Here is a 56115-nt window from a genome sequence, read left to right on the forward strand (position 1 = left end):
TGCCCGCCGTTGCCGCAGCGGCCCTGGCCTGCTTGCGCAGCTCGGCCAGCGACGGCGACTTGGCAACGCTGACCGCGGCGGGCTTGAGCAGCGTGCGCTGGCAGGATTTGCAGGACACTTCCTCGCTGACGCCGCTGCTGACCAGTGTTTGCGCGGTGCGCCCGCAGGCGGCCTCGAGGCCGTTGGTGGAATAGTGGGTAACCAAACCGGGTTTCTCCGAAAAGCACGTGCATTGGAACGGCCGGCATTCTCGCACACCCAGCTCCACATGCCGAACCGACAGGACGGCAGGACAGATCAGTAGCACTTTGCCATAATGGCGCCCACCTCCGGGTTTTGCACCCATGCCGCTGGGCGGTTTTCGACCTGGCATGACAAGTATCAAGGCTTTTCATTCAGAGCCTAGGCGCCACCTCCGGCGCGGACTATAGTGCGGCGGCCCCACGAGTACCCCGGCAGCCCGTCCAACGGCTTTGCTTCCCCTGCCATTGCCAGCCCTTTCGCAGGATGAACGCTTGACTAGTCATCTCCCACCTACAGCACCGAGCGTTTCTGTACCTGCCAAGGCTATTGGCGGCTCGCTCAAAGGTGCCCTGGCGCTGATCGTACTGCTGCTGCTGGGCCTGCTCATCTGGCAATTGCTGGCGCAGTTTCGCACCACCCTGGTCGAGCAGCGCGAGCAAAGCCTGAGCGCCACCGCCGTGCTGGCCGAGCAGCTCGAGCTGAACATGGCGCTCAAGGCCCAACAGGCCATCACGCTGCTGCAACCCCATGCCGAGCCTCCCACTGCCAGCGAGCTTCCCGTGCTGCTGGAGCGCTGGCGCCGGCAGTTGCCGGCCTTGCAGGACGTGACGTGGCTGGACACCGCCGGCCAGCTACAACTCGACAGCGTACCCGCCGCAGGCACCACCGATGCCTTGCCCGCTGCCGTCAGGCTCGGCCTGGGCCAGGCATTTTTCTGGAGCGACAGCGCCGATGGCCAGACCCTCTATCTGACACTCCAGCAACCCGACGGCGCGTCCGAGAAAGCCCGTGGCTACTGGCTTGTGCGCCTCTCGGCGGACTACATTCAGACCCTCAGCCAGCGCCTGCAAAGCGCTGATCATCCCCTGTGGCTACTGCAGAACAGCCGCACAGCGCATGTCCTGGCACGCCATACCGGGCTGCCCGCCAACAGCGCACTGGACAGTGTGATGCTCAGCTTTCTCGACCACAGTACCTGGCAGTTGCAGGGGTTTTTCGATGCCCGACAAGCGCGTAACCACTTGCTTCCGGCACTGATTGGCAAGTGCCTGCTGATACTGCTCTGCGCGTGCCTGCCAGCCCTGGCCCTGCTCAACCTGCGCCGCCGCCAGCGCGCGCTGCAGGAGGACCGTCGCCGCTACCACGACATCTTCGAAGGCACCGGCGTGGCGCTGTGTGTGCTCGACCTCTCCAGCCTGCCCGGCCAGCTTCAGCGCCATCACGTGGGCAACCGCGCCGCGCTCAAGCACAGCCTGGCACTGGACCCGAACCTGCGCCGGTCGCTGTTGCAGGAGCTGAAGATCACCGAAACCAATCAGGTGGCCCGGCAACTGCTCGGCGTCGACTGCAACGCGCGCGCCTGGCAGCGCCTGATCGAAAGCACCGGCGATGGCCGCGACAGCGTTGGCATGCAGCTGATCGATGCGGTCCTCGAGCAACGCTCGCAGCTTGAACTGGAAGTGCGCCTGCCCACCCCATCGGCCACCGACCTGCACCTGTGGCTGATGGTCCGGCTGCCCGAGCCGCGCGATTACCAGGCGGTGATCCTCAGCATCAGCGACATCACCAGCCGCAAGCAGGTCGAGCTGTCGGTGCTCGAGCGCGAAAGCTTCTGGTCGGATGTGGTGCGTACCGTGCCTGACCAGCTGTACGTGCAGGACGTGCAGAGCCAGCAGATGATCTTCAGCAACCGCCACCTTGGCCAGACCCTGGGCTACTCCCGCGCGGAACTGACGCAACTGGGCGACCGTTTCTGGGAGCTGCTGATGCACCCGAGCGATGCCGAGCAGTACCGTGCGCAGCGCTGGCACCGCCGTGAGGCGGGCAAGGATCAACCGCTGCATTACCAGACCCGCTTCCGCCACAAGGACGGCTCGTGGCGCTGCTACGACATCCGCGAGCAGGTGCTGAGCCACGACAGCGACGGGCAGGCGACACGCATCATCGGCGTGGGCAAGGATGTGACGGTGCAGATCGAGGCCAGCGAGTCGCTGCGCGACAGCGAACAGCGCTACCGCATGCTCGCCGAAAGCATCAGCGACGTGATCTTTTCCACCGACAGCCAACTGCAGCTCAATTACCTCAGCCCGTCGGTGAAAGTGGTGCTGGGGTATGAAGTGGAGTGGGTCTTCGCCAACGGCTGGCAGTCGACCATTGCCAACCCCGCGCAACTCAGCGGCGTGCTGCGCCTGCTCGAGCAGGTCACCCATGCCTTGGGCGACCCCGCGCAGCTGGATCGGCTGCGTAACGAGCTGCCGACCCAGCTGTTTCTGTTCGACTGCCTGCGCGCCGACGGCCGCAAGATCCCCATCGAGCTGCGTGTGGTGCTGGTCTGGGATGAGCATGACGGCTTCGAAGGCATTCTTGGTGTAGGCCGTGACATCAGCCAGCAGCGCCGCGCCGAGAAAGACCTGCGCATGGCCGCCACGGTGTTCGAGCATTCCACCTCGGCCATTCTGATCACCGACCCGGCCGGCTATATCGTACAGGCCAACGAGGCCTTCAGCCGGGTCAGTGGCTACGCGGTGAGCGATGTGCTGGACCAGTTGCCGAGCCTGCTGGTGGTCGACAATCAGCAGGACGCCCACCTGCGCTACGTGCTCAAGCAACTGCACCAGCGCGGCAGCTGGGAAGGCGAGGTGTGGCTCAAGCGCCGCAGCGGCGAGCACTACCCGGCCTGGGTCGGCATCACCGCGGTGTTCGACGATGAAGGCGACCTGGCCAGCTATGTGTGCTTCTTCACCGACATCAGCGAGCGCAAGGCCAGCGAACAGCGCATTCATCGGCTGGCCTACTACGACGCCCTGACCCACCTGCCCAACCGCACCTTGTTCCAGGACCGGCTCTACACCGCGTTGCAGCAAGCGCAGCGCAACACCTCCTGGGTGGTGCTGATGTTCCTCGACCTCGATCGCTTCAAGCCCATCAACGATTCGCTCGGCCACGCCGCCGGCGATCGCATGCTCAAGGACATGGCCGAACGCCTGCTGGCCTGTGTGCACGATGACGACACCGTGGCGCGCATGGGCGGTGACGAATTCACCTTGCTGCTGCAACCCAGACCCAGCCGCGAAGCTTCGCTGAACCGCGCCATCCATGTGGCCGAGAACATTCTCGCCAGCCTGGTGCGGCCGTTCGTGCTGGAGAACCGCGAGTTCTTCGTGACCGCGAGCATCGGCATTGCCCTGAGCCCGCAGGATGGCAGCGAGCTCAGCCAGTTGATGAAAAACGCCGACACGGCCATGTACCACGCCAAGGAACGCGGCAAGAACAACTTCCAGTTCTACCAGGCCGACATGAACGCCAGCGCGCTCGAGCGCCTGGAGCTGGAAAGCGACCTGCGCCATGCGTTGGAGCAGAACGAGTTCATCCTCTATTACCAGCCGCAGTTCAGCGGTGACGGCAAGCGCCTGACGGGCGCCGAAGCGCTGCTGCGCTGGCGCCACCCGCGGCGTGGGCTGATCCCGCCGGGCGAGTTCATTCCGGTGCTCGAAGAGCTGGGCTTGGTGGTGGACGTTGGCGACTGGGTGCTGCGTGAAGCCAGCCGGCAGCTGGTCGCGTGGCGCAAGGCGCGTGTGCGGGTGCCGAAGGTGTCGGTGAACCTGTCGGCGCGGCAGTTCTCGGACGGCCAACTGGGCACCCGCATCGCGACCATCCTCAACGAAAGCGGGCTGCCGCCGGCCTGTCTGGAACTGGAGCTGACCGAAAGCATCCTGATGCGCGAGGTCAACGAGGCCTTGCAGATTCTCGACAGCCTCAAGCAGCTGGGCTTGAGCATTGCCGTCGATGACTTCGGCACGGGTTATTCCTCGCTCAACTACCTCAAGCAGTTCCCCATCGATGTGCTGAAGATCGACCGCACCTTCGTCGATGGCCTGCCGGCCGGTGAGCAGGACGCGCAGATCGCCCGCGCCATAATCGCCATGGCCCACAGCCTGAACCTGGCGGTGATCGCCGAAGGCGTCGAGACCCACGAGCAGCTGGAATTCCTCCGCGAGCATGATTGCGACGAGGTGCAAGGCTATCTGTTCGGTCGGCCCATGCCGGCAAATCAGTTCGAAGCGCAGTTCAGCAACGAAGCGCTGTTCATGCTGGGGTGAATGCGCTGCAGGCGGCCAATCGATACAACAGCGCTCACGGCTGCGCATTCACTTTGCCGCTCGCCATGTGCAGCTTCTCTCCCCCCCATGAGGTAGAATGCTGGCCCCTTTAAGCCCGATCCTTGAGGACCGCCATGTTCAGCCGTGATTTGACCATTGCCAAGTACGACGCCGAGCTCTTCGAAGCCATGCAGCAAGAAGCTCTGCGCCAGGAAGAGCACATCGAGCTGATCGCCTCGGAAAACTACACCAGCCCAGCGGTGATGGAAGCCCAGGGTAGCGTGCTGACCAACAAGTACGCCGAAGGCTACCCGGGCAAGCGTTACTACGGTGGTTGCGAGCACGTCGACGTGGTCGAGCAGTTGGCCATTGACCGAGCCAAGGAGCTGTTCGGCGCCGATTATGCCAACGTCCAGCCGCACGCCGGTTCGCAAGCCAACGCAGCCGTTTACCTGGCCCTGCTGAGCGCCGGTGACACCATCCTGGGCATGAGCCTGGCCCACGGCGGCCACCTGACCCACGGTGCCAGCGTTTCCTCCTCCGGCAAGCTGTACAACGCCATCCAGTACGGCATCGACGCCAACGGCCTGATCGACTACGACGAAGTCGAGCGCCTGGCTGTCGAGCACAAGCCGAAGATGATCGTGGCAGGTTTCTCGGCCTACTCGCAGATCCTCGACTTCCCGCGCTTCCGCGCCATCGCTGACAAGGTCGGTGCCTACCTGTTCGTCGACATGGCGCACGTGGCGGGTCTGGTTGCCGCCGGCGTGTACCCGAACCCGGTGCCGTTTGCCGACGTGGTCACCACCACCACCCACAAGACCCTGCGCGGTCCACGTGGCGGCCTGATCCTGGCCCGTGCCAACGCCGACATCGAGAAAAAGCTCAACTCGGCCGTGTTCCCTGGTGCCCAGGGCGGCCCGCTGGAGCACGTCATTGCCGCCAAGGCGATCTGCTTCAAGGAAGCGCTGCAGCCTGAGTTCAAGGCGTACCAGCAGCAAGTGGTGAAGAACGCCCAGGCCATGGCCGGCGTGTTCATCGAGCGCGGCTTCGACGTGGTGTCCGGCGGCACCGAGAACCACCTGTTCCTGCTCTCGCTGATCAAGCAGGACATTTCCGGCAAAGACGCCGACGCGGCGCTGGGCAAGGCGTTCATCACCGTGAACAAGAACTCGGTACCGAACGATCCACGCTCCCCGTTCGTCACCTCGGGCCTGCGTTTCGGCACCCCGGCCGTGACCACCCGTGGCTTCAAGGAAACCGAGTGCCGCGAGCTGGCCGGCTGGATCTGCGACATCCTGGCCGACCTGAACAACGATGCGGTGATCGACGCCGTGCGTGAGAAGGTCAAGGCCATCTGCAAGAAGCTGCCGGTTTACGGCAACTGAGCAAGGCACTGCTGACGGCCTGACCGTCAGTCCATGAAAAAACCGATGTCGGGCGACCGGCATCGGTTTTTTCATGCCTGTGGTTTCACGGGGTTGCGGTTTGGCCAAGCGCCGCGAAGCCTGCCTTGATCCGGTCTTCCGGCAACTCATCACCGATGAAGACCATCACGCTTTCCCGCGCCTCGCCCTCACACCATTCGGCATCCCAATCGAAGCCATACAGCTTGAGCACGCCCTGGAACACCAGGCGGCGGTCGTCGCCGGCGATGTTCAGCACGCCCTTGTAGCGCAGCAGCTGCTTGCCATGGGTTTCCAACAGCTCGTTCATGAAGTCGCTGAGGCGGTCGATGTCCAGCGCCACCTCGCTGCGCAGCACCAGTGTGGAGATGCGGTCGGGCATCGCTGGCTTGCGCACCGGGCGCAGCGTGGGGCGCAGGTTCTCGCCCAGGTCCGGGTTGAGGTTGAAGCCGCGCACATCGAGCAGCTCGGCCAGGTCGATGCGCCCTTGTTCGACCACACGAACGGCCGCGCGGCCATTGATCCGCGCCAGGCGTTCGCGCAGTGCGTCGACCGCGGCAGGGTCGGCCAGGTCGGTCTTGCTCAGCAACAGGCGGTCGGCAAAGCCCACCTGGGCCTGGGCAATGCTCTGGGTCAGGTGCACGTCGGCATGCACAGCGTCGACCAGAGTGATGATGCCGTCGAGAATGTAGCGCTCGCGCAGCTCCTCATCGATGAAGAAGGTCTGCGCCACGGGCGCCGGGTCCGCCAGGCCGGTGCACTCGATCACCAGGCGGTCGAAGGCGATCTCACCGGCGTCCAGGCGTTCGAGCAGCAGGTAGAGGGCTTTGGTCAGGTCGGTGTGGATGGTGCAGCACACGCAGCCATTGGCCAGGGTCATGACCTGAACCGGCTCCTCGCCCAGCAGCTGGCTGTCGATGCCGGCGTCGCTGAACTCGTTCTCGATCACGGCGATCTTCAGGCCGTGCTCGGCCTTGAGCATGTGCTTGAGCAAGGTCGTTTTGCCAGCACCGAGAAAGCCGGTGAGCACGGTAACGGGAATGGGCGGTTGCACGCAGAATGTCTCCTTGAAGCAGAAATGAAAATGGGAGCGCGGTTGTCCGGGCTCCCACAGGTTCATGCGTTAACGCTTTCAACGACGCCGTTCAGCTTGCCAACGTCCGGTGGTTAACCGCACGCCGGGGTCAACAGCATTTGGGCCCAGCCTTGCCACCATAACGAGCCTCCTGGCGTTCGCGAAAGAACGCCTCGTAGCTCATCACCGGCTGGTCCGGGTGGGTGCGCTGCATGTGCTCGACGTAGTTGTCGTAGTCCGGCATGCCTACCATCAGGCGGGCAGCCTGACCCAGGTACTTACCCAGGCGTCCCAGGTCGTTGAACATGGCCGCAGCCCTCTCTGGTTACGCTTCAGGCAAAGCCTGGAACGGGGTTTCCTTGTCGGTCCGCTCTTTGCGATTCCAGGCGCGATAACCGACCTTGAGGGCAAAGAACAGGATGCTGAACACCACGACCAGGAACAGCACGGTCAGCCCGGCGTTGGTGTAGGCGTTGTAGATCACGTGCTGCATCTGGCCGATGTCCTTGGCCGGCGCCAGTACCTGACCGGCTTCGAGCGCGGTGCTGTACTTGTTCGCCAGGGCCAGGAAGCCCACTGCGGGGTTGCTGTCGAACAGCTTGATGAAGCTCGCGGTGGTGGTGCAGATCAGCAGCCAGATGGCCGGCAGCAGGGTGACCCACACGTACTGCTGACGCTTCATCTTCACCAGCACGACGGTGCCGAGCATCAGCGCGATACCGGCGAGCATCTGGTTGGAGATGCCGAACAGCGGCCACAGGGTGTTGATGCCGCCCAGTGGATCGACCACGCCCTGGTACAGCAGCCAGCCCCACATGGCCACGCAGCCGGCGGTGGCGATCACGTTGGCGGTCCACGACTCGGTTTTCTTCAGAGCCGGCACGAAGTTGCCGAGTAGGTCCTGCAGCATGAAGCGACCGGCACGGGTGCCCGCGTCCACCGCGGTGAGGATGAACAGCGCCTCGAAGAGGATCGCGAAGTGGTACCAGAACGCCATGGTGTTCTCGCCCGGCAGCACGCTGTGCAGGATCTGCGCGATACCTACGGCGAGGGTCGGTGCACCACCGGCACGGGCCAGGATGGTGTTCTCGCCGATATCCCGGGCGACCGCCTCGAGCTGCTCGGGGGTGATCATGAAGCCCCAGCTGCTGACCGTGGCGGCTACCGACTGAACATCCGAGCCGACCAGCGCCGCCGGGCTGTTCATGGCGAAGTAGATCCCCGGCTCGATCACCGAGGCAGCGACCATGGCCATGATGGCCACGAAGGATTCCATCAGCATGCCGCCATAACCGATGTAACGGGCATGGGTCTCGTTGGCCATGAGCTTGGGCGTGGTGCCCGAGCTGATCAGCGCGTGGAAGCCGGACACCGCGCCGCAGGCGATGGTGATGAACAGGAACGGGAACAGGGTGCCCTTCCACACCGGGCCGGTACCGTCGGTGAACTGGGTCAGCGCCGGCATCTTCAGCTCGGGCATCACTACCAGGATGCCGATGGCCAGGGCGATGATGGTGCCGATCTTCAGGAAGGTCGACAGGTAGTCACGCGGCGCCAGGATCAGCCACACCGGTAAAACCGCGGCGACGAAGCCATAGCCGATCAGCATCCAGGTGATCTGCACACCGGTGAAGGTGAAGGCCGGGCCCCACACCGGGTCAGCGGCGATCACACCACCGAGCCAGATCGAGCCGAGCAGCAGGACCACCCCGATCAGGGAAATCTCGCCGATGCGACCGGGCCGGATGTAGCGCATGTAGATGCCCATGAACATCGCGATGGGAATCGTCGCCATCACCGTGAACATGCCCCACGGGCTTTCCGCCAGCGCCTTGACGACGATCAGCGAGAGCACCGCGAGGATGATGATCATGATCAGAAAGGCGCCGAACAGCGCGATGGTGCCGGGGATCTGGCCCATTTCCTCGCGCACCAGCTCGCCCAGGGAGCGGCCGTTACGGCGGGTGGAAATGAACAGCACCATGAAGTCCTGCACCGCACCGGCCAGCACCACGCCGGCGATCAGCCAGAGCGTGCCGGGCAGATACCCCATCTGCGCGGCCAGTACCGGACCGACCAGGGGCCCTGCCCCGGCAATGGCGGCAAAGTGGTGGCCGAAGAGGATGTGCTTGTTGGTCGGCACGTAGTCCAGACCATCGTTGTTGAGCACCGCGGGGGTGGCCCGACGCGGGTCGAGCTGCATCACCTTGGTGGCGATGAACAGGCTGTAGTAACGGTAGGCAACCAGGTACAAGGCCACCGCAGCGACCACGATCCACAAGGCATTGACTGCTTCGCCCCGACGCAAGGCAACCACGCCCAGCGCACAGGCTCCTAACACTGCCAGTGCCAGCCACGGGACGTGGCGGAGCAGGCTATTATTGTTGTTCATGGTTTTACTTCCAGCTGGATTATTGGAATAACGCCGCTCACCGAGTCTAGGGCGAGTGCTTGCGCATTGCCACATCTGCTTTGGTCTAGAGCCTCTGCAGCCTCATCAGCCAGTGTCTGATCTGTCACCCTGTGCCTCTTCCATCCGATGTCTCACCGAGGATTTCATCATGAGCGGTTCACCCACGCGCCGACGCTTTCAACGCATTCCGTTCGATGCCAGGACCGAACTGCATCGAGGACACCAGTCCTGGCCAGTCAGGTTGCTGGATGTGTCGCTCAAGGGGTTGTTGGTAGAACGGCCAGCCTCTTGGCAGGCCGACCTTGCGCAACCCTTGGCAGCGACCGTGCACCTGGATCCGAACACCCACGTGCGCCTGCAAGTCGAACTGCGCCATGAAGAGGCCAATCGCCTGGGTTTCAGCTGGATCACCACCGACCTGGAGTCGCTGACCCACCTGCACCGCCTGATGCAATTGAATCTGGCAGACGAGGCGGAAATGCAGCGCGAGCTGCGGGAATTGATCGATATTTAAGATCTATTTGCGCGCTAACGAATAATTCAAAGGGCGTTTTCTGTCTGGTTAGACAGGTTTATTGTGTTTTTCTTATTTTCTGTATACACCGCTCTAGCACCCACCATACAGGCGTTTTACAGGGTGCAGATCCAGGCTGAAACGGGGCTGTAAAGCGGGCTGAACGGCTCACATCAAAATTATTGTATACAATCGATATGACTCCTTAGGTACGATTCATACCGGTAGTGCCACACAACAATAATTCGAGAGAGCCTGCTCCATGACCACGTCCCCTAGCGCCTCCTCACCCGCCCGGCCCGAGGATGAAAACCTCGGCCTGGGCGCCAACCTGGCCTACGGCCTGCAGCACGTGCTGACCATGTACGGCGGTATCGTCGCGGTGCCGTTGATCCTTGGCCAGGCCGCCGGCATGACGCCAGCAGACATCGGCCTGCTGATCGCCGCTTCATTGTTTGCGGGCGGCCTGGCGACCTTGCTGCAGACCCTCGGCCTGCCGTTCTTCGGCTGTCAGTTGCCGCTGGTGCAAGGCGTGTCGTTCGCCGGCGTGGCGACCATGGGTGCGATTCTCGGCACGCAGGGCGGCGGCGGCATGCCGGCCGTGCTGGGTGCGGTGATGGCCGCCGCGCTGATCGGCTTGCTGATCACCCCGGTGTTTTCGCGCATCACCCAGTTCTTCCCGCCGCTGGTGACCGGCATCGTCATCACCACCATCGGCCTGACCCTGATGCCGGTCGCTGCGCGCTGGGTGATGGGCGGCAACAGCGCCGCCGAAGACTTCGGCAGCGTGGCCAACATCGGCCTGGCCGCACTCACCTTCGCCATTGTGCTGCTGCTGAGCAAGATCGGCAGCGGCACGCTTTCAAGGCTGTCGATTCTTCTGGCCATGGTGATCGGTACGCTGATCGCCTGGGCACTGGGCATGGCCGATTTCAGCCAGGTCAGCCAAGGCCCGCTGCTGGCCCTGCCGGCACCCTTTCACTTCGGCATGCCGACCTTCCACGTCGCGGCCATCCTGTCGATGTGCATCGTGATCATGGTCACCCTGGTGGAAACGTCGGCCGACATCCTTGCCGTAGGCGACATCATCGGCACCAAGGTCGACTCCAAACGCCTGGGCAACGGCCTGCGGGCAGACATGGTGTCGAGCATCCTGGCGCCGATCTTCGGCTCGTTCACGCAGAGCGCATTCGCCCAGAACGTCGGGCTGGTGGCCGTGACGGGGGTGAAAAGTCGCTTTGTGGTGGCCACCGGCGGCGTCATCCTGGTGGTACTCGGCCTGTTGCCGGTCATGGGCCGCGTGATCGCCGCCGTACCGACCCCGGTACTGGGCGGCGCCGGCATCGTCCTGTTCGGCACGGTGGCGGCCAGCGGCATCCGCACCCTGTCGAAGGTCAGCTACCAGAACAACGTCAACCTGATCATCGTCGCCGCCTCGCTGGGCTTCGGCATGATCCCCATCGCCGCGCCGACCTTCTATCACCACTTTCCCAGCTGGTTCGAAACCATCTTCCACTCCGGGATCAGCTCGGCGGCGATCATGGCGATCGTGCTGAACCTGCTGTTCAACCACCTCAAGGCCGGCAACCCGCAGCAACCCTCGGTGTTCGCGGCGGGCTACGAGCGCACCATTCACTACGCCGATATTTCGGCGCTGCGCGATGGCGACTATTTCAAGGATGGCCACCTGTACGATGCCGAAGGGCATGAGGTGCCGATGCAGGAAGATGACCACGAGCCGCCCAAGCCGCGGCGCCGGGCCATGGCCGAGCACTGATTGACCGTGAAGGTCGAGGGGCACCGACGCGCATCGCCGGTGCCCTTTTTTTCACACCCGCGTTCACTCCTCGAACAAGGCATCCAACGCCTGTTCCAGGCGCGTCACTGCAATCACCTGCAACCCTGGCGGGGGATCTTTCGGCGCGTTGGCCTGGGGCACGATGGCGCGCTTGAAACCATGCTTGGCCGCTTCCTTGAGGCGCTCCTGGCCACTGGGCACCGGGCGCACCTCGCCCGACAACCCCACCTCGCCAAACACCAGCAGCCCATGGGCCAACGGGCGGTTGCGCAGGCTCGACATCACGGCAGCGAGCAAGGCCAGGTCAGAGGCGGTTTCCAGCACCTTGACCCCGCCCACCACGTTGAGGAACACGTCCTGATCATGGGTCGGAATGCCACCGTGCCGGTGCAGCACCGCCAGCAACATGGCCAGGCGGTTCTGGTCCAGGCCCAGGGTGACGCGGCGGGGGTTGGACAGGTGGCTGTCGTCCACCAGGGCCTGCACCTCCACCAGCATCGGCCGCGTGCCCTCCCAGGTGGCCATGACCACACTGCCGGGTACCGCTTCCTGGGCGCGGTTGAGGAAGATCGCCGAGGGGTTGGACACCTCTTTCAAACCCCGGTCGGTCATGCCGAACACACCCAGCTCGTTGATCGCGCCAAAGCGGTTCTTCACCGCCCGCAGCAGGCGCAGGCGGCCATCGGACTCGCCTTCGAAATACAGCACGGTGTCGACCATGTGCTCCAGCACCCGCGGCCCGGCCAGCGAGCCTTCCTTGGTGACGTGGCCCACCAGAAAGATCGCCGTGCCGCTCTGCTTGGCGTAGCGCACCAGCAACGCCGTGCTCTCACGCACCTGGGACACGCCGCCGGGTGCCGATTGCAGCTGCTCGGTGAAGATGGTCTGGATCGAGTCGATGACCATCACCCGCGGCTTTTCCGAACGGGCAGTGGCGATGATGGTTTCGATGCAGGTCTCGGTCATGATCTTGAGCTTGTCCTGCGGCAAGCCCAGCCGCCGTGAGCGCATGGCCACCTGCTGCTGGGATTCCTCGCCGGTGACATAAAGCGCAGGCAGGTTGGCGGCCATGTGGCACAGGGTCTGCAACAGGATGGTCGACTTGCCGATACCCGGGTCACCGCCGATCAGCACCACAGAGCCATCGACCAGGCCGCCGCCAAGCACGCGGTCCAGCTCGCTGCTGCTGGTGGTAAAGCGGGGGATTTCCTCGATGCTGACTTCAGCCAGGGTCTTGAGCTGCGCCTGCTGTCCAGTCCAGCCGGCACGCCCGCTGGGCGCTGCAGCGCCACCGCTCTCGATCTGGGTTTCCACCAGAGTGTTCCAGGCGCCGCACTCGCCGCACTGGCCCGCCCACTTGGGGAAGGTCGCGCCGCACTCGGTGCAGCCATACAAGCGCTTGGCCTTGGCCATGGGGTCGGTCTCCTGGAAAAAGCCACCATGATAACCGAGGCCGCACCTCTGCCACGGGCCCACATCGACTAAAACTATTGGTGGCCATGACAGTCACTTGCAGCATGCGCAACGCATGAAAACCGACGCTGGCTTACACTGCGAGCACATTCTCAATTTGTTACAAGGAAACACACCATGAGCGTGATCAAGGAATTCAAGGCCTTTGCGGTCAAGGGCAACGTCGTCGACATGGCGGTCGGGATCATCATTGGTGCGGCGTTCGGCAAGATCGTCTCGTCCTTCGTGGGCGATGTGATCATGCCGCCACTGGGTCTGCTGATCGGCGGGGTCGATTTCAGTGATCTGGCCATCACCCTCAAGGCGGCTCAAGGCGATGTGCCTGCGGTGGTCCTGGCTTACGGCAAGTTCATTCAGACGGTGATCGACTTCATCATCGTGGCCTTCGCCATCTTCATGGGCGTGAAGGCGATCAACCGCCTCAAGCGCGAAGAGGCCGTGGCCCCCAGCGTGCCACCAGCGCCAACGCCCCAGGAAACCCTGCTGACCGAAATCCGTGACCTGCTGAAAACCCAGAATCAGAACAGACTGCCCTGATTCACTGCAGTGGGGCCGCGCAAGGCGGCCCCACTTCGCTACGATTGCAACCTGCCCTGCTACCGTCCTTTACCAGTAGTTCTCTACCGCCACCTGGCCAGGTCGGCGGCTCAGGCTCAATTGCAGATCGCGTGCCTTCAGGGCCTGGCGGGTGTCATCGATCATCTGCGGATTGCCGCACAGCATGACCCGCGAATGCTCCGGGGAAAACGCCAGCCCCGCGGCACGTTCCAGCTCCCCGGTCTCGATCAGTGTGGTGATGCGCGCACTCAATGCCCCGGGGTGCGCCTCACGCGTGACCACCGGAATGAACTGCAACTTGCCAGCGAACGCCTGCAGGTAATCGCGCTGCTCCAGCCCGGCAATCTCATCGACATAGGCCAGCTCGCGGGCCTCGCGCACCGAATACACCAGCTTGATCGAGTCGAAGCGCTCCCAGGCCTCGAAATCCTGCAGGATCGACATGAACGGGGCGATCCCGGTGCCGGTTGCCAGCAGCCACAGGTCGCGGCCGCCGACGAAACGGTCGAGGGTCAGGAAGCCGAAAGCCTGGCGATCGATGAGCAGCTCATCGCCCTGGCCCAGGCGGCTGAGCTCGCTGGTGAACTCGCCACCCGGCACCACGATTGAAAAGAAATCCAGGTATTCATCGTGGGGCGCACTGACCATGGAGTAAGCACGCCAGGCCACACTGCCGTCGGGCTTGGCCACGCCCAGACGCGCGAACTGACCGGAGCGAAAGCGAAACCCCGGGTCGCGGCTTACCCGCAAGCTGAACAGGTTCGGGGTCAGCGGCTGGACGTCCAGGAGGGTCTGGCAGGTGAACTTGTCGGTGCTGGCGGTCATGAGGGGCTCCATGAAACAGGTGCGCCAGTTTGGCGCAAAGCACGCGGGATAAAAACCACGCGATTGCAAGGCGTACTGCCGGTTCAGCCGTAAGAATTAAACCGAAAGACAGTTATAGCGAAAAGAACCGACCTTGGAACTTTTTGTTTCCTACACTGCGCATTGTGCAGTCATCTTGCGACCGTAGCGTTCTGGAGAAGCACCATGCCACATTGGACGTCTGAACAACTTCATGATCTGCTGGAAACGCGAGAGCCCACTGCACTGTTCGATCGCTCGATCGAGCTGGCGCAAGCACTGGGAATGGTCCATCTGGGCTTGCGCTTGCACGTGCACAGCACGACCCGAAGCTCGGACCTTCTGTTCTACAACAATTATCCGCGTGAGTGGAACGAGCGTTATTCAGGCGACCAACTGCACCGCGTCGACCCGATCCGGAGCCTGTGCGATCGCACCACGCTCCCGGTCCTCTGGGACGAGCACCTGTTCGCAGCGGACCGGGAGTACCGCAATGAAGCCTGCCGGTATGGACTGCGTCATGGCTGGACCCAGGCCGTGCATGGCCTGCACGGTTATCGGAGCCATCTGAGCGTCTCCCGGCCTTCGGGCAAGATCGGCCTGAGGGAATTCTACGAGAAGGCCGCTGAGGTGCTGTGGCTGTGCAATACCTTGCACGCGATACTGGGCGAGCATCACAAGGCGCTGCTGGACGCCGAATCGCCCAGACCCAAGTTGAGCGAGCGTGAACTGGAGGTGCTGCGTTGGTCGGCAGCGGGCAAGACCGCCGCCGACATCGCCTGTATCTTGTCGCTGTCGCAAAGCACGGTGAATTTTCATATCCGCAGCGTGATCGTCAAGACCAACGCGTCGAACAAGCCAGGGGCCATCGCCATCGCAGCGATGCAAGGCATGATCTGAACCCGGCCACGCCCCTGTCCGTCAAAGCCCTGTAGAATTCGCCGCATTCCACAGGCCGCGCCAGCGGCCCGACGATTTGCCTCAGAGCCCGACCGATGCCCTTGCTGACCACGCCCTATGCCCGCCTCGACCTGATTCGCCAACCGGACCAGCCCAATGACCCATTACAGGCGTTCGACGCGGCCGACGAATACCTGCTGCAGCACTGCGCGGAGCAGTCGCCAGGCCAGAACGCCCGGGTACTGGTGCTCAATGACAGCTTCGGTGCCCTCGCCGTGAGCCTTGCCGGGCATGGCGAAATCGTCAGCAGCGGGGATTCGTACCTGGCGCACCTGGCGTTGACCAAGAACCTGGCGCGCAATGGCCAGCCTGCCGACAGCGTCGACTTCGTTGCGGCCAGCCAGCCGTGGCAAGGGCCATTCGACCGCGTGTTGCTACGCGTACCCAAGACGCTGGCACTGCTCGAAGAGCAGTTGATTCGCCTGCAGGGCCACCTTGCGCCAGGCGCGCAGGTGACCGCCGGTGCCATGATCAAGCACCTGCCGCGCGCGGCGGGCGATCTGCTGGAGAAATACATCGGTCCTGTGCAAGCCTCGCTGGCCCAGAAGAAAGCCCGCCTGCTGACCGCTACCGTGGCCGAGCGCCCGGCCTTCACCTCGCCCTACCCAACCCGCTACACACTGGACAAGCCTGCCCTGAGCCTGATCAATCACGCCAATGTGTTCTGCCGTGAAGACCTGGACATCGGCACCCGCGCCTTCCTCCCGCACCTGCCTGGCAACCTGGGCAGCGCGCGGGTGGCAGACCTGGGCTGTGGCAATGGCGTACTGGCCATCGCCAGTGCGCTGGACAACCCCGATGCGCACTACACCCTGGTCGATGAGTCCTACATGGCCGTGCAGTCGGCGCAGGAAAACTGGCAGGCCGCCCTGGGCGACCGGGCGGCAGAATTTCAGGCTGCAGACGGCCTGGCCCTGCTGCCCAAGCAGTCGCTGGACGTGGTGCTGTGCAACCCCCCGTTCCATCAGCAACAGGTGGTCGGCGACTTCCTCGCCTGGCGCATGTTCCAGCAAGCCCGTGAGGCCTTGGTGGTCGGAGGCGCGCTGTACATCGTCGGCAACCGCCACCTGGGCTACCACAGCAAGCTGGCGCGCTTGTTCCGAGGCGTGGAGCAGGTCGCGGCAACGCCCAAGTTCGTGATTCTCAAGGCCCGCAAATAGGCGGGGCCGCAGGCGCTGCGGCAACGCTCTCGAGGTGAAGGCCAGCGGCCGAGACACGCGACTGCCGGCAACTGCTGAAACGCCTAGTGCGTGGTCAGCCCGGCAGCGCTCATGAACAGCCGCATCAACCAGGCAAACACCCCCAGGGTGGCCACGCTGGCCACCCAGATCAGCACCAGCCAGCCTACACGCCGCCACAGCGGCCCAGCGGCTGGCGTCTCTTGCGGTTCACGGCGCATGTGCATCGCTCCTTAGTGATAACCGTCGTCATGGCCGACCTTGCCGCGGAACACGTAATAGCTCCAGAACGTGTAGCCGAGGATGAACGGCAGGATGAACAGCGTGCCGACCAGCATGAAGCCCTGGCTCTGCGGCGGCGCGGCAGCGTCCCAGATCGAAACGGACGGCGGAATGATGTTCGGCCACAGGCTGATGCCCAATCCGCTGTAGCCCAGGAAGATCAGTACCAGGGTCAGCAGGAACGGCGTGTAGTGGCTGTCGCGCCCCACGGCCTTGAGCAAGGCATAGAAGGTCACCAGCACCAGGATCGGCACCGGCATGAACCAGAGCAGGTTGGGCATGCTGAACCAGCGCTCGGCGATCTGCCCGTAGGCCAGCGGTGTCCACAGGCTGACCACCCCGATCACTGCCAGCAACACCAACGCCAGGGGGCGCGCCAGGTCATGCATGCGCCGGTGCAGCGCCCCGTCGGTCTTCATGATCAGCCAGGTACAGCCCAGCAGCGTGTACGCCACGATCAGGCCCAACCCGCAGAACAGGCTGAACGGCGTCAGCCAGTCCAGGGTGCCACCGGCAAAGTGCCGGTCGACGACCTTGAAGCCTTCGATGAAGGCGCCCAGCGCTACACCCTGGAAGAAGGTGGCTACCAGTGAGCCCCAGATGAACGCCTTGTCCCACAGATGGCGCTTGGCGTCGCGGGCCTTGAAACGGAACTCGAAGGCCACGCCGCGGAAGATCAAACCGACCAGCATCAGCATCAGCGGCAGGTACAGCGCTTCGAGCACCACCGCATACGCCATCGGAAAGGCGCCGAACAACGCCGCCCCACCGAGCACCAGCCAGGTCTCGTTGCCGTCCCAGACGGGCGCCACGGTGTTCATCATCACGTCGCGGTCGGCCTTGCCCTTGACGAAGGGGAAGAGCATGCCGATCCCCAGGTCGAAGCCATCCATCACCACGTACATCATCACCCCGAAGATGATGATCACGGCCCAGATCAGCGGAAGATCGATACCCATGGTTCAGTTCCCCTCGTTCAGGCGGGCGGCATCGGTGTCGCTGCCCTCATCGGCAGCCGACAGAGGTCGTGCTGGCGTGCGTGGCTGCCCAGGCCCGCCCGGGCGTGGCTGGTTGCCTTCGCCGGTGTGCGGCCCCTTGCGCACCAGGCGCATCATGTAGCCAAGCCCGGTGCCGAACAGCGCGAAATACACCACCACGAACATCACCAGGGTGAAGCCCAACTGGGTCTCGCTGTGATTCGACACCCCCTCGGCCGTGCGCAGCAGGCCATACACCACCCACGGCTGACGGCCGATCTCGGTGGTGAACCAGCCGGCCAGAATGGCAATCAACCCCGACGGCCCCATCCACAGGGCCAGGTAGAGGAAGGGCCGCGAGGTGTACAGGCCACCGCTGCAGCGCAGCCACAGGCTCCACAGGCCCACCAGGATCATCAGCATGCCCAGGCCGACCATGACCCGGAACGACCAGAACACCACGGTCGAGTTGGGCCGGTCTTCAGGTGCGAACTCTTTGAGCGCTGGCACCTGCTGATCCAGGCTGTGGGTCAGGATCAGGCTGCCCAGCGCCGGGATTTCCAGCTTGAAGCGCGTGGTTTCAGCCTGCATGTCGGGCAGCCCGAAGAGAATCAGCGGAGTCGCTTCGCCCGGCAGGTTTTCCCAGTGGCCCTCGATGGCGGCGATTTTCGCCGGCTGGTGCTTGAGGGTGTTGAGGCCATGGAAGTCGCCGATCACGGCCTGCACCGGCGCCACGATCAGTGCCATCCACATGGCCATCGAGAGCATCTTGCGGATTGCCGGGTTGTCGCGTCCGCGCAGCAGGTGCCAGGCCGCCGAGGCGCCGACGAAGAACGCCGTGGCGACGAACGCTGCAGTCGACATGTGCAGCAGGCGGTAGGGAAAGGACGGGTTGAAGATGATTGCCACCCAGTCCACGGGAATCACTCGCCCATCGATGATCTCGTGGCCTTTGGGGGTCTGCATCCAGCTGTTGGAGGCCAGGATCCAGAAGGTCGAAATCAGCGTGCCGATGGCCACCATCACCGTGGCGAAAAAGTGCAGGCCACGGCCCACGCGGTTCCAACCGAACAGCATGACGCCGAGGAAACCTGCCTCGAGGAAGAACGCGGTGAGCACTTCATAGGTCAGCAAGGGCCCGGTGACCGAGCCTGCGAACTCGGAGAAGCGGCTCCAGTTGGTGCCGAACTGATAGGCCATGACCAGGCCCGAGACCACGCCCATGCCGAAGTTGACGGCGAAGATCTTCGACCAGAAATGGTAGAGGTCGCGGTACACCTGCTCGTTGGTTTTCAGCCACATGCCCTCGAGCACGGCCAGGTAACTGGCCAGGCCGATGGTGATGGCAGGGAACAGGATGTGGAACGACACGGTGAAGGCGAACTGGATTCGGGCGAGCTCTAGGGCTTCAAGGCCGAACATGGAGGTGTCCTCGTCAGGTGGTCCGGCGTCAGGGCGTACGGCCCGTCCGCCTGCTGCCCCCTCGTCTATCGAGCGTTGTGCGTTGGAATTGTTCTATCGGATCGCGTGGGGGTACGGCTGTTTGTTGCCCTGGGTCGTTTGATCCAGATCAACGAACAGCGCAAGGATAGCCCCGCAGGCGCGGGCCAGAGGTGTGGTTGAATGCCGCGCGACAGGAGGTCTCACCGGGTTACCGAGGCCAGCGAAATGTGCTCGGGCGAGCAAGCAGCAACTCTTTGTTACAAACAGGTGATAGGCTGGGCGTTCACTGGATGGGTCGCTTTTCTACTTGCCCTGCGGAGTTCCATACCTCGATGCCTGAACCCACCCTGCTCCGCCACCACCGCCCCTTCGTTGCCTTCTGGTTCGCCCGCGTGTTTACCGCCAGTGGCTTCCAGATGCTCACCGTGGCCATCGGCTGGCACCTCTATCAGCTTACGGGCAACGTGCTGGACCTCGGTCTGGTCGGGTTGGTGGAGTTCGCCCCGCGAGTGCTGTTCATGCTGCACACCGGGCATGTGGCCGACCGCTACGACCGACGCCGGGTGGCCGCGCTGTGTCAGTCACTGCAGGGGCTGATCGCCCTGGGCCTGGTCTTGGGCAGCGCGACCGACAACGTCAGTCGCGAGCTGATCTTCGCCCTGGCCTTCCTGCTGGGCACTACCCGTTCGTTCGAGATGCCCGCGACCCAGGCGCTGCTGCCCAACGTGGTGCCGGCAGGCCTGTTTCCTCGCGCGGTGGCCGCATCGGCGTCTGCCACCCAATCGGCAACCATCGTCGCTCCAGCCATTGGCGGTTTTCTTTACGCCTTCGGCAGCACGTGGGTCTACGGCCCGACCGTGGCCTTGTACGCCATCGCCTGCCTGCTGACCCTGAGCCTCAGGGTACGCCCGCAAATCGCCCAACGCGGGCGGGCCAGCCTGGAGTCGCTGCTGGCGGGTATCCGCTTCATCCGCAGCCGCCCGGATATCCTTGGCGCCATCTCTCTGGACCTGTTCGCCGTGCTGCTGGGCGGCGCTACGGCGCTGCTGCCGGTGTTCGCCAAGGACATTCTGCTTACCGGCCCCATGGGCCTGGGGCTGCTGCGTTCGGCGCCAGCGGTCGGTGCGTTACTGATGTCGCTGTGGCTCGCGCGCTTCCCGTTCGAGCGCAGGGTCGGGCGCACCATGTTCACGGCGGTCGGCGTGTTCGGGGTAGCGACCATTGCCTTTGGCCTGTCGACCTCGTTCTGGTTCTCGCTGGCGGTGCTGGTGGTGCTGGGCGCGGCAGACATGATCAGCATGGTGATCCGCAGCGCCTTCGTGCAGCTGGAGACACCCGACGACATGCGCGGCCGCGTCAGCGCGGTGAATGGCTTGTTCATTGGCGCCTCGAACCAGCTGGGCGAGTTCGAGTCCGGGGTCACCGCGCACTGGCTGGGCACGGTGCCAGCGGTGGTGCTGGGCGGGATTGGTACGCTGGTGGTCACGGGTGTGTGGATCAAGCTGTTCCCAACGCTGGCGGGACGCGATCGGTTGCACAGCGAGGGCAAGGACGCCTGATCCGTGGTCCCGCGGCGGGTGGGTCGCCAGCACTGTGCAGCTCAAACCTGGCAGACCCACCGCCCCCTGGAGCGCCCGTCCCGGCGCTCCGGTCAGCCGCGATGGCCGCCACAGCCGGCCCTGTAGGAGCGGCCGGTCCGGCGCTCCGGTTAGCCGCGATAGCCGCCACAGCCACCCTGTAGGAGCGGCTTCAGCCGCGATGGCCGGCACAGCCGGCCCAATTCAGCCGCCGCGCAATGACAGGCAAGCGGTGATCGCAGCGTTGGCCCGGCTTCACCCCCCTGGCCCAAGCCACACAAGACCCGCCTCGACATACAAACCTGGAGCCTCATCACACACTACAGCAGCAGGGTCATGCTCAATTCCTCGCCCTGCGGCGTCCGATAACCCGGCCCGCCGTGCACCCAGCCGGTGGCCCGATACAGCGCCAACGCAGCTACATTCTCGGGCGCAACCGACAATTGCAGGCAATGAATATCCGGCCACAACGCCCGCACCACTCCCGGCAGTGCCTGCATGCAGGCACGCCCCAGGCCTTGCCCTTGAACCTCCTGATCGACCTGCAAGGCAATCAGCATGGCGGCGTGCGGTTCGGCCCAGTTGGGCAGGAATGCCCCGCGCTGGAGCAACAAGAGACCGCGCGGCCGCTGCTCGACCAGCATCACCAGACAACACTGGCGCTCGCTGCACGCCTGCAACAGGTACAGCGCGCTCTCCACATCGCCGGCATGGCGCTGCTGCTCGGGCGACAGCCGAATGTCGAGCAGTTGCGCTCGCTGCGCTGCGGTGAGGTCGCGGTAGTCGGTGAGGTGCACGGCGGCTGGCTCTTTAACGGGGCAGCAGTGTAGCGCGTACGTAGCACGGTTCGCCCTGCTCGGCTCAGGAAGCGCTGCTCGATGCCTCGCTCGGCTGCCGCGTGTGCGGTCGGGCGTTGCCTGGCTGATCCGTTGTCATCCCGGGCGACGTACCGCTCGCCATTGCCTGCCGCACCTGAGCCCCCGGCATAGCGCCCTGCCCTCACCGCAGGTCGCCTTGGCGCTCAGACATTTCAGACAGCAGCTACCGCTCGCCAGGCATGCTGGTATGATGCGCGGCTTTTTTCCACCCCGGATAAAACACGGCGCCACTCGCGGCCTGTGCTTTGCTGATGGGGTCGATACATTCACGGCGCCGACGGCGACTTGGGAGCGGGCATGCTGGAAAGGCTGTTTCAACTAAGAGCACACAACACCAACGTGCGTACCGAGATACTGGCGGGCGTCACCACCTTCCTGGCCATGGCCTACATCCTCTTCGTCAACCCGAGCATTCTCGGCGAGACCGGCATGGACAAAGGCGCGCTGTTCGTCGCCACATGCCTGGCCGCTGCGATCGGCTCGGTGACCATGGGCCTGATCGCCAACTACCCGATCGCGCTGGCGCCGGGCATGGGCCTGAACGCCTTCTTCACCTACACCGTGGTGCTGCATCAGGGGCATACCTGGCAGGTGGCGCTGGGCGCGGTGTTCATCTCGGCGGTGCTGTTCTTCGTCCTGTCGATCCTGCGTGTGCGCGAGTGGATCGTGAACAGCATCCCGCTGCCGTTGCGCTCGGCCATCGCTGCAGGCATCGGCCTGTTCCTGGCGCTGATCGCGCTGCATAACGCAGGCATCGTCGTCGATAACCCGGCTACCCTGGTGGGCCTTGGCGACCTCAGCCAGCCGGCGCCGATCCTGGCCACGCTGGGCTTCTTCCTGATCGTCGGGCTGGAATCGCTGAAGGTCCGCGGCGCGGTGCTGATCGGCATTCTGGTGGTGACCGTGGCGGCGATCGTGCTGGGTGTGACGCCGTTCGCCGGCGTGGTGTCGATGCCGCCGTCGCTGGCACCGACCTTCCTGCAGCTGGATATTGCCGGCGCGCTGGACGTGGCGCTGATCAGCGTGATCTTCGCCTTCCTCTTCGTTGACCTGTTCGACAACTCCGGCACCCTCATCGGCGTCGCCAAGCGCGCGGGGTTGATGGGCAAGGACGGCCACATGCCGAAGATGGGCCGCGCCCTGATCGCCGACAGCACCGCCGCCATGGCCGGCTCGCTGCTGGGCACCTCGACCACCACCAGCTACATCGAATCGGCGGCAGGTGTGAGCGCCGGTGGCCGCACCGGCCTGACCGCCATCGTGGTCGCTGTATTGTTCCTTCTGGCGCTGTTCTTCGCCCCGCTGGCCGGCAGCGTACCGGCCTTCGCCACCGCGCCGGCGCTGCTCTTCGTTGCGGTGCTGATGGCGTCTGGCCTGGCCGAAATCAACTGGGACGACATCACCGAAGCCGCACCGGTGATGGTGACTGCCCTGGCCATGCCGCTGACCTATTCGATCGCCAACGGCATTGCCTTCGGCTTCATCGCCTGGACCGCCATCAAGCTGATTTCCGGCCGCCACCGCGACCTCAACCCGGCCTTGGTGATCCTTTCCGTCCTGTTCGTCATCAAATTGGGATGGTTCCCCGCATGAGTGCTGCCTTCGACCCCGCTTCCTACACCGCCCAGCTCGACGCCAAGGCAGAGCGCCTGCGCGAGCTGCTGGCGCCGTTCGCTGCACCGGAACCTGCGGTGTTCGATTCGCCCCTGGACCACTACCGCCTGCGCGCCGAGTTCCGCCTGTGGCGCGAAGACGGCGAGCGGCACTACGCGATGTTCGCCCCCGGTGAGAAGCACAAGGCGATCCTGATCGACGACTTCCCCATCGCCAGCCAGCGCATCAATGTGCTGATGCCGCGTCTGAAAGCCGCCTGGCAGGCCAGCGAGGCGCTGAGCAATCGCCTGTTCCAGGTGGAGTTCCTCACCACCCTGGCCGGGGACGCGATGGTTACCCTGTGCTACCACCGCCCGCTCGATGAAGCGTGGGAAGCCGCGGCGCAGGCGCTGGCCACCGAGCTGGAGATGAGCGTGATCGGTCGCTCGAAAGGCAAGCGCCTGGTGGTTGGCCGCGATTACGCCGTCGAGAAGCTGGAGGTGGCCGGACGGGTGTTCAGCTACCGCCAGCCAGAAGGCGCATTCACCCAGCCCAACGGCACGGTGAACCAGAAGATGCTCAACTGGGCCTTCGAGGCCATGGGCGAGCGCGACGACGACCTGCTCGAACTCTACTGCGGCAACGGCAACTTCACCCTGCCGCTGGCCACCCGGGCGCGCAAGGTGCTGGCGACCGAGATCAGCAAGACCTCGGTCAATGCCGCGTTGAGCAACCTGGACGAGAACGGTGTGGATAACGTCTGCCTGGTGCGCCTGTCGGCCGAGGAACTGACCCAGGCCCTGAATGAGGTGCGGCCGTTCCGCCGCTTGCAGGGGATCGACCTGAAGCAGTACGCCTTCGGCACCGTGTTCGTCGATCCACCGCGCGCCGGCATGGACCCGGACACCTGCGAGCTGACCCGGCGGTTCGAACGCATCCTGTACATCTCGTGCAACCCGGAAACCCTCGCCGCCAACATCGCACAACTGCACGACACCCACCGCATCGAGCGCTGCGCGGTGTTCGATCAGTTTCCGTATACGCACCATATGGAAAGCGGTGTGTTGCTGGTGCGTCGGTGAGGTCAGCAGTCTTGTGGAAGCCCCGCCGCAAGGCCCCGAGCTCTCACGTAGAGAACTGGACCCCTGTGGGAGCCAACTGTCTTTCACGAGCGACTAACAAACGGTCGGATCAGGCCTTTGTCGACAGCAACGCGGTCCGGGTGGGAGCGGCTTCAGCCGCGATGGGCGGCGCAGCCGCCCTGACTCAGGCGACACGTGCTGCCAGACACTATGCCATGGCAGCCATTGAGCCGGCTGCACCACCTATCGCGGCTAACCGGAGCGCCGGACCGGCGACTCCCACGGTTTGCGGCTGAATCAGCAAGTGACGTGTATGTCCATGAAAGGCGATCACAACTGGCTAGCTGGACTACGTATAGGGATAGACCCTGTATCGCCGGTACAGTGACATGGCCGACATGAAGTCCATTCGATCGGATTGACAAATACCGTGCGCAACTAGCCAGTGACAGCCCCATTCGGCCCACTGGCAATCAGCGCAGCACCACAGGCGGTTTTCATGCCGTCCAGCGCGACTGGCGTGCCCTCGATTTCATAGGTGCTGCTGCCCTCGGCAATCGGGAAAATGCCTTTGCATAACGGGCAACTGACCTTGTGACCGACTCCGGCGATGGGTTTGCCATTAAGGTCGGTCTGGGAGAAGGCTTCAAGTACCTTGCCGCCGTGTGTGGTGGTGTCGCCCAGGCGGATGATGTCTTTCATGTTGATACTCCGTTGGCGAATTTACTAGTCTCTTAGTGCTGATGCATTTGCGCATCAACTGCGGCAGTTGAGTACCTGACTCTGACGCAGCGTAAGACGGCACTTTTGATGCGATAAGACTGCAGTCTAATCATGCATTAAAATCCCTCATAGCATAACATCCTCAAAAATACTTCCCTCTTGGCGAGCATCTAGATTGCATGTTATTAGAATACCCATTTAAAATTTTCTTCAAGCCGCCAAATGCGAGGCAATCTCTGCTTTTTTAGCACTCCTGAGCGCTGACCCAAGCAGAAATTTTTTCTTTAATGTCGTCCAGAAGCGCCAATCCTCCCACAACAACTAACTCACACCCACCCTCTTTATCGCGATACGAACAAAGATTATGAATATCTTCATCCAACACAACCCTGAGAATTTGACCAGTGATCTCATTCCTTGCAGAGAAAATTGGATTGCCATCCAAGAAGGGCGTACCATTCACGTAGTAAGTATTGTAGTACGGAAAATTAAATACATCAGACCCAACTGCGCAAGCCCGAAGACTTAATATAAAATAATCATACAAATACTGTTCCAGTAATTCATAGCAACCTCTGTCAGTCAAGTAATTTTCGAACATACTCCTACTCCACAAACGCCCTTCCGGTTATCACTTCGATGTCAACACGTTCACTTTTGGTATCTCTTACCATAAAAGTCCGGCTAACACTGGCATTCGCCCCGCCGCATCTAGCACAATTATCAATATACTTGTCTGCCTTCATAAATGCATCCTGCCGGGCCGCGAGCTCTTTTTTATTCAATTTTCCTTTCAATTCCTCAAGTTTCTTCTTGGCATCTTTAACGGTCAGAGGATCATCTTGGTTCCATGCCACCGATTCCTCAAGCTTGGTTCCTTGAGCTTGAATGCGTCCTCGATGCGCTGCTAATCCCAGTGGATCGATCCAACCCACAGGATTTGATGCATATTGATAGAGATTTATTCCACCTTCATAACTGATAGGATCTTTATTAACAAATCGACCGACGTAATAATCATAATACCGATATCGGTTGTAATGCAGCCCCGTCTCATGATCGTGGTACTGCCCTTGGAACCGAATCGGATTAGTCACTTCCGCGTGAGCAACCAGCACCCCACCCCATGCCTTGTACTGCGCACTCCAAACCACATCCCCCTGCAAGTCCGTCAGTTCCTGCGGAGTCCCCAAATGGTCACACTGGTACCACACCAACGCATCAAATGCTGAAGGCGTTACCTTATGGTTCCACAGCGGATCTTCATCAAGGCTGTAATCGCCGCGGTAATTCGGTTGGGCTAGCAAACGGATGGGTGCGTTACGCAGCGCTTGGGCCACCGGAACGAACGTGCCCGGCTCATATATGTAATGCACCGTACGCCCCGTTTCACCATCACTTCGCGCCGGGCTGCTCTCCCAGGCGAGGTTGTCTCCATCCCATCCGTACAGCGTAAATCCGCAGCCTAGTTCGCGCTGCTTTCGCAAGTGCTCGTTCTTGTTCCAGAGTGATCCTGCTTCAGGGCGCGGTCGATAGTGTACGTTCGAGTGCTTGAACAGGCGGCGCCCCAAGGCGTCGTAGGCATAGTCCACCGACAGCCTGGCATCTTTGAAATGAATCAGGCGGTCAAACAGATCCCAGCGCAGTTCGCTGCAGGTGCCGTTATGCCAGCGTTTGACCTGATTGCCTCGATCATCGTATTGGTAATGGGTGCCGGCATAGTCGCGTAACAGGTTGTCGAGCAGTTTACTGGGGCGTGGTGTTGATTCCAGCGGGCGGCGAGCCTCGGCGTTTGGCTGATCCAGCAAGTTGCCGGCCGGGTCGAACTCGAAAGTCTCGACACCCAGACGGCTTGCAGCGCCGAGCAGCCGGCCCACCGGATCGTAGCGGTAAGACAGGGCGCCGCGACGGCTGTCCTGGATGCCTGTGAGTTGGCTTGCGGCATCGTAGGTGTACTCACGTTTGATCAGTACCGACCGGTCATCGGGTCTGCCGAGCAGTTGTTCCCGCAGTCGCCCAAGGGCATCCCATGATTGCGTCTGTGTAAGTCGGTTGCCTTGATGCCGCCCTACCTCGCGGTGCAGATCATCGCGCTCGTAGCCCAGCAGCTCGTGCTCGTTGAGGCGCAGTGCCAGGAGATGGCCGCTGCCATAGGTCAACCAACTGACTCGATGACCGTCTGGACGGGTGGTTGCGATGCGCTGGTTCAACACGTCGTACTCGTGCTTCCAGACTGCGACCATGGGCGTTTTCAGCCGCACATAATGCTGATGCTCGCGTACCAGGTTGCCCGCCCGGTCGTGGAACCACTGCACGCGGCTGTCTGCGTTGTGGGCAAGGACCAGATGACCGTTGCCGTCATAGGCGAATGTCTCGGTCTGTGACACTTCTCCCTTACTGGCACGCCGCTCGGTGACGCGACCCAGTTCGTCGAGGCTGAGGTGGATGACGCGTTCACCGTTGATGATTGCAGCCAGTCGCCCGGTTTCGGGGGCGTACTGATAGCGGGTGACCTGAGCGTCGAAGCCGGTTTCGGCCAACAGGCGCCCCATCGGGTCATAGTGGAACCGTGCCGAGCGCTTGTTTTCGTTCTCGAGCGCTTGCAATCGTCCGAGTCGATCCCAGTGATAACGCAGCGTGTGTTCGGCGGCGTCCACGCGTTCGGCGATGAAGCCGGCCGCGTTATAGCGCCAGGTGGTGCAACGATCGAGCGCGTCGACATGCACCAATAACCGGCCTTCGGCATCGCGCCTCATGCGCTCTTCGGTCTTGTCCGGGTGTCTGATCAACACCGGCTGTCCGGCGTTGCATTCGTATTCGGTGGTGCTCCCCGCTGCATCGGTGAAGCAGATCATTTGCCCGCGTTCGTCGTACCGCCAACTGCTGGCCTTGCCCGAGCAGTCGACGTACTTCACCAACTGGCCGGCGGCGTTGTAGGCCAGCGTTTTCTCGTTGCCGTTGGCATCCTTGATAACGGTGGGTTGACCGGCCTTGTCGTAGGTGTATTCAGTCTTGTTCCCGAGCGGATCGATGACCTCGATCAGATTGCCGACATCGTCATACGTGCTCAGCCAGAGACCGCCTTCCGCGTCCATGACTCTGATGAGCTGGTCTTGATCGTCATAGGCAAAATGCACAATGGAGTGGTCCGCCCGGATGTGCTCCAACTGATTGCCACGCGCGTCGTAGCAGTATCGATCTGTCGTGCCATCAGGGTGGATATGTCGCACCACATTCTTGGCGTCATCACGGAACAGCCATTCCGATAGTCCATCGGCGTAGCCAATCCGGTAGGTGTAGCCAAGGATGTCGTAGTAATGCCAGGTCTCGTGGCCGTGCGCATCTGTCACATAGGTCAGGCGAATATTTTCATCCCACTCCAGATGCGTGTCGAAGCTGCCGTCGTCCGCCCACTCGCGTACCGCTTTGGCGTGAGCGCCAGTCCCTTGCCACTGCAGATTCATGCCACGCCCGGTACGGTCGGTGTAACGCGTGATCAGATGATGCTGATAGTGGTAGGCCCATGCCGAGGCGTGCTCGTCCTGCGCCTGAATCAGATCGCCGTTCGTGTCGTATTGATAGGCACACAGTTGGCGTTGCGGCGCACCCTCGCGGAGTTCCCAGACACCGGTAAGACGGCCTTGATCGTCGATCAGCGTGCCAAGGTGCAGGTGCGTCTTGGCGACATCGTTTTCCTGATAGGTGATCAGGTCGGACAGGACGGACCGTTCGCCGTGACGATGCTCGTAGTGCAGCATCATCCCGGCGCCATTGCGCAGCGAGATCTGGGTCAGTACATAACGCTGGCCCTGGCGGACATAGGTGTCGTGACGTTCAAACCCGTGGCAGAGCAGCAACTGATCGTCGACTGCGCGGACCAGTGTGGTGTTTTCAATGGCGTCGTAGTGGAACGAACCCACGGTGAGCAATGGATAGCGGTGGTTGCGACCGTCGGCGCCGTGGAATGTCAGCCCATCGTCGGCGCAGTCAAACCGTGTGGTGAATTCGCTGATCCAGCGTGCGCCGAGCTCGCTCTGGTCATAGGCATCCAGGCGCGAGTTGTAGGTTCGTGTCCACTTGACCGGAAATGGCCCTGGCAGGCTGAAATCGGTATGGCGAATGCTTTCTGAACCCAGTGCGAAATCGATGCTGTGGCACGTGGCGGTGCAGGCGCCGTTTTTCCTCGCAGACGCCGCCTGTGTGGCCGGTGCCTGCTTGCTCGTGGCGCCCAACCCACCTTCAGCGGCAGTGCGCTTTGCCTGGCTGGTCTGATCGGGCTTGACCCCGGCGCTCTGTCCGCGGGCATTGCGTTTACGCCATAGCGTGACCGCGCTGGACAAAATCAGCAGCAACCAGCCAATCGAGTTCTGAACCGATTCATCGTCCAGCTTGCTCAACTGAGTACGCACTTGCGTGCCCATGGCCCGCAGCTTTGCGGTCTCGGTCGCGACCTTTTTCTTCACTTCATCGTGCAAGAGATGCTGGGCCGCACTGTTGGCCAAGCCTTTACCGGCGGCTCTATAGGCGCTGGAGGCTGCCCCGAAGATGTTGCTGATCGCGGCAAGCGGGTCGTTGAGTAGCTGATCGCCGGCGGCGCTGATCTGTTGACCCGCAGCACGGGCATCGCCTGTGGCGTCAAGCGTGCCATTGGCCACCGTGTCGAGGGCTTTGGCGATCTCGTTGATGACGTCTTCACCGAGTTTTCCGGCGTCCGCCAGAATGCCTGGCAATTTGCCTTTGGCCTGTTCAACGAAGTCGTCGAGCGTGCCGATGATGGATGCATTCAAGTGCCCGATCAGCACTTCGATCACGGAGGCGCTGAGCAACACCTTGCTGGTGGCTTTCATCTCCTGGCGGACCAGAAACAGCGTCGGGCGCAGGGTCATGCGCGCTGCGGCCATCGCCGGTGGCAACGGCAGCACTCCGATCAGGTTGATGCCCAGGCTGGCCCACGCCAACAGGTCGCGTTTCTGGACGGTGGACAAGGTGACGATGTCACCCAATGCATCGACCAATGCCATGATGTTGCCGACCACCGGCAAGGCGCCGGCAACGTTCTTGATCCGGTCGAGGGTGACCACGCCATCGGTGGCCGATTGCAGCCAGGCATCGAACGATGCTGCACCGCTGGCAACGTCTTTGATGTCGATGGCATTGAGGGGAACGATGGCAACCTGAGGTTCACGTTTCACGATTTCAGCACTCATGACAGCAGCCCACCCCATGTCTTGGCAGGGGTCGTTGAAGGCACGACGGGTGGAAGACCTGGCAATCGCCCGTTCTTGCTGGCGGCTCCCAGAACGCTCGACGCGTTCGGTATGGCTGCACTGGCCAATGTCGGCAGGCCAGCCGCCCCGCTTGATGCCAGGTGATTCATCGACTGTTCTTTTTGCATCAGCCGTTGCGTGCTCTGCATCGAACGCTTCACGGTCTGCGCCAAGCCATTGCCTTTCTCCACCACCTCCCGGCGCTTGCCTTGCAACACGTGTGCGACCATCGCCTGCACCTGGCCAGGTGCCTCTTCGCTGCTCGTTGGACTCAACGGCCATCGCGACCTGCCGATGTAGCTGCCTTCGCTCCAGGTATCCGCCGGGTCCTTGCCGAACAGCACGCGCGCCGGGCCGGGTGACGCGCCCGCAACGCTGGCGAAGCCCTTCGCATCGAGAATGCCCTTGAGGCTGTTGCCCAGTGCATCGATCACTTCGTAATCGCCGGCCTTGATGCCCTGACGGCCGGCGTACCGGTTGAACAGTTCAAGATTGCCCTTGCCGGGTTTCGGCGCTTCAGGGAATACACCGGCCTGGCTCTTGGCGCCGGTGTAGGCGAAGTTCGCCGCCTGCGCGGTGTACGGCCCGCGGGTGGTGTGGGTGATGCCCCCGGCGTTGTAAGTGGTCGCGCTGCCACCGCCCTGGATCACCAGTTCGGTCTTGGCGGTAAGGGTGATGCGGTCGGCGTTGGCGGTGATGTTGAGTTTGGCCAGCAGATTGATGCTGTCTTTCAGCGCGCGTACATCGATGTCGCCGGAGGCGGCGACCAAGCGCCAGCCCATGCTTTGCACGAACAGGCGCATGCCGCGACTGGCACTGGCCAAGAGGCGTTTGCCGATGGAGAAACTGGTGTGGCCCGTGCTGCTCAGCGCCAGGTGTTCACCGGTTGCGATGTGGCTGGAGCCCGGCGTGGTCAGGGCGATGCCGGCCGGGCTGGCGAGCACCAGATGGGGCTCGCTGAATTCAGGGAATTCGTTGGCCGTGAGGTTCGCCGGGCTCGTGCCGAGCACGCCATGATGCTGGGCGTGCAGGGCCTCTGCCACCTCGTCCTGATCACCCGGTTCCTGAGCCTGCAGTTCCTTGGCCTGCAGCGCAAATCCGTCTTGCTGGTCACTCGCCGTCGCGAGGCGCTCAGCCGTTTCCGGCAGGTCCTTGTGGTGCTTGGATTCGTTCGGACGCGGCTCGGTGGTGATCAGCAGGCCTGCGGCCGCGCGCACGGCACCGTGCCGGTCGGTTCTCAACTCGAAACCCTCGCCACGCGGCTGCCCCCCGCTCGGACGGGGATGGGTCAGATAACCGAGGTTGATCGCACTGGCGCCATGGTCACTGCGCAGTGCAATGCTGATCTCGCTGGTGGTGTCGTCGATACGCAGTTCGTTGGCGCGGCTGCCCTTGTACTCCTTGCTCCTGACGGTTGCCAAGGTCTTGAAATCCGGCAACCGATACAGCGGCAGATGAGCGCCGTGGTAGAGGCAGCCGGTGATCAACGGCTGATCGGGATCGCCCTCCAGGAAGGTGACCAGCACTTCCATACCGACCCGAGGAATATTGATAGCGCCCAAGGATTCAGCGGCCCAGTTCGACGCAACCCGTATCCAGCAACTGGTCATGGCATCGTGCTGGCCTTCGCGATCCCAGAAGAACTGCACCTTCACCCGGCCATACGCATCGCAGTAGATCTCTTCGCCCGCGGGGCCTGTGACCACGGCATTTTGACTGCCAAGCACTTTCGGTTTCGGGTGATCCAGCGCAGGGCGGTACGGCGCGTTCCAGGGGATTGCAGTGAAACGGTTGCGGTAGCCCTGATGGAAATCGCTCTGCAGGTCGCTGGTGTCGCTGGTGATCGACTCTTCCAGCACCTGGGGCTGCTTGCCTTCGTGGACGATGCTCGTGAGCAGCCAGAGGTCGTTCCAAGTGGGATCGGCATGGTCTGTCAGGGGCAGAAAATGTCCGCTGACCAGCATCGGCTGGTCGCTGGTGCCTTCAGCCAGGCAATAGTCGCTGCGGTGGCGCTCGAGTGCGCGATTGGCCAGGTGCTTGCCATGGTCGCGATCGACGAATCGCCCCGGATAATCGTAGTCTTCCAAGTCCGGCTGGGCGTGGCTCTCGGCATCGCTACTCAAATCGATTTTCGGTTTGAGGAAATTGTAATCGCGTCGTGTGGTCCGGCTGGTGCGGGTGGCCAAGCGCACGCCAAAACGCTTGACCACCGGCGTATCGGCCACCAACCCGGAGTCCTGCTGATAAGCCACCGGCGCCAGCCTCGGAAACACCGTCTGGTCATCGCCGAAGATCAGCGTGTGGCCGCTGGCGGTGTGCTGAAAGTGGTAGTGGATACCCTCTTCCTCGCAAAGGCGCTGGATGAAACGCAGATCTGACTCGTCGTACTGGACGCAGTAGAGACGCTCGGGGTACAGCGCGCTGAACTGGAAGTGGTAATCGGTGGCGAGAATGCCGTGCTCTTCCAGTACCTGACTGATGATCTGCTTGACGGTCATGTGCTGAAAGATGCGCTGGTTGACCCGATGCGCGAGGTTGGACAGCTGTGGGCGCAGCGATAGCGCATAGCGGGTCAGACGTTTACCCGCATCGCCTTGGGCAATGCTGTAGACCAGCCCATGTATGCCAGTGCCAGTCGGCGACAGCTGAAGAAACGCCTTTTTATGCAGCACGCTTTCAAGGTTGATCGACGCCTGTTCGCTAACCAGCTCCACCTCGAATTCAAACGGGGTGTTGAGTGCCTCCCGGCCAGTAAACGACAACACTTGAAAATCGTTGATAACGCCGTCGAGAGTCAGATTGAAACGAGGCTGATTGGCCGGTAAGAACATCCCTTGCTCCTCGCGCAATGCGGCAACGCTCGCCAGCGCCGAACAACGCTGGCAGCGGAAGTTAAGTGGTTGAGCCATAGATGAAACTGCCTAGGGCGCAGCCATCTATAACCAAATAACATGCCAACTTTATGGGGAGCCTTATTACACGGGGCCTGGAAGGGTTTACCGCTCAAGTGGCGGGTATAAATTCCTACAAAACACGCAAAATACGCGCAAGAAGTTGCACAGTGCTGTGCAAGAAGTTGCGCACTTAGCTGGAGACCAGGTACTACCTGGGCTGCAGCGAATTAATCAGGGGAATATGCGAAATAAGTGCGCAAGAACTTGCGCACTTTGAAAAGTGCTGCGCTTATCGAAAAACTGTCCCTTCAGGGCAAGTTGATATCAGCCAAGGCTGGCTCTGAGCGTAATACGGCTGGATGCGGAATTATCCCACCCTGTGAGGTGCCGTTCGAAATGCCAAACCTTGGGCGGCTGGAACTGCGTAGGCCGACGCCTCCGACCCAGGGGCTGGGGTTGCGTAATGCCTGTGGGTCGCCGGATAAAGCCATTGGCGCGACGATGCCGCCCGTCGCGGCTGGCCGGAGCGCTGGCCCGGCCGCTCCCACAAGACCGCGTGAATCCCAACTACCACGCAAAATTGCAGCAGCGGTTATGCCGCGGTGGCCGGCAGCGCCGGCCCGCCTCAGGCCTGCACCCAGCCCTCAGAAATCGAAGAACACCGTCTCCCCTTCCCCCTGAATGCGCATGTCGAAACGGTACGCCGTTTTGCCGTCCACTTCGCAGCGCCTGGCAATCAAGGTTTCCCGGCGCTGCGGTTGCTCGATCAGGTTGAGCACCGGGCACTGGGCGTTCGCCTCGGCTTCATCGTCGAAATACAGGCGCGTGTGCAGGTGGATGTTGATGCCGCGGGCGAACAGGCTGAGGTTGATGTGCGGCGCCATTGGCACACCGGCGGCGTTGTGGACCACACCGGGCTTGACCGTGTGCAGCGTCCACTCACCGGCGTCGAAGGTGGTGGCGGTGCGGCCGAAGCTGTTGAAGGCGTTTTCCAGGTTGTAGTCATCCTGATACTCGCCGTTGGCATCGGCCTGCCACACCTCGAGAAAGGAGTCGCGCACCAGGTGGCCATTGCCGTCATAGACGTGGCCGATCAGCAGGATGTGCTCGCCGGGGGCGTCGGGCCTGGCCAGGCAATTCCAGATTTCCTGGGGCCGTGACGGGTTGCCGGCCGCCTGAAGGGCAAGGCCGATGTGCACGTAGGGGCCGGCGGTCTGCGACGGGGTTTCGGGCAGCAGTTGAACAGGCATGGCGCAGCTCCTCAGCGGTTCTCGAAGTGGGTCTGGCGCTGACCGCGCAGGACGATGTCGAAACGGTACGCCAGACAATCCATCGGGTTGGCGTTGCTCATGTCGAGCTTGGCGATCAACTGTTCGACGGCGTGGGCATTGGCGATCGACTTGACGATCGGGCACATCGGAATCAGGGGATCACCCTCGAAATACAGCTGAGTGATCAGCTTGGTCGCGATGGCCGGGCCGCTGATGGAGAAATGGATATGAGCCGGGCGCCAGTCATTCGGGCCGTTGCGCCACGGATAGGGGCCGGGCTTGATGGTGCGGAAACTGTAATAGCCGTCGCGGTTGGTCAGGCAACGCCCCACACCGCCGAAGTTCGGGTCCAGCGGTGCCAGGTAACGGTCGTTCTTGTGCCGGTAGCGGCCGCCGGCGTTGGCTTGCCACATCTCCACCAGGGTGTGCGGCACTGGCTGGCCATACTGATCGACCACGCGCCCGGCAACGATGATGCGCTCGCCGATGGGCAGGCCGCCCTGGTTGAAGTTGAGCAGCAGGTCATGGTCATGCTCACCGAAGCCCAGGTGAGAAAAGTCAGGGCCGGTGGTTTCGCTGATCGACTGCGGGATGCTCACCAGCGCCTGGCGCGGTGAGCGGGCATTGGAGGTCTTGTAGTCGGGGGTCAGGGCTTTGGGGTGCCAGTTGCGATCACGGATCACGAAGCGGCGAGTGTCCTGGGCGGGCATGCCGTTGTCCTCTCTTGAAATTATGAGCGCCTGTGCGTGGCAGGCGGACGTGCAGTTTCAGTTAAGGAGCGGCGCGCGAATATTGAAAACAGCACGCTCTTACTTACCCAAATGGTTATGGATAAATCGCCCGTTCAGTGCTGTGTCACACCCTGAACTAATCTGCCTTTGCAAAGCTCATACAGCTTATTGCAGGAGACTCTCATGGATTGGCGAAAAGGTCGGCGTAGCGACAACGTAGTGGATGCCCGCGGTTCCGGGGGCGGGGGCGGCGGTATGCGCTTTGGTGGCGGCAAGGGGCTGGGGCTTGGCGCCATCTTGTTGATCGTCGGAATTGGCTGGCTGACCGGCCAGGACCCCTTGCAGATTCTTGGCCAACTGACCGGTCAGGGCGGGCAGGTCGAACAACGCCAGGCAGCACCCGCCGGCACCGAAGGCAAGGCGCCGCCTGCCAACGACCAGCAGGCCGATTTCGTCGCGTCGATCCTGGGCGACACCGAAGACACCTGGAAAGCCTTGTTTGCGCAATCAGGCCAGCAATACCGCGATCCGAAACTGGTGCTGTTCAGTGGCCAGGTGAATTCGGCCTGCGGCTTTGCCTCGGCGGCGGTGGGGCCGTTCTACTGCCCGGCTGACCAGCGCGTGTACCTCGACATGGCATTCTTCCGCGAAATGGAAACCCGCTTCTCGGCTGCTGGCGATTTTGCCCAGGCTTATGTCATCGCTCACGAAATTGGCCACCACGTGCAGACGTTGCTTGGCGTGTCCAAGGAAGTGCAGGCAGCGCGTCAGCGTGGCGAGCGCATGGAGGGCGCCAATGGTTTGCTGGTGCGCCAGGAGCTGCAAGCCGACTGTTTTGCCGGGGTCTGGGCCTATCAGGCGCAGAAGCGTCTGAACTGGCTGGAGCCGGGGGACGTGGACGAAGCCCTGAACGCAGCCAATGCCATCGGCGACGACCGCCTTCAGCAACAGGGCCAGGGCCGGGTAGTCCCCGACTCGTTCACCCACGGCACTTCAGCCCAGCGCGTACGGTGGTTCAAGGCCGGTTTCGAGAACGGCGAAGTGACCCGCTGCGATACGTTCAACGCACGTAGCCTCTGACAGCCTGCAGTACCCTCCAGGAGCGGCGTCTGCCGCTCCTTGCACCCTCTCCTCGCCCCCACCAAGAAAGAGCTGGCACATTGCCAGATCATCGCCGGAAATTTCTGCTGAAAAAGCGTTTCAGCTCACACGATCCCAGCCGATACCCTCGGGTATCAGCGGGTTCTGAAGAATAACAACGCCCCGCGATGACGAATCAAGCGAGCGATAGATTTCTTCAGGGAGTGCGTGCATGAACAGCTGGTTTGCCAACATCAGCGTCAATATCAAACTGGGACTGGGCTTCGGCATCGTCCTGATCCTCACCAGCCTGCTGGCGCTGACCGGCTGGTTCAGCGTGGGGGGGCTGATCGACCGATCCAACTGGATGAGCGACATCGGCCAGCTCAACAAGGACCTCGCCGAGCTGCGCGTGGCGCGGCTGCAATACATGATCGCCAACGGCGACGACGCGTCGGCGGCCAACGTGCAGGCCAAGCTCGACACCTTCAGTGCCCAACAGCAACGCCTGGCCAAGACCTTCAAGAGCGAAGAGAACGTGCGCCTGCTCGGCGAGCTGGGCAAGACCATCGAGCAGTACAAGGTCTCGCTGAACCTGATGCGCAGCGGCTACAGCGCCTCGCTGACGGCCCGCGCCAGCATGCGGCAAGCGGCGGCCGATGCCGATACCGCCCTGGATAATCTTGGTCGCGACCTGCTGGCCCGGCCCGATGCCGATGCCACGCGCCTGGCCAATTACCAGGTGGTCAGCACCTCGCGTCAGCAACTGCTGCGCCTGATGGTAGAAGTGCGCGCGTACATCGCCGACACCAGCGCCGCCCAGGAACAAGCCGCCGTCGCTCAACTGGCCGCTACCCGCACCGCTGCCGACAACCTGCAACAGCAAGTGCCGGGCGAGCGCGCCGCGCAACCGTTCATCAACCAGGTGCAGGCGTACAGCCAGTCGATGCAGGCGTTCCGCGATGCGCTGGCGACCATTGCCCAGGCGCGTCAGGAAATGACCGTCGAAGGCGCCGACATCGTCAAGACCAGCGCCGCGCTGTACCAGATTCAGCTGGATCGTCGCGACAGTGAAAGCGCCCGGGCGCGCACCCTGCAGATCGCGGCAACCCTGCTGGCGCTGCTGTTCGGCATCGTGGCGGCGATCATCATCACGCGCCAGATCACCAAGCCGCTGCAAGAGACGCTGACCGTGGTCGATCGCATTGCCCACGGCGACCTCACCCATAACGTACGGGTCAGCCGCCGCGACGAACTGGGCGTGCTGCAGCAGAGCATTGGCCACATGGCCACCACGCTGCGTGAGTTGATCGCCGGGATCCGCGATAGCGTGACGCAGATCGCCAGCGCTGCTGAAGAGTTGTCGGCCGTGACCGAACAGACCAATGCCGGCGCCAACAGCCAGAAGATCGAGACTGATCAGGTGGCCACGGCCATGCATGAAATGGCCGCCACCGTCCAGGAAGTGGCGCGCAACGCCGAACAGGCGTCGCACGCTGCCACCAGCGCCGACGGCGAAGCCCGTGCCGGTGAAAAAGTGGTGGGCGAGGCGATTTCGCAGATCGAACGCCTGGCGGGTGAAGTGCATCGCTCCAGCGAGGCGATGAACACCCTGCAGCAGGAAAGCCAGAAGATCGGCAGCGTCATGGACGTGATCAAGTCGGTCGCCGAGCAGACCAACCTGCTGGCGCTCAACGCGGCCATCGAAGCGGCGCGCGCCGGTGAAGCCGGGCGTGGTTTCGCCGTGGTGGCCGACGAAGTACGGGGCCTGGCGCAGCGTACGCAGAAGTCCACCGAAGAGATCGAAGCGTTGATCGACGGCCTGCACCGGGGCACTCAGCAGGTGGCCACGATCATGCTCGGCAGCCGCGAGCTGACCGACAGCAGCGTCGAGCTGGCGCGCAAGGCCGGCTCCTCCCTGGGCAACATCACCGGCACGGTGTCGAGCATCCAGGCGATGAACCAGCAGATCGCCGCCGCCGCCGAACAGCAGAGCGCCGTGGCCGAGGAAATCAGCCGCAGCATTCTCAATGTGCGTGATGTGTCGGAACAGACCGCGTCGGCGAGTAACGAAACCGCCACTGCGAGCGTCGAGCTGGCCCGTTTGGGCGGGCAACTGCAGATGCTGGTCAGCCAATTCAAGGTCTGATCGACGTCTTAGGACGAGCGCAGCAGCCCTGTGCACCAGGGCGATGCTCCAGCCCATTGCTCCAGGGCGATGCTGTTGGTTTGCGTTGAATCCATGGCTACGGGGCTGCTCTGCCGCCCCTTGCGGCTGCGATCGCGGTTTGTCCATCAGTACGCGGTGCCTGAATCAGGCCGGCTTCGCCGGCCATCGCGGCTGAAGCCGCTCCAACAGGGACCGAGTGAATCCTCGGCAACATGCCCTGTGGGAGCGACTTTAGTCGCGATGGGCGGCAGCGCCGCCCCAAAACAGGCGGCGCGTTCCGTCTGGCAACGTTCGGTTGCAGCCATTGGCCAGCAACTGGCTCAAACCCTGCTACGACACGTGTGCCAACGCCGCCCCCACCTACGCCTACCTCACTTGACGATCACGCCCACGCCACGACCGCGCGGGTCGGAGGCTGTCTCCAGGGCCGTGCCGGTCACCCGAATCGCCTGCACATCCCCCATGTTCCAGCCCTGGTCTTCGAGGGTGTAGCCCATCTTTTTCAGCTCATCAGCCGCTGGCCCGGTGAGCGGCGCATAGCTGTCGAAGTAGATCGTGTCCTTGGGCAGCAACTGGTGATGCACGCGTTGCGCGGCCACGGCTTTGTCCAGCGGCATGCCGTAATCGTAGAGGTTGTTGATCACCTGAAAGATCGAGGTGAAGATCCGCGACCCTCCCGGTGTACCCAGTACCAGCGTGACCTGCCCGTCACGGGTCACCAGGCTCGGGCTCATGGAAGACAACATGCGCTTGCCTGGCTCGATGGCATTGGCATCGCCCCCCACCACCCCAAACGCGTTGGCCGTGCCTGGCTTGGCGCTGAAGTCATCCATTTCGTCGTTGAGCAGGAAACCTGCGCCCTTCACCACCACGCCGCTGCCATAGTCGAGGTTGAGGGTGTAGGTGTTGCTGACCGCATTGCCCTGTTGGTCGACGATGGAGAAGTGCGTGGTCTGGTGCGACTCCAGCCCCGGCTTGATCGAATCGGTTGCAGAGATGGCCGTCGGGTTGACCTGTGCGGCGCGCTTGGCCAGGTAGTCCTTGGCAATCAGCTGAGCGACCGGCACCTTGGTGAAGCCCGGGTCGCCAAGGTAGTCGGCGCGGTCGGCGAACACGCGCTTTTCGATCTCGGCCAGCAGGTGGATGTAGCGCGCCGAATTGTGCGCAACGCCTTTGAAGTCGGCAGCGCGGTCTTCCTTGATGCCCAGCAACTGGGCCAGGGCAACACCGCCAGAGCTCGGTGGCGGCGCGGTGTACACCACGTTGCCGCGCCAGTTGATGGCGATCGGATCACGCCACACGGCCTTGTAGTCATTGAGGTCTTCACGGGTGATCAGGCCCTTGTCGGCCTGCATCTGCTGGACCAGCAGTTCGGCGGTCTTGCCCTGGTAGAACTCGCTCACGCCCTTGTCGGCGATACGCTCCAGGGTCATGGCCAGTTCCGGCTGCTTGAACGGCTGGCCGACCTTCATGCTGCCGAAGTAGTCGTTGAAGTTGGTGCCGGCCTTGAACAGGCCCTGGGCATCGTCGCGGTACTGGTATTGCTTTTCGGCAATGGCAAACCCGTTCCTGGCGTAGCCGATGGCCGGGGTCAGCAATTCGCTCCATTTGAGCTTGCCGAACTTCTGGTGCGCTTCCCAGAGGCCCATCACCGTGCCCGGCACGCCGGCCGCGCGGGCGCCGACCAGGCTGAGGTTCTCGATCAGTTCGCCTTTTTCGTCCAGGTACATGTTGCGTGTCGCCGCCTTGGGCGCCACTTCGCGGTAGTCGAGGAAATACGGCTTGCCATCGACGTACAAGGTCATGAAGCCGCCACCGCCGATGTTGCCGGCTTCGGGGTAGGTCACCGCCAGGGTGAAGGCGGTGGCCACGGCGGCGTCGACAGCATTGCCGCCGCGCTTGAGGATGTCGGCAGCGACCTTGGCGGCGTATTGATCAGGCGCAGCCACCGCGCCGCCCTCGAGGGTTACCGCGTAACTGGCTGAACTGCCAAGGAGCAAGGCGGTAACGGCGAGGGATTGAAACATGACGATGCGCATGGGCACTTTCCTTGTAGGCTTTTCTTATTGACCCCTCATTAAGGCCCAAGGCAAGGCGCGGCGCAAACGCCTTCAACACGCGTACACGGCCAGCTTCTGCTGAATGAAGTCGAGAAAGCACTGGATACGCAGGGCCAACTGCGTATTGCGGTAGTACACCGCGTGGATCGGCTGGCGATGGCCGCTGTTGGCCTCGGCGAGCAGCACCTGCAAGCGGCCGTCGCGAATGTCCTGGTGGGTCATGAAGTGCGACAGGCAGACGATGCCCTCCCCGGCCAGGGCCAACTGGCGCAGGGTCTCGCCGCTGGAAGCCAGTAGCTGCGGGCGTATCGGCCAGCGGTCACCGTCGGCGTGGCGCAGGGGCCAGTGGTTGAGGCTCTCCGGTTGGCTGAAGCCGAGCAGGCAGTGATCGTTCAGCGCTTCGACCCGTTCGGGAACACCACGGCGCGCCAGGTATTGCGGGCTGGCCAGCACCAGCAGCGGGCTGCAGCCGAGCGAGCGGGCATGCAGGCTGGAATCGCTCAGTTCGCCAATGCGGATGGCGATGTCGGTGCGCTGTTCGAGCAGGTCGATGATCAGGTCATCGGTATTGAGTTCCAGCTCGATGTCAGGGTAGGCGCGGCGGAATTCGCCGATCCACGGCACGATGGCGTGGGACATGAACGGCGCGGCGGCGTTGATGCGCAAGCGCCCGGCCGGGGTTTGCCGATGCAGCTCCAGGTGTTCTTCCATCGCGGCCATCTGCGCGAGGATCGCCCGCGAGCGGTCGAGGAAGAAACGCCCCTCTTCGGTCAGGTCCATGCGCCGTGTGGTGCGGTTGAGCAAGGTGGTGCCCAACCGAGATTCGAGCCGCGACAAAGTGCGGCTGACCGCCGAGGGTGTCTGTGCCAGCTGTTCGGCAGCGGCAGAGATCGAACCGCAGTCGATCACCGTGACGAACACCTGAAGTTCTTCGGAGCGGGTTTTCACAGCGGGCCTGCCTGTTGCGGGGTGAGCCGTGATTGATAACGGCTCGCCGGCCTGACCGCAACCCTGGCGGCGCATCAGGCCTGCCCGAACACCTCGGCCAGGTGTGCTTCATAGGCCGCGACCGTGGCCGGCACGTCAGGCCGCTTCATCACGTCGACTGCGACGAACGTCGGCAGGCCGCCCATGCCAAGAAACTGGTGGGCCTTGTGGAACGGGAAGTAGACGGCGTCCACCCCTTTGCCTTCAAAGAAATCGCTGGGGTCATCGAAGGCCTGCTGCGGGGCGTTCCAGGTCGCGGAAATCATGTAGCGCTTGCCGTGAACCAGCCCGCCGCTGCCGTATTTCTGCGAAGCATCGGAACGGGTACGCCCGTCACTGGCATACAGGCTGCCATGGCCGGCGGTGAACACTTCATCGATGTACTGCTTCACCGTATAGGGCGCGCCCATCCACCAGCCGGGCATCTGGTAGATCACCACGTCGGCCCAGAGCCAGTCCTGCACCTGTTGTTCGACGTCATAGCCGCCGTCGATGAAGGTCTGGCGCACGTTGAAACCGGCGCGGTCGAAATAGGCCAGGGCGGTGTCGTGCAGGGTCTGGTTGAGGCGCCCGTCGGAGTGGGCGAACTGCTTGCCGCCGTTGAGCAGAAGGATGTTTTTCATGAAGAAGGCCTCGGAGGGTCAGGCATGACCCGCTGGATAGGAATGACGGCAGACTATCCATCGCCAGGCCCGGGAAACAGTGTGAGCGAGGCAAATCATAGTTGCGCAAGAATCACGAATCTTCCTTCGACTGTTGTCATAGACTCAGAACCCTCACCCTCAGGAGCCGACCATGGCCGACCACCACGCCTTCATTCTCAAAGCCAAGACCCACCCCGAGCGCGCCGATGCCTTCGAGCGGCTGTTCCGCGCCTATGTCGGGCCCAGCCGGCAGGAGCCTGGCTGCATCGAATACCACATGCTGCGCGACCAGCAGGACCCAAGCCTGTTCATCTTCTTCGAGGTCTGGGCCAGCGAGCACGACTTCAACACGCACATGGCGCTGCCGCACATGCGCACCTTCGTCGAGCAGCGCATGGAGTATCTGCAAGGCGATTTCGACATTCAGCGCATCGAAATGCTCAGCCCCTCCTCGGCTAGCCGTTGAGCAGCAAGTGAGCGCCGAGCACGGCCAGGCCAATGAAGAAGCAGCGCTTGAACAGCACCGGGCTGATGCGCTGGCGCAACCATTGACCGGCGATCATGCCCAGCAGCGCGGGCGCCAGCATCAGCAGTGACGCGCCCAGGGCCTGACCGCCCAGCGCATCCTGTCCCGCCAGGCCTACGGCCAGGGCCAGGGTGGAAACGGTGAAAGACAGCCCCAGCGCCTGTACCAGCTCATCGCGGCTCAAGCCCAGACTCTGCAGATAGGGCACCGCAGGCATGACGAACACGCCGGTGGCGGCCGTCACCACCCCCGTCACCAGCCCGCACAGCGGCCCCAGCCAGCGCTCGTGCCGAGGCGCTACCTGCAACTGCGGGCCGATCAGCCCATACAGCGCGTACACCAGCAGCGCCGCGCCCAGCCCATGCACCGCCCACGGCCCACTGTCGATGCCCAGCCACAGGCTGCCCAGGCAGGTGCCCACGAAGATCATCAGCAGCAGGCTGCCCAGGCGCCGCAGCAGCGCACGCAAGTGCCCGCCCGTGCTCAGTTGCCAGAGGTTGGTGACCGTAGACGGCACGATCAGCAGCGCAGCCGCCTGGGCCGGCGGCAGACCCAGGCCGAGCAGGCCCATGGCAATAGTTGGCAAGCCCAGGCCGATGACGCCCTTGACGGCCCCTGCCAACAGGAAAGTTACCAGCACCAGCAACGAAAGTGCCGGGCCGATGTCCTGATACAAACCGATGAATGTGTGCATGGCGGGCATCGTGCCGTCTCTTGCCCCGGCTGACAACTGCCTTCGCGAGCGCCGCCGCCCTGGAAAGCCTACCGCGTCAGGACCCGATCACGCTGTGGGCTGCGCGCGCTTGCGGCGCCCCTGCAGGGCACGCACAATCGGCCATCGCTGCACCATGAAAAGGACTCCAGGCATGCCGTCGATCTACCAGCTCAAACCCCGTTTCCAAGCCTTGCTGCGCCCCGGCGTGCAGCGTCTGTACGCGCGTGGCGTCACCGCCAACCAGGTCACCGTGGCCGCAGCGGCCGTGTCGGTGCTGCTCGGCCTGCTGCTGGCGTGGCGCCCGGATGCCACCGCGCTGTTCCTGCTGGTGCCGCTGTGGATGCTGCTGCGCATGGCCCTCAATGCCGTCGACGGCATGCTCGCCCGTGAATTCGGCCAGCAATCGACCCTCGGCGCCTACCTCAACGAACTGTGCGACGTGATCGCCGATGCGGCGCTGTACCTGCCCTTCGCGCTGCTTGCCGGTGTTTCACCGAGCCTGGTGATCCTGGTGGTGCTGGTCGCGGTGATCAGCGAGTACGCCGGCGTGATGGGCCCGCTGGTGGGCGCCTCGCGTCGCTATGACGGGCCAATGGGCAAGAGCGACCGCGCCTTTGCCTTCGGCGTGCTCGGGGCGGGCGTGGGCGTCGGCGTGCTCGCCGCCAGCTGGGTCAATGGTCTGCTCGTGGTGATTCTGCTGCTGTCGCTCTACACCCTCTACAACCGGGTACGTCACGGCCTCGCCGAAACCCGCTGACCCTTTCTGCCGAACAAGGACTTTCGCCATGCGCCAAGCGCAATCGCTGCATTTTTCCACTCACGATGGGGTCGAGCTGCACTACCGCCACTGGCCGGCCACGCTGAACGAGCACCAGCCGCGCCGCGCGGTGGTGATGTTCCACCGCGGCCACGAACACGGCGGGCGCATGGCTCACCTGGCCGATGAACTGGACATGGCCGGTTGTGACTTCTTTGCCTGGGACGCCCGTGGCCACGGCCTCTCGCCTGGCGCGCGCGGTGACAGTCCGAGTTTTGCCACCAGCGTGCGCGACGTGCAGACCTTCATCGAGCACTTGCAGCGGCAGCACGGTATCGAAGAACCGAACATGGTGGTGCTGGCGCAAAGCGTCGGCGCCGTGGTGGTGGCCACCTGGGCGCACGACTATAACCCCAAGGTGCGCTGCCTGGTGCTGGCCTCGCCGGCGTTCAAGGTCAAGCTCTACGTGCCCTTCGCCCGCCCGGGCCTGAAGCTGATGAAAGCCGTGCGCGGCAACTTCTTCGTCAACAGCTACGTCAAGCCGCGACTGCTCACCCATGACGCGGACCGAGTGGCTTCGTACAAGGCCGACCCGCTGATCAGCCGACCGATTTCGGTGACCATGCTGCTGGGCCTGTACGAAGCCGCCGACCGTGTGGTGGCCGATGCCCAGGCGATTCAGGTACCGACGCAACTGCTGGTTTCCGGCGCCGACCTGGTAGTGGAACGTGCCCCGCAGGAACGCTTCTTCGAGCGCCTGGGCAGCGCGCGCAAGGAAATGCATGTGCTGCCGGGGTTCTTCCACGACACCCTGGGCGAACGTGAGCGCAGCCATGCGCTGGCGCGGATCACCCGTTTCGTCAGCCATTGCTTCGAGGCACCGGCCGCGCCGGTGTCGCTGCTCGATGCCGACCGCGTCGGTCCGACCCTGGCCGAGGCCGAAAGCCTGGCTGCCCCTTTGCCGCGTTACTCGCCGCGCGCCCTTTACTGGCGTGCCACCCGCGCCGGGTTACGCCTGGGCAAGGGGCTGTCGGACGGCGTGAAGCTGGGCTTTGACACCGGCTTCGACTCCGGCAGCACGCTCGATTACGTGTACCGCAACCAGGCTACCGGCAAGGGCGCGCTGGGGCAGAAGATCGACCGCAGCTACCTCGATTCCATCGGCTGGCGCGGCATCCGCCAGCGCAAGCTGCATGCCGAGGAACTGCTACGCGAGGCCATCGCCCGCCTGCGCGACGCGCAACGCCCCGTGCACATCGTCGACATTGCCGCCGGTCACGGTCGCTACATCCTCGAAGCCTTGAACACCCTGGCGGAAAAACCCGACTCGATCCTGCTGCGCGACTACAGCGAGCTGAACGTGCAGCAGGGCAGCGCGCTGATTCAGGCAAAGGGCCTTGGCGAGATTGCCCGCTTCGTGCAAGGCGACGCCTTCGACCGTGCAAGCCTGGCCAGCCTGGATCCACGACCCACCCTGGCGGTGGTGTCCGGGCTGTATGAACTGTTCGCCAGCAACACACTGGTGAGCAACTCCCTGGCGGGCCTGGCCGATGCCGTCGAGGAAGGCGGTTACCTGGTCTATACCGGCCAGCCGTGGCACCCGCAGCTGGAGATGATCGCCCGCGCCCTGACCAGCCACCGTCAGGGCCAGGCGTGGGTGATGCGCCGGCGTAGCCAGGCGGAGATGGACCAGTTGGTCGAAGCCGCAGGTTTTCGCAAGATCAGCCAGCGCATCGATGAATGGGGCATCTTCAGTGTCAGCCTGGCGCAGCGGGTGCGCGCGTGACAGCGCGGCGTGAGCCACGGCTGATCCGCCGTGGCGTGCTGTGGTTGCTGTTGCTCGGACCGCTGTTCTTTCTCAGCTACGGGCTCAGCAACACCTATACCGCCACGCGCAGTGACGTCGGCACGCTGGTCTTCGACTGGGAAAGCCACCTGCCACTGTGGCCGTGGACGATCATCCCGTACTGGTCGATCGACCTGCTCTACGGGCTAGCCTTTCTGCTGCCGCTGACCCGCCGCGAGATGGACCGCCACGCGTTGGCACTGCTCACCGCGCAGCTGCTGTGCGTGGCGGGTTTTCTGCTTTGGCCGCTGCGTTTCACCTTTGACCGCCCAGCGCTCGAAGGCGGCTTTGGCTGGATGTTCGATGTGCTGATGGGCTTCGACAAACCGTTCAACCAGGCGCCCTCCCTGCACATTGCACTGCTGGTGATCATCTGGACGATGTTCGCCCGGCATGTGCAAGCCCAACCCTGGCGCTGGTTGGTGCATGGCTGGATGGCACTGATCGGGGTGTCGGTGCTGACCACCTGGCAGCACCATTTCATCGATGTGCCCAGCGGCGCGTTGGTCGGGCTGTTGTGCCTGTGGCTGTGGCCGGCGGAGGGTGCCTTGCCGTGGCAGCAGGCGGCCGTGGCCAGGGATCCCCGACGTTGGCAACTGGCTGCAGCGTACGGCCTGGGCGCGGTGGTGTGTACCGCACTGGCGCTGACCCTGGGCGGCCTCGCGCTGTGCCTGCTGTGGCCTGCGGTGGCGCTGCTGCTGGTGGCGCTGAATTATGCCTGGCTGGGCGCGGCCGGCTTTCAGAAAGGGGCCGACGGGCGGCTGTCGATGGCAGCGACGCTGCTGCTGGCGCCGTATCTGGCGGCAGCAGCCTTCAATGCACGGTGGTGGGCGCGCCGGCGCCCGCAGGCGGATGAAATCTGTGATGGCGTGTGCTTGGGCCGGATACCCAGCGCGCTCGAAGCCGCCTCGTACAGCGCTGTAGTGGACCTCTGTGCAGAGCGCCCGTGCTGCGTGGACACGGCCCATTACCAGAGCCTGCCGAGTCTCGATCTGGTCGCCCCGGACGGCGCAGTACTGGCCCAGGCGGCCGCAGAGATCGAAACCCTGCGTCGCCACGGCCCGCTGCTGGTGTGCTGCGCATTGGGCTATTCGCGCAGCGCCAGCGCGGTGGCGGCCTGGCTGTTGTTGACCGGGCGCAGCACGACATTGGCGCAGGCCGAAGCACTGATCCGCCAGGCGCGGCCTGGGGTGGTGTTGCACACAGGTCACCGCCAGGTGCTGGCGACGCTGGAGCCACGCGCGTGAAGTTGTTCGTCGTTGCGTCACTGCTGCGCCGCGGCGCGCAACTGGAGCGCTTGTCCGATGGCATCACGCTGGTGGCGCTGGCCTACGCGTGCACCCCCTTGCTCGGGCTGCCCCTGCCGCCACTGGCCCGAGCGGGCGCAGGGCTGCTGGTCGTGCTGGGCCTTGCTCACAAGTACTGGGCCCTGCGCGTGGCACTGGATGCCGAGCTGTTCGCGCACATGGCCCAGAGCGGCCCGACGCTCGCCGTCCAGACTCAGGCGCTGGACGCTGCCCTGCACGACCTGCACCTCAAACCCGAATCCGCCACCCCCCGCGACTGGCCGTCCCGCAGCCAGGGCGCGCTGAGCTTGCTGCGCCGCCAGGCCGTGTGTTTCGGCCTCCAGACCCTGCTGCTGCTGGCGATCCTGCTGACAGCCCTTCTCACCGGATAATCCGCCCATGCTCGCTGACCTCACCGCCTTCAGCATCACCTCTGCCGCACGCCTGATCACCGGTGCCCGCGCCCTCTGGCTCGGCTGCACGCCGCAGCCGGTACAGCGCCTGTACTTCGCCAACCACAGCAGCCATGGCGACTTCGTGCTGCTCTGGGCCTCCCTGCCCAACGCCCTGCGCAAGCGCACGCGACCGGTCGCGGGGGCGGATTACTGGTGCAAGCCGGGCATCCGGGAATTTCTCATTCGCAAGGTGTTCAACGGCGTCCTGATCGAGCGCCAGCGCAGCGACTCCGCGCAAAGCCCGCTGCAACCGGTGCTCGACGCGCTGGCGCAAGGTGATTCATTGATCTTCTTCCCCGAAGGCACGCGCAACCTCAGCGAAGAGCCGTTGTTGCCGTTCAAGAGCGGCTTGTTCCACCTCGCGGCGGCCAACCCGCAGATCGAGCTGGTGCCGGTGTGGATCGCCAACCTCAACCGCGTCATGCCCAAGGGCCGTGCCCTGCCGCTGCCGCTGCTGTGCACCCTGAGCTTCGGCGAGCCCCTCGCCCGGCTACCCGATGAAAGCAAGCCGGACTTCCTCGAACGGGCCAGCCTGGCCTTGCTCACCCTGGCCCCCAAGGACGCCTGACATGGACGACAATACCCTTTCCCTGTTCGCCGGCATCGGTGCACTGCTCCTGCTGGCCAGCCTCATCGGCCGCCTGCTCAAGTGGCGCGCCGGCCCAGGCCCGCACTCGGTCATCGACAACCTCAACGCGCGCATCAACGCCTGGTGGGTGATGGTGCTGGTGATCGGCATCGCCTTCGTGTTCGGCAAGTACGGCGTGATCGTGCTGTTCTACTGCGTGTCGTTCTACGCCCTGCGCGAATTCATGACCCTCACCCCCACCCGGCGCAGCGATTACCCCGCGTTGGCCGCCGCGTTCTACGTGGCGCTGCCGGTGCAGTACGTGCTGATCGCCAACGACTGGTACGGGCTGTTCAGCATCTTCATCCCGGTCTACGTGTTCCTGCTGCTGCCGATTCTGGCCAGTTTTGGCGGCGACACCACGCGCTTTCTGGAGCGCACCTCGAAAGTGCAGTGGGGGCTGATGATCGCGGTGTACTGCGTGTCGGCCGTGCCCGCGCTGATGACCCTCGACATCCCCGGCTTCGAGGGCCGCAACCTGCTGCTGATCGCCTGGCTGATCCTCGTGGTGCAGATAAGCGATGTGCTGCAGTACGTGTGCGGCAAGCTGTTCGGCAAGCGCAAGGTGGCGCCCAACCTGTCACCGTCGAAAACCCTCGAAGGCCTGCTCGGCGGCGTGGCGCTGGCGACCCTGGTGGGCGCGCTGCTGTGCTGGATCACCCCGTTCAGCTTCTGGCAGGCGGCGTTGATGGCGCTGGTGGTCAATGCCATGGGCTTCTTTGGCGGGCTGGTGATGTCGGCGATCAAGCGCGACCGCGGCGTGAAGGACTGGGGCCACATGATCGAAGGCCACGGCGGCATGCTCGACCGGATGGATTCGGTGTGCTTTGCGGCGCCGGTGTTCTTCCACTTCGTGCGCTATTGGTGGGCGTGAGATAGCGTCACAGGCTGACTGGCAGGCGCAGCGAGTCGATGTGCCTGATGCTGCGCGGGTTCGATCTTTCACGTGCGGCGGATGCACTGCAGCGAGCGTGAGATAGCGCGTTCAGGCACCTAGAGGGCGAGCGCAGGCAACTGACGCTCGGCCTTACAGCCTATGGTTGCCCGTCAACCCGCTACCTTTCAGGAGCCTGCACATGTCCGATTTCATTACCGTCCTGCGCGAAACCTGCCCAACGCCCGTGGTCGATGCCACCAAGTGGAAGCGCATCGGTGGTGACCCGCACACGGTCAACCTCAACGCCTACCTGTCGGCCGACGGCAGCAAGATCATGGGCACCTGGATCTGCACCCCGGGCAAGTTCGAGGTCAACTACGACAAGTGGGAGTTCTGCCACTTCCTCGAAGGCTACTGCATCATCACCCCTGAAGGCGAAGAGCCCAAACACCTCAAAGGCGGCGACGTGTTCGTGATCGAACCGGGCATGAAAGGCACCTGGGAAGTGGTCGAGACCGTGCGCAAGTATTTCGTGTTTGCCTGATTCGCGTTGATTGCATCACTGACTTCGCCCGCATGATGCGGGCGAAGTCGTTTTCAGTCCGGGTTGCTGGAATATGCGGGCGTCCGAGCGCACAGGGCGCCGCATTGGCACGCGCACAACAGGTTGAACACGCGCTGACATCGCTGCAGCAGCTGCCGGATTTATTCCCGCACGAACATGCCGTTCCCGTAGGAGCGGCTTAAGCCGCGATGGGCGGCGCAGCCGCCCCAAAGCTGCAACCTCCATTCACCTGCTGTTTCGCGACACCTGGATCGGGCCGGCTTTGCCGGCCATCGCGGCTTAAGCCGCTCCTACAGGGGTCGCGTTTTTTCGCGAGACCCGACTGAGCACTGGAGACCGAAGGAGCCTGCCACCGCGTTCCGTGTATGAGCAGCCGGTCCGGCGCTCCGGTTAGCCGCGATGGCCGGCGCGGCAGGCCTAGTCCAGGCGCCGCCGATACCCCTCTACAATCGCCGAGAAGTCCTTCCCACCCTCCCCGCGCAAACTCATCGCCTGATACAGCTGCTGCGCCACGGCCCCCATGATCACCGGCTGGTGCGCCTGCCGCGCCGCCTCTGTCGCCAGGCCCAGGTCCTTGAGCATCAACTCCGCACCAAACCCGCCGGTATACCCCCGCGCTGCAGGCGCCGTGTCGATGATCCCCGGCCAGGGGTTGTAGGTGTCCGAACTCCAGCAACGCCCGGTCGAGCTGTTGATGATGCCTGCCAGCACCTGCGTGTCGATCCCCAGCGCATCGCCCAGCGCCATCGCTTCCGACACGCCGATCATGGAAATGCCCAGCAGCAGGTTGTTGCAGATCTTGGCGATCTGCCCGGTCCCCACGCCGCCACAATGCACGATGTTCCGCCCCATGTGCTCCAGTACCGGCTTGAACGCCGTGAACAGCGCGTCACTGGCGCCGACCATGAAGGTCAAGGTGCCCGCCGCCGCACCGCCCGTCCCGCCCGACACCGGCGCATCGCCCAGGTCCACGCCTTTGCTCTTGGCCGCCTGGCTCACGTCGCGGGCGGTCTGCGGGTCGATGGTGCTGCAGTCCAGCGTCGGCGTGCCGGCGCGGATACCCGCCAGCACCCCGTCATCGCTCAGGTACACGCTGCGCACGTGTGCAGCCGCAGGCAGCATGGTGATCACCGCGTCAGCCGTGGCTGCAGCGTCTTTGGGCGAGGCACTGATCTGCCCGCCCAGGGCGTTCAGTTCAGCGAGCACGTCCTGGTTCAGGTCGAACAGGTTCAGCGAATACCCGGCCTTGAGCAGATTGCGCGCCATCGGCGCGCCCATGTTGCCCAAGCCTATGAATGCAATACGCATGGCGATCTCCTCAACGCAGGCTGATGGTCGTGTTCACACCGTCATTGACGCTGTCATCGTCGAACCAGCGCGCCGTCACGGTCTTGGTCTGGGTGTAGAACTGGATCACCTGCTTGCCGTACGGCCCCAGGTCGCCCAGCTTCGAACCGCGCGAGCCGGTGAAGCTGAACAGCGGCACCGGCACCGGAATCGGGATATTGATCCCCACCTGGCCAACATCGATCTCGCTCTGGAACTTGCGCGCTGCTGCCCCGCTCTGGGTGAACAAACCCGTGCCATTGCCGAACGGGTTGCGATTGACCAGCGCGATGGCCTCATCAAGGGTATCCACGGTCAGGGTCACCAGCACTGGCCCGAAGATTTCCTGGGTGTAGATGTCCATCTCGGTGGTTACATCCGAGAACAGCGTCGGCCCCACGAAGTTACCCTGCTCGTATCCCGGCACCTGCACGCCGCGACCATCCAGGTCCAAGGTTGCGCCCTGCTCGACGCCGCGTGCGATCAACCCCAGCACCCGCTCCCGGGCATGCTGTGAAATCAGCGGCCCGACGTCTGTGCCCGCTTCGCACCCGGCGTTGACCTTGAGCTGCCCGGCTGCGGCCTTGATGTCTGGCAACCACTCACGCGCCTTGCCCACCAGCACCGCCACCGACGTCGCCATGCAGCGCTGCCCTGCGGCCCCGAAGGCGGCGCCAACCAACGCGTTGACCGTTTGCGTGCGGTTGGCATCGGGCAGCACCACCGCATGGTTCTTCGCGCCCATCATCGCCTGCACCCGCTTGCCATGCTGGCTGGCCAAGGTGTGTACATGGGTGCCCACTGCCGTGGAGCCGACGAAGGAAATCGCCTTGATGTGCGGATGCGTGCACAGCGCATCGACCACCTGCTTGCCGCCATGCACCACGTTCAGCACCCCCGCCGGCACACCGGCTTCAAGCGCCAGCTCTACCAGCATCACGGTCGACAGCGGGTCTTGCTCTGAAGGCTTGAGCACGAAGGTGTTGCCGCAGGCAATGGCCATGGGAAACATCCACAGCGGAATCATCGCCGGGAAGTTGAACGGCGTGATACCCGCGCACACGCCGATGGGCTGGCGCAGGGTATAGGTGTCCACGCCACCGGCCACGTTTTCGGCGAACTCGCCCATCTGCAAGGTGCCGATGGCCGCCGCGTGCTCGACCACCTCAAGGCCGCGAAAGATATCGCCCTCGGCATCGGCCAGGGTCTTGCCCTGCTCGGCGCTCAACGTTTGCGCGATGCGCGGGCTGTGCTCGCGGATCAGCGCCTGCAGCTTGAGCATGATGCGCGCGCGCGCGCCGATCGATGTCTCGCGCCAACTGACGAACGCGCGCTGCGCGGCCTCGATCGCCGCCTCTACCTCCGCTTGCGTGGCGAACGGCACGCGCGCCAGCACCTGCTGGGTTGCAGGGTTCACCACATCGCGCCAGTCCTGGGTTTTCGATTCGATCCACTGACCATCGATCAGCAGCTTCACCTGCTGCACCTGGGTCTGATCGGGCTGTTGAGGGGCATTCATCGACGTTCTCCTTGGAATTGTTGTAAGGACGAGATCGCAGGCGCCAGCACAGTGGCAGCATGGCGCCATCAGGATGAATTGGAGTATAGGTGTGCAAACATCCTATAAAACCAGACAAAAAAACCGGATCGTCATGCAGAAAGACCCTACCCGTCTCAGCGCCCTGAACTGGGATGACCTGAAGTTCTTCCTGGAAGTGGCGCGTACCCGCAAGGCCAGCAGCGCCGCCAAACGCCTGGGCGTCGACTACACCACCGTGTCGCGCCGGGTCAGTGCTCTGGAGCACGCCCTCGGCACCTTGCTGTTCGAAAAATCCCGCACCAGCGGCTTCGTGCTGACCCTCGAAGGCCAGCGCCTGCTCGGCTATGCCGAGTCCATCGAAAGCACCCTGCACATGGCCTGCGAGCAGGTCTCCGGTTCCGGCATGGCGCTGTCGGGCCACGTGCGCATCGGTTGCACCGAAGGCTTCGGCACCTTTTTCATCACCCCGCAGCTGAGCCACTTCGTCGACACCTACCCGGCCATCTCCCTCGACATCCTGCCGCTGCCCCACTTCATCAGCCTGTCCAAGCGCGAAGCCGACATCGTCATCGCCCTGGAGCGCCCCGAGCACGGCGCCTACGTGTGCTGCAAACTCTGCGACTACCGCCTGCGCCTGTACGCCACCCCCGACTACCTGGCGCGGCACCCGCCCCTGCAACAGCTCGGCGACCTCGGCCAGCACCGCTTCATCAGCTACGTCGAAGACCTCGCCTTCAGCCCCGAGCTGCTCTACCTGAACAACCTGATCCCCAACGCCCACGCGCCCCTGCGCAGCACCAGCGTGATCGCGCAGTACACGGCGGCGGTGCAAGGGCATGGCCTGGCGATCCTGCCATGCTTCCTGGCGGGGCAGGATGCGCGGCTGGTGGAGGTGTTGCCGGAAGAGGTGGAGGTGACGCGGGAGTTCTGGATGTATTGCCGGGAGGATCTGCGCAAATTGCGGCGGATTGTGTTGGTGTGGGATTACATACGGGCGCAGACGGAGGCGCAGCGGGGGGTGTTGATGGGGGAACGGGGGTGAGCCCGTCGGAGAGGTTTACAAGACAGTGCTGCCACGGATTGGCTGCATGGGCACGCGGTTGAGCTCAGTAGCGGCTCGGTGCACTTACAGGATGATGGCCAACGGAAGGCCTGATGCTTGTTTACGCATCGATTACTCACAGGGCGGTCAACGACCTCGGGCTTCAAATGGTCTGCAAATTTCGAAGTGCCTCCGGATGCTGCCTGGCAACTTGCAGTAAGGTCTGCGCCGCGCCAGTAGGTGTACGTCGGCCCTGTTCCCAGTCCTGCAGCGTACGCAAACTGACACCCAGTAGTGCGGCGAATGCACGTTGAGAGACGCCTACCTTCGCCCGCGCCTCAGCCGCAGCGGAAACCACGACCTGAGTCGTACGTGCCGCTTTGCCCGCTTTCATCTGACGCACTGATGCCAACAGGTCCTGTTGAAAGCGATCCATTTCATGATCCATGAGTAATTTCCTCTTTCAATTGATTCAAGAAGGCAGCAGGGAGATTGTCGAATTTTGCCTTGATATACACGATCAGCAGCCAGATCAAGCCTTCGGAAAGCGCATTGTAGTAGATGACACGAGTGCCACCACGCTTGCCCATTCCTCCACGCGACCAACGTACTTTGCGCAGTCCTGCACAACCAGGAATCACGTCGCCTGCCATAGGATTCAAGGCCAGCCACGTAATGAACTCATGACGCTCCTCATCCCGCCAGATAGCGTCAGAGTGGCGCTTGAAAATCTCGGTTTCGATAATCGTGTACATCGGCGAAATATACGGCATTGCCGTATATCATACAAGGCATGCCGGTCTTATCGCCAAGCTTCGATTCATGACTTCATTAGACACTTGCACTCGTAGATCCCAGCCAGTAAGGTCACCCCGTCGCTGCTCATCAGCGATACAGGATTGGCGTCCTGGCTAGCTTGGAGGCACGAAAGCCGCTGTCGCGGCTTTTTTGTGCCCTGCATGTGGCTGTCCGTTATGGGCGGGCCGTATGTGGGCATCCTCGGATGCGCCGGGGTCCATCTAGCCGGTACGCCAACCCATACGGTTCCGCCCACCCTGATTGGCGTCAGTGGGCGGTAATTGGCACCTCTAGTGGACACCTCAAGATGAACGAACATTTCGAAACTACGCGATTCACGCGTAACAGTCGTTTCCTTCATGCGTTGATACTGGACGCCCAAGCCTGGTTTAGTGCAATCGATCTGGGCCGGCTGATGGGCTATTCCCTGAGTGAGCGGTCCATTCGCAAGCTCGATGCCGATCAGTACCGTGTTCTCAAGCTGAGCCACCATGGCGTTGTGCGGGACACGTTGATGGTCAGTGAGTCAGGTATGTATGCCCTGATGGTCTATCACCAGATCCCCGAGAACCGAAATCTGCGTCAATGGCTCACGCATGAGGTCATTCCCGCGCTGCGCAGCACGACGCACCCCTCGTCCGGAGATCGGCCAGCGCTCAGGACGCTTCAGTGGGCAGGGCACTCGGTCAGCCTTCTGCATTGGCAGAACAGTGCATGGGTCCAATGGCAAGACATGCCCGTGTTGATGCCTAGCGTTACGGGATTGCAGCCATGAGCGCTCTCATGGGCTGGACGTAGCTTTTTGAGTTATCAGGGATCCGTGGGAGCCAACTGCCTTTGAGGCAAATCCGATCAAAGGTGGCAGTTGGACAGGTTCTGTCAGTTGCATCAGTGTTGACGGTATCAGGCCGGCTACGCCGTCCATCGCGACTAAAGTCGCTCCTACAACACCGTGAAGTTTCTAGAATCCACACGGTGGTGTAGGGCCCCCCTCACTCTCCCGCCTCCAACATCAACCCGCTCAACCGCCGCACCCGGCGATTCACCGCCTCTTCGAACACCCCCACCCGTGGCTCCACCAGAGTGAACCACTCCCGCGCGCGGGTGATGCCGGTGTACACCAGCTCCTTGGTCAGCACCGGGTTCAGGACATCCGGCAGGATCAGCGCGGTGTGCTCGAACTCGGAGCCTTGGGATTTATGCACGGTCATGGCGTAGACGGTTTCCACTTCGGTCAGGCGGCTGGGCAGCACCAGGCGCACCCCGCCGCCGCCGTCGTTGCGCGGGAAGGCCACGCGCAGCACCAGGCGGTCGCTGTCTTCGGCTTCGGGCAGGTACAGGGTCACGCCGATGTCACCGTTCATCAGGCCCAGGCCGTAGTCATTGCGGGTGATCAGTACGGGGCGGCCTTCATACCACTGGTGCTCGCCCTGGATCAGGCCGGCACCTTCGAGGGCGCGGGTGGCGCGCTGGTTGACCGCTTCGACGCCCCACGGGCCTTTGCGCACGGCGCAGAGCAGGCGGAAGCGGTCGA

The 56115-nt window shown here is 63.1% G+C and carries 46 protein-coding genes and 1 pseudogene; 22 read left to right on the forward strand and 25 right to left on the reverse strand.

From position 1 onward, the window contains the following. Window positions 1-205: pseudogene (locus tag RT028_RS05845) on the reverse strand (hypothetical protein); the annotation flags it as partial. A gap of 310 nt (window positions 206-515) precedes the next feature. Between RT028_RS05845 and RT028_RS05850 the strand changes: the two are divergent. Further along, window positions 516-4343 carry an EAL domain-containing protein gene (locus RT028_RS05850; protein WP_312933429.1) on the forward strand — a complete coding sequence of 1276 codons (3828 nt, stop codon included), beginning with the start codon at window positions 516-518 and terminating at the stop codon, window positions 4341-4343. 134 nt (window positions 4344-4477) lie between these two features. Continuing rightward, window positions 4478-5731, forward strand: a complete 1254-nt coding sequence (gene glyA / locus RT028_RS05855) for a serine hydroxymethyltransferase (protein ID WP_312933431.1) — start codon at window positions 4478-4480, stop codon at window positions 5729-5731. Between the two features lie 85 nt (window positions 5732-5816). Here the strand turns inward: glyA and yjiA are convergent, their stop codons facing one another. The 3 genes from yjiA to RT028_RS05870 all read right to left on the reverse strand — a co-directional run bounded on the left by yjiA (window position 5817) and on the right by RT028_RS05870 (window position 9216). Beyond that, window positions 5817-6803 carry a GTPase gene (gene yjiA, locus RT028_RS05860; RefSeq protein ID WP_312933433.1) on the reverse strand — a complete coding sequence of 329 codons (987 nt, stop codon included), beginning with the start codon at window positions 6801-6803 and terminating at the stop codon, window positions 5817-5819. 130 nt (window positions 6804-6933) lie between these two features. Continuing rightward, the gene (locus tag RT028_RS05865; protein WP_296265425.1) at window positions 6934-7131 is read right to left on the reverse strand and encodes a YbdD/YjiX family protein; all 198 of its coding nucleotides are present in this window, start codon (window positions 7129-7131) and stop codon (window positions 6934-6936) included. Between the two features lie 18 nt (window positions 7132-7149). Further along, complete coding sequence (locus RT028_RS05870) at window positions 7150-9216, reverse strand: carbon starvation CstA family protein (RefSeq protein ID WP_312933437.1); 2067 nt, start codon at window positions 9214-9216, stop codon at window positions 7150-7152. 169 nt (window positions 9217-9385) lie between these two features. Between RT028_RS05870 and RT028_RS05875 the strand changes: the two genes are divergently transcribed. Both RT028_RS05875 and RT028_RS05880 read left to right on the forward strand, forming a co-directional pair. Continuing rightward, window positions 9386-9751, forward strand: a complete 366-nt coding sequence (locus tag RT028_RS05875; RefSeq protein WP_312933439.1) for a PilZ domain-containing protein — start codon at window positions 9386-9388, stop codon at window positions 9749-9751. Between the two features lie 262 nt (window positions 9752-10013). After that, the gene (locus RT028_RS05880; protein WP_312933441.1) at window positions 10014-11528 is read left to right on the forward strand and encodes a nucleobase:cation symporter-2 family protein; all 1515 of its coding nucleotides are present in this window, start codon (window positions 10014-10016) and stop codon (window positions 11526-11528) included. 63 nt (window positions 11529-11591) lie between these two features. Here the strand turns inward: RT028_RS05880 and radA are convergent, their stop codons facing one another. Next, window positions 11592-12962 carry a DNA repair protein RadA gene (radA, locus tag RT028_RS05885; protein ID WP_312933443.1) on the reverse strand — a complete coding sequence of 457 codons (1371 nt, stop codon included), beginning with the start codon at window positions 12960-12962 and terminating at the stop codon, window positions 11592-11594. A 177-nt stretch (window positions 12963-13139) separates the two neighbouring features. Between radA and mscL the strand changes: the two genes are divergently transcribed. Next, complete coding sequence (mscL, locus tag RT028_RS05890; RefSeq protein ID WP_312933445.1) at window positions 13140-13559, forward strand: large-conductance mechanosensitive channel protein MscL; 420 nt, start codon at window positions 13140-13142, stop codon at window positions 13557-13559. 69 nt (window positions 13560-13628) lie between these two features. On the opposite strand, the gene RT028_RS05895 is transcribed toward mscL, so the two are convergent. Next, a complete protein-coding gene (locus tag RT028_RS05895) occupies window positions 13629-14405 on the reverse strand; it encodes a ferredoxin--NADP reductase (protein ID WP_312933447.1) in 777 nt (258 codons plus the stop codon). 204 nt (window positions 14406-14609) lie between these two features. Between RT028_RS05895 and RT028_RS05900 the strand changes: the two genes are divergently transcribed. Then, window positions 14610-15323: an autoinducer binding domain-containing protein gene (locus tag RT028_RS05900; protein ID WP_312933449.1), complete on the forward strand. Its 714-nt coding sequence runs from the start codon at window positions 14610-14612 to the stop codon at window positions 15321-15323. Window positions 15324-15418: 95 nt separating this feature from the next. Next, window positions 15419-16543: a methyltransferase gene (locus RT028_RS05905; protein WP_312933451.1), complete on the forward strand. Its 1125-nt coding sequence runs from the start codon at window positions 15419-15421 to the stop codon at window positions 16541-16543. An 83-nt stretch (window positions 16544-16626) separates the two neighbouring features. On the opposite strand, the gene RT028_RS05910 is transcribed toward RT028_RS05905, so the two are convergent. The 3 genes from RT028_RS05910 to RT028_RS05920 are packed head-to-tail and all read right to left on the reverse strand — an operon-like array spanning window position 16627 to window position 19242. Next, complete coding sequence (locus tag RT028_RS05910; RefSeq protein ID WP_312933453.1) at window positions 16627-16782, reverse strand: DUF2474 domain-containing protein; 156 nt, start codon at window positions 16780-16782, stop codon at window positions 16627-16629. Window positions 16783-16794: 12 nt separating this feature from the next. After that, a complete protein-coding gene (gene cydB / locus RT028_RS05915) occupies window positions 16795-17802 on the reverse strand; it encodes a cytochrome d ubiquinol oxidase subunit II (RefSeq protein ID WP_312933455.1) in 1008 nt (335 codons plus the stop codon). Window positions 17803-17805: 3 nt separating this feature from the next. Further along, window positions 17806-19242: a cytochrome ubiquinol oxidase subunit I gene (locus tag RT028_RS05920; protein ID WP_312933457.1), complete on the reverse strand. Its 1437-nt coding sequence runs from the start codon at window positions 19240-19242 to the stop codon at window positions 17806-17808. Window positions 19243-19595: 353 nt separating this feature from the next. Here RT028_RS05920 and RT028_RS05925 point away from each other — a divergent pair, with 353 nt between their 5' ends. Beyond that, window positions 19596-20822: an MFS transporter gene (locus RT028_RS05925; protein ID WP_312933459.1), complete on the forward strand. Its 1227-nt coding sequence runs from the start codon at window positions 19596-19598 to the stop codon at window positions 20820-20822. Window positions 20823-21160: 338 nt separating this feature from the next. Here RT028_RS05925 and RT028_RS05930 read toward each other — a convergent pair whose 3' ends face one another. Continuing rightward, window positions 21161-21637 carry a GNAT family N-acetyltransferase gene (locus tag RT028_RS05930; RefSeq protein WP_312933461.1) on the reverse strand — a complete coding sequence of 159 codons (477 nt, stop codon included), beginning with the start codon at window positions 21635-21637 and terminating at the stop codon, window positions 21161-21163. Between the two features lie 378 nt (window positions 21638-22015). Here RT028_RS05930 and RT028_RS05935 point away from each other — a divergent pair, with 378 nt between their 5' ends. Continuing rightward, window positions 22016-23311 (forward strand): NCS2 family permease, encoded by a 1296-nt coding sequence (locus RT028_RS05935; protein WP_312933463.1) that lies wholly within the window; start codon window positions 22016-22018, stop codon window positions 23309-23311. Further along, a complete protein-coding gene (gene trmA / locus RT028_RS05940; protein ID WP_312933464.1) occupies window positions 23308-24393 on the forward strand; it encodes a tRNA (uridine(54)-C5)-methyltransferase TrmA in 1086 nt (361 codons plus the stop codon). The genes RT028_RS05935 and trmA overlap by 4 nt, the downstream gene beginning before the upstream one ends. A 438-nt stretch (window positions 24394-24831) precedes the next feature. Here trmA and RT028_RS05945 read toward each other — a convergent pair whose 3' ends face one another. From RT028_RS05945 to pcaH, 6 genes are all read right to left on the reverse strand, one after another. After that, entirely contained in the window at window positions 24832-25095 is a 264-nt protein-coding gene (locus RT028_RS05945) for a PAAR domain-containing protein (RefSeq protein WP_312933466.1), read from the reverse strand. 265 nt (window positions 25096-25360) lie between these two features. Continuing rightward, window positions 25361-25717, reverse strand: coding sequence for a hypothetical protein (locus RT028_RS05950; RefSeq protein WP_312933468.1), 357 nt, complete (start codon window positions 25715-25717; stop codon window positions 25361-25363). A gap of 4 nt (window positions 25718-25721) precedes the next feature. Then, window positions 25722-30323: an RHS repeat-associated core domain-containing protein gene (locus RT028_RS05955; protein WP_312933470.1), complete on the reverse strand. Its 4602-nt coding sequence runs from the start codon at window positions 30321-30323 to the stop codon at window positions 25722-25724. After that, a complete protein-coding gene (locus RT028_RS05960) occupies window positions 30320-33214 on the reverse strand; it encodes a type VI secretion system tip protein TssI/VgrG (RefSeq protein WP_312933520.1) in 2895 nt (964 codons plus the stop codon). The genes RT028_RS05955 and RT028_RS05960 overlap by 4 nt, the downstream gene beginning before the upstream one ends. A gap of 707 nt (window positions 33215-33921) precedes the next feature. After that, a complete protein-coding gene (gene pcaG, locus RT028_RS05965; RefSeq protein ID WP_312933472.1) occupies window positions 33922-34527 on the reverse strand; it encodes a protocatechuate 3,4-dioxygenase subunit alpha in 606 nt (201 codons plus the stop codon). 11 nt (window positions 34528-34538) lie between these two features. Next, complete coding sequence (gene pcaH, locus RT028_RS05970; protein WP_312933474.1) at window positions 34539-35258, reverse strand: protocatechuate 3,4-dioxygenase subunit beta; 720 nt, start codon at window positions 35256-35258, stop codon at window positions 34539-34541. 204 nt (window positions 35259-35462) lie between these two features. On the opposite strand from pcaH, the gene RT028_RS05975 reads away from it, so the two are divergent. After that, window positions 35463-36359, forward strand: a complete 897-nt coding sequence (locus RT028_RS05975) for a neutral zinc metallopeptidase (RefSeq protein ID WP_312933476.1) — start codon at window positions 35463-35465, stop codon at window positions 36357-36359. Between the two features lie 232 nt (window positions 36360-36591). Beyond that, on the forward strand, window positions 36592-38508 hold the full coding sequence (locus tag RT028_RS05980; protein ID WP_312933478.1) for a methyl-accepting chemotaxis protein: 1917 nt from the start codon (window positions 36592-36594) through the stop codon (window positions 38506-38508). Between the two features lie 392 nt (window positions 38509-38900). Here the strand turns inward: RT028_RS05980 and ggt are convergent, their stop codons facing one another. From ggt to RT028_RS05995, 3 genes are all read right to left on the reverse strand, one after another. Beyond that, window positions 38901-40568: a gamma-glutamyltransferase gene (gene ggt / locus RT028_RS05985; RefSeq protein ID WP_312933480.1), complete on the reverse strand. Its 1668-nt coding sequence runs from the start codon at window positions 40566-40568 to the stop codon at window positions 38901-38903. 72 nt (window positions 40569-40640) lie between these two features. Then, on the reverse strand, window positions 40641-41537 hold the full coding sequence (locus tag RT028_RS05990; RefSeq protein WP_312933482.1) for a LysR family transcriptional regulator: 897 nt from the start codon (window positions 41535-41537) through the stop codon (window positions 40641-40643). Window positions 41538-41611: 74 nt separating this feature from the next. Beyond that, window positions 41612-42199 (reverse strand): NAD(P)H-dependent oxidoreductase, encoded by a 588-nt coding sequence (locus tag RT028_RS05995; protein WP_312933484.1) that lies wholly within the window; start codon window positions 42197-42199, stop codon window positions 41612-41614. Between the two features lie 172 nt (window positions 42200-42371). On the opposite strand from RT028_RS05995, the gene RT028_RS06000 reads away from it, so the two are divergent. After that, window positions 42372-42686 carry a putative quinol monooxygenase gene (locus tag RT028_RS06000; protein WP_312933486.1) on the forward strand — a complete coding sequence of 105 codons (315 nt, stop codon included), beginning with the start codon at window positions 42372-42374 and terminating at the stop codon, window positions 42684-42686. Here RT028_RS06000 and RT028_RS06005 read toward each other — a convergent pair. After that, complete coding sequence (locus RT028_RS06005) at window positions 42676-43440, reverse strand: sulfite exporter TauE/SafE family protein (RefSeq protein WP_312933488.1); 765 nt, start codon at window positions 43438-43440, stop codon at window positions 42676-42678. The genes RT028_RS06000 and RT028_RS06005 overlap by 11 nt on opposite strands. A gap of 172 nt (window positions 43441-43612) precedes the next feature. On the opposite strand from RT028_RS06005, the gene RT028_RS06010 reads away from it, so the two are divergent. The 7 genes from RT028_RS06010 (at window position 43613) to RT028_RS06040 (ending at window position 49854) form a co-directional block, all read left to right on the forward strand. Then, a complete protein-coding gene (locus RT028_RS06010; RefSeq protein WP_312933490.1) occupies window positions 43613-44218 on the forward strand; it encodes a CDP-alcohol phosphatidyltransferase family protein in 606 nt (201 codons plus the stop codon). Between the two features lie 28 nt (window positions 44219-44246). Continuing rightward, window positions 44247-46004, forward strand: a complete 1758-nt coding sequence (locus tag RT028_RS06015; RefSeq protein ID WP_312933492.1) for a bifunctional alpha/beta hydrolase/class I SAM-dependent methyltransferase — start codon at window positions 44247-44249, stop codon at window positions 46002-46004. Beyond that, window positions 46001-47311, forward strand: a complete 1311-nt coding sequence (locus RT028_RS06020) for a phosphatase PAP2/dual specificity phosphatase family protein (RefSeq protein WP_312933494.1) — start codon at window positions 46001-46003, stop codon at window positions 47309-47311. The genes RT028_RS06015 and RT028_RS06020 overlap by 4 nt, the downstream gene beginning before the upstream one ends. Next, window positions 47308-47742, forward strand: coding sequence for a hypothetical protein (locus RT028_RS06025; protein WP_312933496.1), 435 nt, complete (start codon window positions 47308-47310; stop codon window positions 47740-47742). Before RT028_RS06020 ends, RT028_RS06025 begins: the two co-directional genes overlap by 4 nt. A gap of 7 nt (window positions 47743-47749) precedes the next feature. Beyond that, window positions 47750-48373, forward strand: a complete 624-nt coding sequence (locus RT028_RS06030; protein ID WP_312933498.1) for a lysophospholipid acyltransferase family protein — start codon at window positions 47750-47752, stop codon at window positions 48371-48373. 1 nt (window position 48374) lies between these two features. Beyond that, on the forward strand, window positions 48375-49307 hold the full coding sequence (locus tag RT028_RS06035) for a phosphatidate cytidylyltransferase (protein ID WP_312933505.1): 933 nt from the start codon (window positions 48375-48377) through the stop codon (window positions 49305-49307). A 202-nt stretch (window positions 49308-49509) separates the two neighbouring features. Continuing rightward, window positions 49510-49854: a cupin domain-containing protein gene (locus RT028_RS06040; RefSeq protein ID WP_312933507.1), complete on the forward strand. Its 345-nt coding sequence runs from the start codon at window positions 49510-49512 to the stop codon at window positions 49852-49854. Window positions 49855-50292: 438 nt separating this feature from the next. Here RT028_RS06040 and mmsB read toward each other — a convergent pair whose 3' ends face one another. Both mmsB and RT028_RS06050 read right to left on the reverse strand, forming a co-directional pair. Next, window positions 50293-51183 carry a 3-hydroxyisobutyrate dehydrogenase gene (gene mmsB, locus RT028_RS06045; RefSeq protein ID WP_312933509.1) on the reverse strand — a complete coding sequence of 297 codons (891 nt, stop codon included), beginning with the start codon at window positions 51181-51183 and terminating at the stop codon, window positions 50293-50295. Between the two features lie 10 nt (window positions 51184-51193). Then, window positions 51194-52720 (reverse strand): CoA-acylating methylmalonate-semialdehyde dehydrogenase, encoded by a 1527-nt coding sequence (locus tag RT028_RS06050; protein WP_312933511.1) that lies wholly within the window; start codon window positions 52718-52720, stop codon window positions 51194-51196. Window positions 52721-52853: 133 nt separating this feature from the next. Here RT028_RS06050 and RT028_RS06055 point away from each other — a divergent pair, with 133 nt between their 5' ends. Next, the gene (locus tag RT028_RS06055) at window positions 52854-53783 is read left to right on the forward strand and encodes a LysR family transcriptional regulator (protein WP_312933513.1); all 930 of its coding nucleotides are present in this window, start codon (window positions 52854-52856) and stop codon (window positions 53781-53783) included. Window positions 53784-53946: 163 nt separating this feature from the next. On the opposite strand, the gene RT028_RS06060 is transcribed toward RT028_RS06055, so the two are convergent. Together RT028_RS06060 and RT028_RS06065 are read right to left on the reverse strand one after the other, a co-directional pair. After that, complete coding sequence (locus tag RT028_RS06060; RefSeq protein WP_312933515.1) at window positions 53947-54231, reverse strand: helix-turn-helix domain-containing protein; 285 nt, start codon at window positions 54229-54231, stop codon at window positions 53947-53949. Then, window positions 54221-54538, reverse strand: a complete 318-nt coding sequence (locus RT028_RS06065) for a transcriptional regulator (protein WP_312933522.1) — start codon at window positions 54536-54538, stop codon at window positions 54221-54223. Before RT028_RS06065 ends, RT028_RS06060 begins: the two co-directional genes overlap by 11 nt. A 350-nt stretch (window positions 54539-54888) precedes the next feature. On the opposite strand from RT028_RS06065, the gene RT028_RS06070 reads away from it, so the two are divergent. After that, the gene (locus tag RT028_RS06070; RefSeq protein ID WP_312933516.1) at window positions 54889-55356 is read left to right on the forward strand and encodes a Bro-N domain-containing protein; all 468 of its coding nucleotides are present in this window, start codon (window positions 54889-54891) and stop codon (window positions 55354-55356) included. Between the two features lie 217 nt (window positions 55357-55573). Here the strand turns inward: RT028_RS06070 and RT028_RS06075 are convergent. After that, window positions 55574-56115, reverse strand: a 542-nt coding sequence (locus tag RT028_RS06075; protein WP_312933518.1) for an ATP-binding domain-containing protein, incomplete at its 5' end; no start/stop codon positions are given.

The organism is Pseudomonas sp., assembly GCF_032058845.1.
GTDB lineage: Bacteria > Pseudomonadota > Gammaproteobacteria > Pseudomonadales > Pseudomonadaceae > Aquipseudomonas.

Coding starts and splice junctions, on each gene's coding strand:
- RT028_RS05870 (WP_312933437.1), bottom strand. CDS start 9,216: ATGAACAACAATAATAGCCTGCTCCGCCACGTCCCGTGGCTGGCACTG.
- radA (WP_312933443.1), bottom strand. CDS start 12,962: ATGGCCAAGGCCAAGCGCTTGTATGGCTGCACCGAGTGCGGCGCGACC.
- RT028_RS05935 (WP_312933463.1), top strand. CDS start 22,016: ATGCTGGAAAGGCTGTTTCAACTAAGAGCACACAACACCAACGTGCGT.
- RT028_RS05925 (WP_312933459.1), top strand. CDS start 19,596: ATGCCTGAACCCACCCTGCTCCGCCACCACCGCCCCTTCGTTGCCTTC.
- RT028_RS05875 (WP_312933439.1), top strand. CDS start 9,386: ATGAGCGGTTCACCCACGCGCCGACGCTTTCAACGCATTCCGTTCGAT.
- RT028_RS06000 (WP_312933486.1), top strand. CDS start 42,372: ATGGCCGACCACCACGCCTTCATTCTCAAAGCCAAGACCCACCCCGAG.
- RT028_RS05900 (WP_312933449.1), top strand. CDS start 14,610: ATGCCACATTGGACGTCTGAACAACTTCATGATCTGCTGGAAACGCGA.
- RT028_RS06015 (WP_312933492.1), top strand. CDS start 44,247: ATGCGCCAAGCGCAATCGCTGCATTTTTCCACTCACGATGGGGTCGAG.
- cydB (WP_312933455.1), bottom strand. CDS start 17,802: ATGGGTATCGATCTTCCGCTGATCTGGGCCGTGATCATCATCTTCGGG.
- RT028_RS05865 (WP_296265425.1), bottom strand. CDS start 7,131: ATGTTCAACGACCTGGGACGCCTGGGTAAGTACCTGGGTCAGGCTGCC.
- RT028_RS05955 (WP_312933470.1), bottom strand. CDS start 30,323: ATGAGTGCTGAAATCGTGAAACGTGAACCTCAGGTTGCCATCGTTCCC.
- RT028_RS05905 (WP_312933451.1), top strand. CDS start 15,419: ATGCCCTTGCTGACCACGCCCTATGCCCGCCTCGACCTGATTCGCCAA.
- RT028_RS05960 (WP_312933520.1), bottom strand. CDS start 33,214: ATGTTCTTACCGGCCAATCAGCCTCGTTTCAATCTGACTCTCGACGGC.
- RT028_RS05950 (WP_312933468.1), bottom strand. CDS start 25,717: ATGTTCGAAAATTACTTGACTGACAGAGGTTGCTATGAATTACTGGAA.
- mscL (WP_312933445.1), top strand. CDS start 13,140: ATGAGCGTGATCAAGGAATTCAAGGCCTTTGCGGTCAAGGGCAACGTC.
- RT028_RS05880 (WP_312933441.1), top strand. CDS start 10,014: ATGACCACGTCCCCTAGCGCCTCCTCACCCGCCCGGCCCGAGGATGAA.
- RT028_RS05980 (WP_312933478.1), top strand. CDS start 36,592: ATGAACAGCTGGTTTGCCAACATCAGCGTCAATATCAAACTGGGACTG.
- RT028_RS06005 (WP_312933488.1), bottom strand. CDS start 43,440: ATGCACACATTCATCGGTTTGTATCAGGACATCGGCCCGGCACTTTCG.
- RT028_RS06055 (WP_312933513.1), top strand. CDS start 52,854: ATGCAGAAAGACCCTACCCGTCTCAGCGCCCTGAACTGGGATGACCTG.
- ggt (WP_312933480.1), bottom strand. CDS start 40,568: ATGCGCATCGTCATGTTTCAATCCCTCGCCGTTACCGCCTTGCTCCTT.
- RT028_RS05910 (WP_312933453.1), bottom strand. CDS start 16,782: ATGCGCCGTGAACCGCAAGAGACGCCAGCCGCTGGGCCGCTGTGGCGG.
- RT028_RS06065 (WP_312933522.1), bottom strand. CDS start 54,538: ATGTACACGATTATCGAAACCGAGATTTTCAAGCGCCACTCTGACGCT.
- RT028_RS06070 (WP_312933516.1), top strand. CDS start 54,889: ATGAACGAACATTTCGAAACTACGCGATTCACGCGTAACAGTCGTTTC.
- pcaH (WP_312933474.1), bottom strand. CDS start 35,258: ATGCCCGCCCAGGACACTCGCCGCTTCGTGATCCGTGATCGCAACTGG.
- RT028_RS05975 (WP_312933476.1), top strand. CDS start 35,463: ATGGATTGGCGAAAAGGTCGGCGTAGCGACAACGTAGTGGATGCCCGC.
- glyA (WP_312933431.1), top strand. CDS start 4,478: ATGTTCAGCCGTGATTTGACCATTGCCAAGTACGACGCCGAGCTCTTC.
- RT028_RS06010 (WP_312933490.1), top strand. CDS start 43,613: ATGCCGTCGATCTACCAGCTCAAACCCCGTTTCCAAGCCTTGCTGCGC.
- mmsB (WP_312933509.1), bottom strand. CDS start 51,183: ATGCGTATTGCATTCATAGGCTTGGGCAACATGGGCGCGCCGATGGCG.
- RT028_RS06050 (WP_312933511.1), bottom strand. CDS start 52,720: ATGAATGCCCCTCAACAGCCCGATCAGACCCAGGTGCAGCAGGTGAAG.
- RT028_RS05895 (WP_312933447.1), bottom strand. CDS start 14,405: ATGACCGCCAGCACCGACAAGTTCACCTGCCAGACCCTCCTGGACGTC.
- trmA (WP_312933464.1), top strand. CDS start 23,308: ATGAGTGCTGCCTTCGACCCCGCTTCCTACACCGCCCAGCTCGACGCC.
- RT028_RS05945 (WP_312933466.1), bottom strand. CDS start 25,095: ATGAAAGACATCATCCGCCTGGGCGACACCACCACACACGGCGGCAAG.
- RT028_RS05920 (WP_312933457.1), bottom strand. CDS start 19,242: ATGTTCGGCCTTGAAGCCCTAGAGCTCGCCCGAATCCAGTTCGCCTTC.
- RT028_RS06035 (WP_312933505.1), top strand. CDS start 48,375: ATGGACGACAATACCCTTTCCCTGTTCGCCGGCATCGGTGCACTGCTC.
- RT028_RS06040 (WP_312933507.1), top strand. CDS start 49,510: ATGTCCGATTTCATTACCGTCCTGCGCGAAACCTGCCCAACGCCCGTG.
- RT028_RS06060 (WP_312933515.1), bottom strand. CDS start 54,231: ATGGATCATGAAATGGATCGCTTTCAACAGGACCTGTTGGCATCAGTG.
- RT028_RS05995 (WP_312933484.1), bottom strand. CDS start 42,199: ATGAAAAACATCCTTCTGCTCAACGGCGGCAAGCAGTTCGCCCACTCC.
- pcaG (WP_312933472.1), bottom strand. CDS start 34,527: ATGCCTGTTCAACTGCTGCCCGAAACCCCGTCGCAGACCGCCGGCCCC.
- RT028_RS06030 (WP_312933498.1), top strand. CDS start 47,750: ATGCTCGCTGACCTCACCGCCTTCAGCATCACCTCTGCCGCACGCCTG.